Origin of the sequence: Micromonospora arida (genome assembly GCF_003857035.1) — a bacterium.
Lineage (GTDB): Bacteria > Actinomycetota > Actinomycetes > Mycobacteriales > Micromonosporaceae > Micromonospora > Micromonospora arida.
The window spans coordinates 1-53,780 of record NZ_QGSY01000192.1 but is presented as its reverse complement, the minus strand read 5'-3'; the positions used below and the strand labels follow the sequence as shown (position 1 = coordinate 53,780).

Genomic DNA, 53,780 nt, shown 5'->3' with positions numbered 1-53,780 from the left:
CTGGGCATCAAGATCGCCGCCGGGTCCTACTACCCGTACCTGATCTCGCTGTCGGTGTTCCTCACCGTGTTCGTGCTGCCGGTCATCGGGGCGATCGCCGACCGCTCGGCACACAAGAAGCGGCTGCTCGGCGGCGCCGCGTTCACCGGCGCAGGCGCCACCATCGCGATGGCCTTCGTCACCGGTGACCGCTACCTGCTCGGCGGGGCGCTCTTCCTGGTCGCCAACATCTCCTTCGGCGCGGCGATCGTGGTCTACAACTCGTTCCTGCCGCAGCTCGGCGGCCCCGACGAACGCGACGGCATCTCCAGTCGCGGCTGGGCGCTGGGCTACCTCGGCGGCGGCCTGCTGCTGGCCCTCAACCTCGTCGCGATCACCCTGCTCGACGAGGGCGACAACCCCCAACGCACCCTGGACCTGGCTCGCTGGTCGATCGTGTCCGCCGGCGTGTGGTGGGCGTTGTTCACGCTGGTGCCGCTGCGCTGGCTGCGCGAGCGCCCCAGCGTCGCGGCCCTGGCCACTGGCGGCAACGTGCTCACCGACGGGTTCCGGCAACTCGCCCGCACCATGCGCGAGGTCAAGGCGTACCCGCTGACGCTGTACTTCCTGCTGGCGTTCCTGGTCTACAACGACGGCATCCAGACCGTCATCACCCTGGCCAGCCAGTACGGCACCGAAGAGCTGCGCCTGGAGCAGAGCACCCTGATCATCACGATCCTGCTGGTGCAGTTCCTCGCCTTCGGCGGCGCATTGAGCCTGGGAGCGCTGGCCAAGCGCATCGGCGCCTGGAAGACAGTGCTGCTCAGCCTGGTCCTCTGGACCGGTGTGATCATCGCCGCGTTCCGGCTTCCCGCCGAGGCGCCGCTGCCGTTCATGGTCCTCGGCGCGGCCATCGGCCTGGTCCTCGGCGGCAGCCAGGCGCTCAGCCGGTCGTTGTTCAGCCAGCTCATCCCGGCCGGCAAGGAAGGCGAGTACTACGGCTTCTACGAGATCAGCGACAAGGGCACCAGCTGGCTCGGCCCGCTCGCCTTCGGCCTGGTGTTCCAGCTCACCTCCTCCTACCGGGTGGGCCTGGTCTCACTGCTGATCTTCTTCGTGGTCGGGTTCCTGCTCCTCGCCGCCGTACCGATCCGCCGTGCCATCGTGGCCGCGGGCAACACCCCACCCCGGGTGCTCTGAGCACGCTCCCCGCGTCCGACGGATCAGGAACGGTCGATCGGCTAGGCTGCCCGACCGTGACCGACGACGCCGCGCCCGCCCCGACCTGCCTGGCCCACCCGTTCCCCGGCCAGCCACACCCCCCGGCCGGGTGCGCGGCCGCGCGCGGGCTCGACGGGCGTCCGGTGCACGCGGCGGCGTTGAAGTTCTTCTGGGGGCCGATGGACTGCGGCAAGTCCACGATGGCGTTGCAGATGAACTACAACCACGCCCGGCAGGGCCGGCGCGGGCTGGTCACCACCCGCATCGACCGGTCGCTGGGACCGCAGGTCACCACCCGCATCGGTCTGGCCCACGAGGCCATCGAGGTCACCGACGACCTGGACCTGCGGGCCCTGGTGCGCGGCCGGTGGGCCGACGGGGTACGCGTCGACTACCTGATCTGCGACGAGGCGTGCTTCTACACCGTCGAGCACGTCGAGCAGATGGCCGAGCTGGTGGACAGCTACGACGTCGACGTGTTCGCGTTCGGCCTGGCCACCGACTTCCGCTCGCGGCTGTTCCCCGCCACGCAACGCCTGTTCGAGCTGGCCGACGAGGTGGCCCGCATCCAGGTCGAGGTGCTCTGCTGGTGCGGCCGCGAAGGGTTGCTCAACGCCCGGGTCGTCGACGGGCGGGTCGTCCGTGAGGGCGCCCAGGTCGTCATCGGCGACACCGTCGACACCGCCGAGGTGCGCTACCAGGTGCTCTGCCGCCGGCACTACCGCAGCGGCGACCTCGGCCCCCGCGACTGAGGCGCCCACCACCGCTGTCGCCGAAACCGACCCGGTGCCCCGGACGGTCAGGACCGCTGCCGGGCCGCGGCGGCCCGCACCCGGAACCGGTCGGTCAGGATCACGGCGACCGTCACCGCCAACGCCACCGCGGCGCACACCGCGACGGGTGCCCCCAGCACCACACTGACCGGCATCAACGCCAGCAGGACCACCACCGCGGTGAGCCGGCTGATCGGCAGGGTCCGCCACAGCAGCGCCTTGTAGGCGGCGTGCCCGGCCAGGAACAGCGCGGGACCACCGAGGGTCAGCAGCACGTCGACCGTGGTGGCCGGCGCGCCCGGTTCCCGCAGCAACCGCTCGTCGGCCGCCGACGTGACGACGACCCCGGCGACGATCACCGGGTGCAGGTAGTTGAACGCGACTCGACTCAACGCGCCGGTGCGCTCTCCGGCGTGGGCGATGACCTCCGTGGCGGCCGAGGCCGAGCGGGCGAAGTACACCCACCACAGCGCCACCGAACCGCCGAACGCCAGCAGGAACGCCCCGGACGTCACCAGGTCCACGTGCGAGGTGAGGGTGCTGCCGGTGACCAGGATCGACTCCCCCAGCGCGATCAGGACGAAGGCCGCGCACCGTTCGGCCAGGTGCCCGCCCTCCACCATCCACCGCTCGGGTCGGCTGCGCCCTCGTCGCGGCAGCGGATAGCCGATCGAGAGGCCGACCACGTCGATCACGATCACCGCCGCCCACACGGCCTCGCGCGCGGCCCCGCCGACCAGGCCACCGAGGAGCATGAGCAGCGACGTCCCGGCGATCCACGGCAGCGACTGCCGGAAGCCGGCGACCAGCCACGGGCTGCCCTGTACCGCCCACAACGAGAACAGGGTGCGTCCCACCTGCACGGTCACGTAGACCACCGCGAAGAGCAGACCGGTCGAGCCGAACGCCTCCGGGATCGCCGCCGACAACAGCAGGCTGCCCAGCGTCACCCCGATCAGCATCGTCCGCACCGGCCCCTGGTCCGGTTGCAGCCAGTTGGTCACCCAGGTGGTGTAGACCCAGACGAACCACACCAGCGCCAGCAACAGGGCGGTACGCCCGGCGCCCCGCCAGTCCAGGTGCGCGATCAGGTAGTGCGACAACTGGGTGATGGTGAAGATGAAGACCAGATCGAAGAAGAGTTCCGTCGAGGTGGTCGGCTGCACCCCCTCGCGTGGTCGCAGCAGCTGTGGGCGTACCGGGGCGGCGACCGGGGGTTCAGAAGGGGTCACCGCACACCCGCCAGTCCCCGTCCTCACGGACCACCGGCAGGCGACGTTCTTCGCTGATTCCGCCGTCGCGGGTCACCTTCACGGTCACCGTGCCGTGCGGTCGTCCGCTGCGGGTGGCGACCGACACGTCGGTGATCTCGTAGTCGGTGACCATCGGTGGTGTCCGCACCCAACTGGTGAAGCCGATCGCGCTCCAGCGGCTGCGCGCGTCCTCGCAGAGCCGCTCGTACGCCCGGTCACTGTCGCCGAGGGCCACCTCGCTGAGGAAACCGTCGGCGGTCTCCCGGATCGGGCCGGCGGCCTGCCGGACGGTCTGTAGGTTCCAGGCGCCCAACCCGGCCACCCCCACGCAGCACAGCGCCACGCCGAACCCGGCGAACGCCAACCCGGTGCGCATCGGGCGGTGACGCCGGGCCGGTCGGCTCCACGACTGGCCCGCACCCACGACTACCGACCGTAGAGAAGACGCTCACGCCGACGGGCGACAAGCCGGAAACTGGGTGCGCCCGATGCGCGGGTGTGCCCTGTTCGCGGCGGCCTCGCATCGTCTACCGTCGGCGCACACCCCCGAGCAGTGCCAGGAGCCGATCGATGAGCCGCTTCGTGCAGCCGGTACCACCCCCCGTCGACCCGTACGCCGGTGATGGCCTGCTGCGGTCCTGGCTGGAGCGTCACCTCGGCCCGGGCGGGCACGCCGCCGCGAAGGGCCGTCTCGCGGACCTGGCCGCCGACGTCACCGGGCCGCTGCGCGCGGCGCACGCCGACGCGGAGGCGCACCCGCCCACGCTGGTCCGCTACGACCCGTGGGGTGCCCGGATCGACCGCATCGACACCTCCGCCGGTTGGCAGGCGCAACGCGCCGCCGCCGCCCGACACGCCGTGGTGGCGCTGCCCTACCTGTCGGACGCCCGGGGCACCTGGGGTGCCGCCGCGCGGGTCGTCCAGCACGCCCTGCTGCACCTGTACGGGCCGGAGTCGGCGACGTTCTCCTGCCCGGTGGCGATGGCCGACGGGGCGGCGGCGCTGCTCAGCATGCCCGACGTCGACGCCACTGTCCGCGACGCGTGGCTGCCCCGGCTGATCTCCACGGACCCGGCAACGGCGATCACCAGCGGGCAGTGGATGACCGAGTCGCAGGGCGGCTCCGATCTGGGCCGCTCCAGCACGCTCGGCCGCCCCGCGGCGGACGGTTCGTGGCGGCTGACCGGCGAGAAGTGGTTCTGCTCCGCCGCCGACGCGGCGATGGCGGTGGCGCTGGCCCGGCCGGAGGGCGCCGGGCGGGGCAGCCGGGTGCTCGCCCCGTTCCTCGTTCCCCGGTACGCCGTCGACTCACCGCTGGCCGACGGCGCGGCGCCGGGCGCACCCGCACCGGGTGTCACAGTGCACCGGCTCAAGGACAAGCTCGGCACCCGGGCGCTGCCCACCGCCGAGATCGGCCTGCGCGACGCGTACGCCCTTCCACTGGGTGACCCGGCGGCGCCCGGTCTGGTCCGGGCGATGACCCTGGTCGTGGTGACGCGGGTGCACAACGCCGCGGCGGCGGCCGGCGGGATGCGACGGGGTCTCGCCTACGCCCGCGCGTACGCCGAGGTGCGGCACGTCGCCGGCGGCCCGCTGGTGTCCTCGCCCCTGCACCGGGCCACCCTGGGCACCCTCGCGGTCGACGCGGCGGGTGCGTTCGCCCTTGCCGGGCACGCCTTCGCCCTGCTCGGGCGGGTCGAGGTCGGCGCCGACCCGGAGGCCGCGGCCGAGCTGCGCATCGTGGCGCCGTTGGCGAAGCTGGCCACCGGTCGGCTCGCCGTCAGCTCCGCCAGCGAGTACGTGGAGAGCTTCGGCGGTGCCGGCTACGTGGAGGACACCGGCGTTCCCCGGCTGCTGCGTGACGCCCAGGTGCTGCCGATCTGGGAGGGCACCACCAATGTGCTGGCCCTGGACGTGCTGCGCGCGTTGACCCGGGAGGACGCGGGTGCGCCGCTGCTGAGCCGGCTGACCGCCGCCGTCGACCTGGCTCGGCCGCTGTCGCCGGTGCTGGCCGACACCCTGGCCACCGCCGCCGCGCAGTTGGCGGAGACCATCACCGCGGTGACCGTCGACCCGGGGGCGTCGGCGGTGCTCGCGGGCGCCCGCGGTCTGGCGTTGCGCCTGGCGCACGCGCTGACCACCGCGTTGCTCGTCGAGCACGCCGCGTGGGGCGACGAGCAGGCGGAGTTGGCCGCCCGACTGTGGGCGCGCCGCTGGCTGCGGCACGAGGAGATCGCCGAGGACGCCCACCACCACCTCGACCTGCTCTGCTGACCGGCCGGCGCGAGCGGACAGGTGGGCGCTCATGTCGGTGCTGATCGAGCTGGGTGACGACCGGGGCGCGCCCCTGGAGGAGCGCCGCCCGCCTCCGCAGGTGTCCCGCCGGTGGCGGGTGGCGGCGCTGGTGGCGGCCTGTGTCCTGCTCGGCGGTGCCGCCCCGGCCGCGCGCCTGACGCCTCAGCTCGGGCCGGCGCTGCCCGCCCGGGCGACCGTGCTCGGCGCGGGGCCGCTGCTGCTGGTCGTCGATCCCGAGCCGAACCCGCCGACGCTGAGCGCCTACGACTCGGCCGCGCCGGACGGCCCGCCGCGCTGGCGGGTCACCGTGCCGCCCGCCGCCGGGTGGTCCGCCGAGGCCGCGGGTGATTTGCTGCTGCTGGTCGAGCGCGACCAGGCGCTCGGGGCGCGGGTGACCACCGCGCGGTCGTTGCGTACCGGCCAGCCGGTGTGGCGGCGACCCGAGCGGGTGTACGCGGCCGGGAACGAGGCGGTCGCGGTGAGCGAGGTGCGCAGCGCCTCCGAACCGGGTCGGCGGGTCGAGGGCACGGTGCACGGCGTCGACCCTGCCACCGGCGCGACCCGGTGGTCGGTCCCGCTGCCTTCCACGGCGGTGCTGCGGGCGCTGCCCGGGCGGGTGCTGCTGGTGCAGGACGACGGGCTTGCCCGGCTGCTCGACGCCCGTGACGGCACCGAACGCGGGCGGGGCCAGCTTCCGCCGGCCGACTACGGCCCGGACAATCCCCAGGTCGTCGGCGCGCACCTGGTGCTGCGCCACCCGAGCGGCGGCGCGATGGCGCTGACCGGCTACGACCTACCCTGGCTGGCGCAACGCTGGCAGGTGCCGGTGCAGCCGGGTGAGCTGATCCTGCGTCCCTGCCAGGGTCTGATCTGCGGGCAGGACGAGCAGGGACGCTGGGCGATCGACCCGGGCACCGGGGTGCGAGTGTGGACGTGGCCGGCCGGGGCGCGGTGGCGAACGGTGGCTGGCCCACGGGCCGCTGCGGAACCCCTGGTGGTGCTGGGGATGGCGGCGGACGGCAGGCGCTCCCTGATCGCGACGGTGGGACGCGACGGTCATCGGGTGTCCGCTGTGCTCCCGGCGGGTGTGACCGACTGCCGCCGGGTCGGCGCCGGGTTGATCTGCCGCGACGGCACGGCCCGCGTGACGTTCTGGCCCATCGAGGGCCCCTGACCCCGGGTCAGCGCAGAGGGCCTCGGGCAACGGCTGCGCGCATCGTCGCCGGATCGCCGGCCGGGACGAACTCCAGCCACCAGGTGGCGCCGGCGGCGGCCAGCTCACCGAGGTAGGCCCGTTCGGTGCGCTCGTCGGAACGGCGCCGCCGGCCGCCGACCGCCACGTCGAACGGCTGGCCGTCGGCGCGCGTCGCTGGTAGGGCGTTCGCCAGGTCGTGTACCTCGTCGGGGGTGAAGTCGGACCACCCGTCGGTGTCGGTGAGCTTGTACGGCACGATGCCGTCGGCGCGGGCGGCCCGGCGGCGCACCGCCCCGGCCTGGGTGCTCCCGCCGACCCAGACCGGCACTCGCGGCGACTGCACCGGCGCAGGCCGCAGCGACACCCCGTCGGCGCGGTAGTGGGTGCCCTGGTGGCTGACCCGTTCACCGCTGAGCAGCCCCGTCAGCAGGTCGAGACCCTCGTCGAGCATCGCGGCCCGCACGGACACCTCGGTCTGCTCGCCGAAGGCGGCCAGGCCCCGGTCGCCGGGGTCGCCGACACCGACGGCCACTGTGGCCCGGCCCGCGCTGAGGTGGTCGAGGGTGAGGACCTCCCGCGCCAACTTCGCCGGGCGACGCCGCGGCAGCGCGGTGACCGTGGTGCCCAGTCGCACCCGGTCGGTGCGCCCGGCGATCGCGGCGAGGACCAGCCACGGGTCGTAGGTGAACGGCTCGTCGCCGGAATAGTGGATCAGATAGTCCTCCAGGAACACGCCGTCCCAGTCGGCACGTTCGGCCAGCTCACCCAGCTCGACCAGAGTGGACACCGCGACCGCGGCCCCGCCGCAGGAAATCTCCAGACCGTGTCTCATCCGCCGACCATAGGGCGGGGGCCAGACGCTGGGCCGCCGCGAGTGTCGCGGGACCGGAGTTGTCGGGCCCCGGCGGCATACTGCCGGCGTGACAACTTCTGCCGACCTCGCGATGGTCAACCTCGACAGTTCCGATCCCGCCGGCCACGCCGCGTTCTACCACGAGGCGATGGGCTGGGAGGTCACCCACAGCGAACCGGAATACGCGATGATCAGCTCCGGTGGCGTCTCCATCGGTTTCGGGCTGGTCGAGGGCTACCGACCGCCCTCCTGGCCGGACCAGACCGGCGACAAGCGCTACCACCTGGATCTTTACGTCGACGACCTGGCGGCGGCGGAGGAGAAGTTCGTCGCCGCAGGCGCGTCGAAGCCGGCCTTCCAGCCTGGCGGCGACCGGTGGGTGGTGCTTCTCGACCCGATCGGGCAGCCGTTCTGCATCTGCCCCCGCCCACAGAGCTGACGCGGCGGGCGCTCCCGCAGAGCTGACGCGGCGGGCGCTGCTCAGCCGCGACGACGCGACCGGGCCGCCCACACCGCGTAGGCCGGGTCGCGGTCGAGGTTGTGCCGGTCCCGGTCGTAGCGGCGGGTGGTGCGCGGGTCGGCGTGCCCCATGGCGTCCTGCACATCCTCCAACGGCACGCCCTCCGAGCGGGCCGTGGTGGCGAAGGCGTGCCGCAGCGAGTGTGGGGACAGCTTCGCCCAGGCCGGGATGCCGGCGGCGCGGGCGAGCCGACGGACCATCCGGAACACCGAGTGCCGGTCCAGCCGGGCACCGCTGGCGGTGACGAGCAGCGGGCCGGTGAGCTGCGGCACCGGCACGCCGGTGGTGGCGGCCCGCTGGGCCAGGTAGGCGTCCACGGCGTGCCCGGTGCCGGGGGTGAGGGCGCGGCGACGTTGTTTGCCGCCCTTCCCGACGAAACGCACGCTGCGGTGGCCGCGTTCGGTGCCGAGGTCTGTCAGGTCCAGCGAGATCAGCTCCCCGACCCGTAGACCCAGGTCGGCGAGGAGCGCGAGCGCCGCCCGGTTGCGTACGGCGGTCGCGCCGGTGTCCGCGTCGGCGGCGCTGAGCAGGGCGTCCACCTCCTCGGGGGTGAGCCCGACGGTGGCGGAGTGGTCCCGGTCGACGCGGGGGCGGTCGGCGCCGGAGACCGGGTTGGCCGGCACAGCGCCCAGTTTGACCAGGAAGTCGTACCAACTGGACAGGGCCGAGAGTCGGCGCGCGACGGTCGCCGGGGTCAGTGTGCGGCCGCTGCGGGCGTCGACGCTGCTCTCCAGCGCGCGGGCATACTCGTTGACGTGCAGGAACGTGGCCCGCAGCGGGTCCAGGTCGTGACCGGCGCACCAGCGGAGCCAGCCGGTGACGTCACGTCGATAGGCGTCGCGGGTGTGCTCGGAGAGCCGCCGGTTGCGCAGCCACGCCTCGGTGACCTCGACCGGCCCGCTCGGCAGCGCCGGTGGCGCGGACGGGCGGGCGAGCACCGGAGCGTCGGAGAACACCATGTGAAAAAGGCTCTCAGCCTCGGGTGGGATCGGCGTGCAGGCGCGCCGATCCCACCCGTCACCGTGTCGGATCAGGCGTTGATCTCTCGGCGCGCGTCGCCGTTGGCCTTGATGGTCACCCGGCGGGGCTTGGCACGCTCGGCGACCGGGATGCGCAGCGTCAGCACCCCGTTCTCGTAGCCGGCCTCCAGCTTGTCGGCGTCCAGCGTGTCGCCGAGGAACAGCCGCCGGGTGAAGGTGCCCATCGGGCGTTCGGCGGCGACCAGTTCGACGCCGTCGCCGGTTGGCCGGCGACGCTCGGCGCGGACGGTGAGCACGTTGCGCTCGACGGTGCAGTCGATGCTGTCCGGGTCGACGCCGGGCAGGTCGAACGCCGCGTAGAAGTGGTCGCCGTCGCGGTAGGCGTCCAGGTGCATCGTCGCGGGACGGGCCGCCGTACCGAAGAACTGCTCGGCGAGCCGGTCCATCTCGCGGAACGGGTCGGTACGCATCAACATCGTCATGCCTCCTCGGTTCTCCTGGCCGAAGGTGATGAGTTGAGCCGGGCTGACTCAACTTCCTCTTCTTATTTAGCGCGTCCGCGCGCTGACGTCAACTGCTCCGGACAGCCGCTTTTCAAACCAGTGTTCGGCGTAGGGGCCCCGCGAGTACGCCGGGATCTCGGCGTAGCCGTGCCGGGCGTACAGGGCGCGGGCCTCGACCAGGTCGTGCCGGGTGTCGAGCCGGATCCGGTCCGCCCCGGCCGCGCGGGCCTGCTCCTCGACGGCGGCCAGCAGTACGGCGCCCCCACCGGCGCCGCGGTGCTCGGGGCGGATGAACACCCGGGTCAGCTCGGCCCAGCCGGCTTGCCAGCGCAGCCCGGCGCAGCCGGCCAGTTCGGTGTCGCGGTGGGCGACCAGGAGCAGCCCGCTCGGCGTTGTCAGGTCGTCGCTGGGTAACTCGGCCAGCGCCGCGTCGACCTCGCCGGGCAGGGCCGGGCGACGGTGATAGCGAACCACCATCTCGGTCATGTACTCGCGCAGCAGCAGTACCGCGTCGGGGTGGTCGGGCCGGCTGCTGCTGGTCGTCCAGGTGGGCCGGGCGCTAATGGTCACCTGTTGATCATCACCGCCCGGTCAACGGTTTTATCCGGCCGCGGCGGCGCTGCTGCCCCTGCGACATCCACCCCGCCTGCGTCGCCCACCCCGTGGTCAGCGCGACACGAGGTGGGCGGAGGGAATACCAGTCGCTTACCGGCGAGGGCGGGGCAGCAGGGCGATCAACGCGACCGCCACGGCCACGTGCGTTGCGCCGAGGGCGAGCTTGGCGCCGCCGGTGGCCTCGACGCTGAGCACGGGGACGAAGGACAGCACCGTCACGACGATGGCCAGCGAGATCCAGAGCGGTCGTGCGACCCGGGTGGCGAACCGCTCCAGCAGCGCCAGCGCGGCCCAGCCGAGCAGGGCGGCCGCCAGGGCGATCATGACGATCGCGCCGGCCCCGATGACAGTGGCGGGCTGGCCCGGGCTCTCGACGGTGTAGTCGACTCCGGCCAACGCGCCGATCGCCCAGATGGCCAGGGGAGCCACGACGGCGGCGGCGACGCCGAGGGCGCGGCGGCGCAGTGGTGAGGGGGCGGGGGTCGTGGCGGCGGCAGCACTCATGACGGCTCCTCGTTCAGGGGAAACGAACGAGTACGACCGTAACAGATAGTCTTGTTCGGGACTATCTTTCTTGGAACTAACAGCCGGAGCGGGCCCCCGGCGCGTACGGGGAGGTGTTGGCCAGTGGTCCGCTCACCAGCGCCAGGAGAGCCCGCAGGAACACCTCCCGGTCCGGCTCGGGCAGGGTTGCCAGCAGGTCGTCCTGGATGCGCCGGACCACCTGTTGCGCCTGCCGCAGCACCTGCTCCCCCGCCGGCGTCACCGCGACCATGCGGGCCCGTCGGTCCGTCGGCACCGGACGGCGCTCGGCCAGCCCGGCCCGCTCCAACTGGTCGAGCGTCACGACCATCGTGGTCTTGTCCACACCGCACCGCTCGCCGATCTCCCGCTGGGTCAGCTCACCGGTGTGGGCCTGTGCCAGCACGTAGTGCGCCCGCGGCGAGATGCCCAGCTCGGCCAGGCCGGCGGCGTGCTCGGTCTGCAACGCGTGACTCGCCCAGGAGAGCAGGAACAACAGGTCCGGCGGGCCATCGGAGGGCGTGCACGAGGTCATGCGCCGAGGCTAGCAAGATCCTCCGCAACCAGACGGTTCACGCAACCGGCGTTCAGGGCCGCTGGTAGATGCCGTGCTCGCGGATGAGCAACTGCTCGTCGATCAGATACCGGCGCAGCGTCGCGTGATCCGACCCGCCTGCGGCGCACCACGGCTTGAGCGCGTCGTCGACGGCCCGCTCCGGATAGCGGGTGCCCGGCTCGAACGACTGCTCGGCGATGTGCGCCAGCAGCACCCGCCGTCGACCCCGCTGCGCCGGAAGACCCACCAGGACGCCGGGGGTCCGCAGGAAGGTCCGCAGCACCGGATCGACGCCGGGTTCGGCGTCGTCGGCCGGGCGGCTGTCGCGCGCGGTGGCCCGCAGCGACGACTCGTCGGCCGCGAGCGTGCCGTCCGCGCCGGTGACGAGGCCCGCGTCGGTGAGCCGGCGGACTCCGGTGAGCGCCACCCGCACCGGCAGGCCGGTCCGCTCGGCGACCTCGGTCGCGCTGGTCGCACCCAGCACGATCGCCGCGAAGATCCGTCGCCGTCCGTCGTCGGCCAGGGCCCCGGCCAGCACATGCGCAGTCACGCCGGTCACCCTTGCATCAGCGGTACGCGCGCCGCCAGGCGATTTTCGGCCCCGCTCAGTCGGTCTGCGACGTGCTCTGTGGCTGTTCGGCGACGAGCAGCACCCGGCGCAGCAGGTCGGAGAGGTGTCGCCGCTCGGTCACGGTGAGCGCGCCGAGCAGGCGGTGCTCCTCGGCGCCCTGGACCTCCATCGCCCCGCGCCACGCGGCCTGACCCGCCTCGGTGAGTTCCACGTCGACGCGTCGACGGTCGACTGTCGACGGAATCCGGCGTACGAAGCCCCGCCGCAGCAGGGTGTCCACTCGCGCGGTGATCGAGGCGGGGGCCATCGCGAGGTCCGCGGCGAGATCCGAGGGGGCTGCCCGGCCGCCACGACCGGCCAGGGCGTGCAGGGTGTCGTACTCGTGGGCCGGCAGGTCGAGGTCGACCAGGACCCGCTCCTTGACCGCCCGCAGGTGCCGGGTCAGTCGGATCATCCTGGTCACCGCCCCCTCGACGTCCGCGTCGAGGTCGGGCACCACGGGCAGCCAGCGCTCGATGTGCTGGTCGACGGCGTCTGGAGTCGTGGTCACCGCACCAGCTTACCTCAGCACCGAAATATTCATTGCCGAAATATTCGGCGTCGAACTATGCTCGGGTCATGGCTCACCCACTGCGCAACCCCTCGTTCCGGCTGCTGTTCCTGGGTCGCAGCATCTCCGCCATCGGCGACGCGGTGGTGCCCGCCGCGCTGGCGTTGGCCGTGCTGCGTGCCACCGGCTCCACCGGCGCGCTGGCCGTCGTCCTCGCCGCCGCCGTTGTCCCCCGGCTGCTCCTGCTGCCGTTCGGTGGCGTCGTGGCCGACCGGTTCGACGCCCGCCGGGTCGCCCTGCTGGCCGACCTGGTCCGCTGCGCCACCCAGGTCGCGGTCGGCGTCGAACTGCTCGGCGGCGACCCGTCGCTGAGCACCGTCGTGGTGGCGTCGGCGCTGGGCGGCATCGCCTCGGCCTTCGCCATTCCGACCGCGTCTCCGCTGGTCGCCGGCACCGTCGAACCGGCCGACCGGCAGCGGGCCAACGCTCTGATGGGGATCACCGCCAACACCAGCCGCCTCGCCGGCCCGGCCCTGGCCGGCGCGCTGATCTGGGCCGCCGGACCCGGCTGGGCGTTCATCCTGGACGGCGCGTCGTTCGCGCTCAGCGCCACACTGCTCGCGCTGGTGCGGGTCCGCCACGTGCCGGTGCCCCGCCGATCCGTCCTGGCCGACCTGCGGCACGGCTTCGGCGAGGTACGCGCCCGCGACTGGTTCTGGACCAGCCTGCTCGGGCACGGCGTGTGGAACGGCGCCGCCGCCGTGCTGATGACCCTCGGGCCGGCCGTCGCCATCGACCGCCTGGGTGGCGAGACGACCTGGGTGCTGCTGTTGCAGGCCGGCGCGATCGGGATGCTCACCGGATCGCTGCTGGCCGGGCGGGTCCGGCTACACCGGCCTGTGCTGCTGGCCAACCTCGGGCTGGCCTGCTACGCCGCGCCGCTGTTCCTGCTCGCCGTCGCCGCGCCCGCCCCCGCGGTGATCGTCGCCTACGCGGTGGCGCTGACCGCCCTCGGCTACCTCAACCCGGTGTGGGAGACCGTCGTGCAGCACCACTTCCCGCCCGAGGTCCTGGCCCGGGTCACCTCGTACGACTGGCTGGTGTCGCTGGGCGCCATGCCGCTGGGATACGCGCTGGCGCCGTTGGCCGCCGACGCGTTCGGCGCACCCGTCCCGCTGGCCGTCGCCGGCCTGCTGGTGCTCGCCTCCTGCGCGGGCACCGCCCTCGTTCCCGGCGTACGCCGACTCACCTGGCCGGCGACTCCGCACCCGCAACCGGCCGAGCCCGCCGCGCTCCGCTGATCGGATTGCTCGTCGTTCGTGGCAACCGACGGCCGGCCCGGCGTACGCGAAAGGCTCCCGGTCGGCGCCGGGAGCCTTTGTGCGATGTGGCCGGTCAGCCGGCGTCGCGGGCCATCGCGACGAAGGCACACCACGATCGCGGGCTGAACGTCAGCGTCACGCCGTCGCGGTCCTTCGTGTCACGAACGAGGACCACTCCCGGAAGGTTGTCGGCAACCTCGACACAGTTGCCACCGTTGCCGCCACTTCTCGTGCTCTTCCGCCACTGCGCACCGGTCATGTCCATGATGCTGCCGCTTCTCTGAGAAGTTCCAACGAACGCCCTCGGGGCAGGGCCTCGCCGCGAATACGTTCCCACCGCCGCTCCAGGCTAACAAGATCCGACGTTTGGTCGAGGATCTGCGCCCGTGCCGCGCTGTCGACGTGCGCGACCCGCGACCCGTCCGGCATGTCGGCGATGGTGAACGGTCCGTCGAGGCCGGGGTAGCTGGGCGCGTCCGCCGTTACCCGGCAACCATAAAAGCCGCGCTCACCGACACTCTGATGACTACCTTCACCTACGGGCTGGTGGGTTGAACGGTGTCACCCGTCCCGTGTTTGCGCACCGCACCACACCGGGTTCGGCGACGGCGACACGACACCTCAGCGCAGCCCTCAGCGAGGAGTTCCGAGATGCCCGGCGCAGCGTCCGCCACGGCAGACGCTGCGCCGTTGCGTCCCACCCAACTGCTTCGCCGCAACAGACCATTCCGAACGCTCTTCTCGGCACGGCTCGTCTCGTACGCGGGCGATTCGCTCAGCCTTGTCGCGCTGATCTTCCACGTCGCCGAGACGACGGGTAAGGGGCTGGCAGTCGCGCTCCTGCTCCTTGTCGGAGATTTCGCTCCATCCCTGCTGGGTCCCTTCACCGGTGCCCTCGCTGATCGGCTCAATCTTCGACGGTTGATGGTCGTCTGCGAACTCATCCAAGCTGTGGCCCTGCTGGTCATCGTGCTGACAATGCCCTCGCTGCCGATGCTGCTGGCTCTCGTCGCGGTTCGCGCCACCGCGTCGCAGCTCTTTCAACCGGCGTCTCGGGCGGCGGTGCCCGCACTGGTCGGTGACCGTGACCTGGAGACCGCCAACTCCACCCTCGGGTTCGGCTCCAACGCGGCGGAGGCGGTCGGCCCCCTGCTCGCCGCGGCCCTGTTCCCGCTGGTCGGATTGCGTGGTGTACTGCTCGTCGACGCCGTGTCGTTTCTGGTCTCGGCCGTGCTGCTCGCGACGCTCCCCTCACTACCGCCAACTTCCGGTGCCGGGCGGCAGCCGTCCCTGCTGCGACAGGCCAGAGCGGGCGTCGCCTATCTGTTGAGTGTTCCGACGGTTCGGGTGATCTTCCTTGGCTTCACTGCGGTGGTCGCCTTCAACGGGGTCGACGACGTGGCGCTGGTGCTGCTGGCTCAAAAGACCTTTCACGTCGGCGAATCGGCGGTCGGGCTCCTGCTGGGCGCGGTCGGTGTCGGACTGGTGGCCGGTTACGCCATGTTGTCCAGGTGGGGCACCCGGGCGTCGATGCCGCTGCTGCTGATCGCGGGCTTCGCCGTCAGCAGTGTCGGCAACCTGCTGACCGGGCTCGCCTGGGCCGTCGCCGCCGCGATCGCCCTGCAAGCCGTCCGTGGGTTCGGGTTGGCGGCCATGGACGTCGCCTCCAGCACGCTGCTGCAACGCACGGTGCCACCGGGCATGCGCGGCAGGGTCTTCGGAAATCTGTACGGTGCGATCGGGGTCGCCGCCGCGACGTCCTACCTCGCCGGTGGTGTCCTGCTGGACGCCACCTCGGCCCCGGTGACGCTGATGGTCGCGGGGGTCGGTGGACTGGTGGCTACCGGCGTCGTCGCGCTGCGACTGCCGCGGGCGATGCGACGCGCCGACGAGGATGGTGCGACGCCGACGCCATTCGCGCCGACCACCGAGCAGATCGGGTGATCAGATCGGGCCGTCGGTGCGCAGCCGTGCGTGCAGGTGCATGTCGTGCCAGGCGTCGGCGTGGCGAACCGACCCTCGGAGCACGCCCTCCACCGGAAAGCCGGCCCCCGTGGCCACCCGGCACGACGCCGCGTTGGCGGTCGAGTGATCCAGGGCCAGCCGGTGCAGACCGGCCCGCGTGAAACTCCACCGGGTGAGTGCCCCCAGCGCCTCGGTGGCGATGCCCCGACCACGCGCGGCGGGCAACAACCAGTACGACACCTGCGCCGAGGCCTCGGTCAGCAGCACGCCCCGCAACCCCACCTGACCCAGCGGTCGGTCGTCGGCGTCGACGATCGCCCAGCTGGCGGCCGTCTCGTCGCGCCACCGGCTCGGCCACTGCGCCGTCCACGACCGCGCCTCGTCGTCGCTGTCGAGGCGACGCACGTGCCATCGCTGGATCTGCGGGCAGTCGAAGGCGGCCCGGACGGCCGGGGCGTCGTCGTCGCGCCACGGCCGCAGGGCCAGCCCGTGGCGTACCGGGAGGTGGGGTTGCTCCTGGGCGGCGAGGCTCCCGGCGGGCAGGGCTGGTGCGACGAGCAACGGCATCCGCCCATTATCGAGCCGACGGCCTCACTCCCCGGTCGGGCCGCCCGCGAGTTCGGCGACCACGTCCAGGTAGCGCAGGAAGACCTCGGTGCGGCTGCCGGCCGGGTCGGTGGGCTCGGGGAACGAGGTCATGATCCGGCCGGCAGGTCACGGCCGCGCTGACGCACTCCGGCCGCGCCGTACGGGTAGTCGCCCACCAGCGGGGCGCTCGCCTCGTCCAGCAGCCGCATCTGCTCGGCGTCCAGGACCAGGTCGGCGGCGGTCAGGTTGTCGTCGAGCTGGTCGGTGGTCCGCGCGCCGAGGATCACCGAGGTGACCGCCGGTCGGGCCGCCAGCCAGGCCAGCGACACCGCCGACATGGACACGCCCCGGTTGTCGGCGATCTGGCGGACCGCGTCGAGCACCCGCCAGGTGCGCTCCTCGGCGTTGCGACCCGCGTACGCCTCGACGCCGCGCTGCGGGTTCTCGCCGAGCCGGGTCGCGCCGGTGGGCGTGCTGTCGCGCTGGTACTTGCCGGTCAGCCACCCGCCGCCCAGCGGTGACCACGGCAGGATGCCGATGCCCTCGTTCTCGCAGACCGGCACCAGCTCGAACTCGATGTCCCGGGCCAGCAGGTTGTACTGCGGTTGCAGGGTCACGATCGGGGTGCGGTTGAGGTGTTGGGTGAGCAGTGCGGCCTTCTGCAACTGCCAGCCGGTGAAGTTGCTGACCCCCGCGTAGCGGATCTTGCCGGCGCTGACCGCGTCGTCGAAGAACCGCAGCGTCTCCGGCAGCGGGGTCAGCGGATCCCAGGCGTGCGCCTGGTACAGGTCGACGGCCTCGACGCCGAGGCGGCGCAGGCTGGCGTCCAGGGCGCGGGTGAGATGGACCCGGGACAGGCCGGCGTCGTTTGCCCCCGGCCCCATCGGGAACCGCCCCTTGGTGGCGATCACCAGGCGGTCACGCACGTCGGGCCGGCTACGCAGCCAACGCCCGATGATGTCCTCGGAGACGCCGGTGGAGTAGACGTCAGCGGTGTCGATGAAGGTGCCGCCGGCCTCGACGAACCGATCCAGTTGGGCGAAGCTGCCGGCCTCGTCGGTCTCCGCGCCGAAGGTCATCGTGCCCAGACACAGGGTGGACACCACGGTGCCGGTGCTGCCCAGAGTGCGATAGCGCATATCGTCCTTTCGGTCCGAGTGACAAAGCTGATCTTCGCACCCGCCTCGTCCACCCGCATTCGGGACCGTGCCGAACGCCGCTAGGGGCACCCACGGGGCGACGCCGCCAGTCATCATGAGCGGGTGAGCGAGCCCGCGATCGAGATCGACCGACCTCAGCGGCCGAGCCAGTCGCCGCCGTCGGGGCGGCCGCCGGAGCCCGGCGTTCGTACCCGCGGCCCGTGGCTGGTGGCCGCCGCGACCACAGTGACGCTCCTGCTGCTCGCCGGCCGTTACGGCTACCACCGCGACGAGCTGTACTTCCTGCTCGCCGGTCGGCACCTCGACTGGGGCTACGTCGATCAGGGGCCGCTCGTCCCGGTGCTGGCCCGGCTGCTCGACACGATCGCCCCGGGCAACCTGGTGGTGCTGCGTACCCCGTCGGCGGTGCTGGCCGGCGGCGCGGTGCTGCTGGTGGCCGCCATCGCCCGGGAGTTGGGCGCCGGCCGGGGCGGGCAGCTCTTCGCGGCGGTGCTCGCCGCGCTCTCCGGCATCGTGCTCGCCAGTGGTCATCTGCTCAGCACCACCACCGTCGACCTGCTGGTCTGGTTGGTCGCGGCGTGGTGCGCGGTGCGGTTGCTGCGCACCGGTGACAGCCGCTGGGCGCTGGGCATCGGGCTGGCGATCGGTGTGGGCATGCTCAGCAAGTTGCTGCCGGCGCTGCTGGCCGTGGGCCTGGTCGCCGGGGTGCTCATCGCCGGGCCACGCCGGCTGCTGCGCGACCGGTGGGTTCTCGCCGGGGCCGGGATCGCCGTGCTGCTGGCCGCGCCGAACCTGATCTGGCAGGCGACCAACGGCTTCCCGCAGCTCGGCGTTGCCGGGTCCATCTCCGACGGTGACAGCTCCTACAGTGGCCGGCTCGACGCGTTCACGCTCCAGTTCGTCATCATCAGCCCGTACGCCGTGCCGATCTGGATCGCCGGTCTCGTCGCGCTGCTCCGCCGACCGGCGTGGCGGGCCTACCGGGCGGTGGGCTGGGCGTGGTTGGTGGTGGTCGGCATCGTGTTGATCGCCGGCGGCAAGGGCTACTACGACGCGCCGCTGCTGCTGGTCCTCACCGCCGCCGGTGCGCTGGTCGCCGTGGCGTGGGCCTCGCGCGGGTCACTCTGGTGGCGCCGGGGGTTGCTCGCGCTGGGTGTGGTGCCGTTCCTGCTGCCCAACGTCGTGCTGCTGCTGCCGGTGCTGCCGGCCGACCGGTTGCCCGCCTTCGTGGTCGACGTCAACTACGACGCTGGCGAGACGATCGGTTGGCCCGAGTTCGCCGACTCCCTCGCGGCCGTCCATCGTGGGTTGTCGCCGCCGGAGCGTTCGCGGGCGGTCGTCCTCACCGGCAACTACGGCGAGGCCGGCGCGGTGGCCCGCTACGGGCCGGCCCGTGGTCTACCTCGGGCGTACTCCGGGCACAACAGCATGGTCGACTTCGGTCGGCCGCCCGCCGACGCGGACGTGGTCATCGCCGTCGGCTGGGAGCGCCCCGACCAGCTCAACACGTGGTTCGAGCAGTGCACCCTGGCCGGGCAGGTGGACCAGCGGGTCGAGGTGGACAACGACGAGAACGGCGGCCCGGTCCACGTGTGCCGGGGGCTGCGGCGTCCGTGGGCGCAGATCTGGGACACCGAGGTACGCCACACCGGCTGACCGTGTTCGCCCGGCTCCGCGGGGTCGGGTCAGGCTCCGCCGGTCAGCCAGGCCTGGATGCCGACCAGCGCCTCGGGGCCGGAGGTGGCGTCGACGTCGCGGGCGAGATCGGCGATGGTGACCGCGGCGAGCGCCTGGTGCCACGCGTCCTCGGCCGCCCACATGGCGCGGGACACCGGGCACGGGGTGGTGCAGGCGTCGGCCGGGGTCGCGAAGGGGCCGCGCTGGCGAATCTCCGTGCAGACGAAGGTCGGGCCGGGCCCGTCGACGGCCCGGACCACGTCGAGCAGGGTGATGCTCTCCGGGGCGCGGGTCAGCACGTAGCCGCCCGACTTGCCCTGCACGGAGTGGATCAGGCCGGCGCGGGCGAGCGCTTGGAGCTGCTTCGCGAGGTAGCTGCTGGAGACGTCGTGCAGTTCCGCCAGCTTGGCCGCCGGAACGGGCGTGTGGCTGGTGGTGAGCACCACGCAGCAGTGCAGCGCCCACTCGACCCCGCCGGACATCTTCATGACGTCACCCTAGTCACCCCGTTACCCAGACCCTTTGTGTCCGAGTATAGTTCTCGGACAAGGAAGGTCCGAGTATCTGCTGAGCTTCAGCAGTCGGACCACACGTCACGGGAAGGTGCATGGCATGAAGATCGCCGTACTGGGCGGGACCGGCCTCATCGGGTCGCAGGTCGTCAAGATCCTGCAGGCTGCGGGCCACGAGGCGGTGCCGCTCTCGCCGTCGACCGGGGTGGACCTGCTCACCGGGCGGGGCCTGTCCGACGGGCTCGCCGGCGCCGAGGTCGTCGTCAACCTGACGAACTCACCGACCTTCGACGAGGCCTCGCCCGCCTTCTTCCAGACGACCATGAACAACCTGCTGGCCGCCGCCGCTCGCGCCGGTGTCGGCCACGCGGTGATCCTCTCCATCGTCGGCGTCGACCAGGTGCCCGACCTGGACTACTACCGCGCCAAGACCCTCCAGGAGGAGATCCTCACGGCCGGTCCGATCCCGTACTCGATCGTCCGCGCCACCCAGTTCTTCGAGTTCGTCGAGGCGATCATGTCCTGGACTGCCGACGACACCACCGTCCGCCTGCCCAGCACGCCGGTGCAGCCGATGGCCGCCGCCGACGTGGCGCAGGCCGTCGCCGAGGTCAGCATGGGCGCGCCGCTCAAGGGCATCCGCAACGTCGCCGGCCCGGATGTCTTCGCCCTCGACGAGCTGGGGCGCGTCACGCTCGCCGCCCGCGGTGACCAGCGCACCGTCACCACCGACGACACCGCCGGCATGTTCGCCGCCATGTCCGGCGATGTCCTCATCGCAGGCGACGACGCCGTCATCGCGCCCACCGCCTACCGGGAGTGGCTCGACCGCCAGGTCTGAGGTGTGGACCCGACCCGCACGTCGCCGTGGTGAACGATCACGTCGGCGGCGTGCGGGTCTCGGCCTGCCACTCGCGTGCCAGGATCGCGAAGACAAGCTGGTCGGCCCACTCCCCCGGAACAGGTAACTCTCGACATGGCGTGCCTCCTGGCGCATCCGAGTCGCTCCATCAGCCGGGCCGAGGCGGTGTTGCGACAGTGGCAGCGGCCGTAGACCCAGTGCAACCCGAACTCGGTGAAACCCCAGTCCAGCAGCGCGGTGGCGGCCTCCGTCGCCAACCCGCGACCGCCGTGGTCGGGGTGGAAGATCTCGGTCAACTGCCCGAGGACATCACCGTGCACCTGGACGCCGGCTACGACTCCGCCGCGACCCGCGAACTCCTCGCCGAACGCGGTCTGACCGGTGAGATCGCACGCAAAGGCGTCAAGGTCCCCGTCCAAGCCACCAAGCGGTGGCACGTCGAGCGCACGAACTCCTGGCACAACGCGTTGAACCGGCTCCAACGCTGCTACGAACGCAAGGAAGACGTCATCCACCCGCTCCACCCGCCGACCATGAACCCGCCTACTTGCGCGACTTCTAAAGAACCTTCCACGCATCTCGGGGATTGACAACCTCGCCGCCGATCCTCCTTGACGCTGGCGAGTATAGGGGCGGCTTCAGAGCCGGATCCGCCCCTATACCGGCGTCCCCAAGTCGAACGCGTTGACCCAGCGACTAGGGGCCCGTATGATCCATGCATGGACATGCGTCGCATTGTCCACAAGGCAATGCCGCCAGACGGGGGAACGATGAAGAGAACGCTTAGTCGCACCGCCAGGGCCTCCGCGCTCGGAGTCGCGATGGTGCTCACCGGGATTGCGATACCGGGCGTCGCTTATGCGGACACAACCAAGTGCTCGTATGACGGCTATGACCGGACATGCGCCACCAATTACACTAGTGGCGCCACCAAGTCAAGACTCGAAATCTGTGACAATACGAATGACGGCAAAGTCGTTCAAGTGGCATACCTCATCGAAGGAAGCGGCAGTTCAACCACCAGCACTGACAGCTATGGCGGATCCTGCACGGTGATCAATAACTCCACATGGCGGGTCAAGTGGTTCAAGATGAGGAAGGCCTACGATAGCTGGCAGCCTCAGGTCAACATGTATTAAAAGTTCTGCATCCCATTGACTCAAAGGACTCAGCCCGGTGTGGTTATCGGGCTGAGTCCTTTGAGTCGAGCCCCGTCATTGATTGATGGCTGAAGGGCGCAGGCAATGCCAATGAAATTGGAGTACCCGTCCGGCGAGAAGGACCGCGATGCCGTCTCTTTCTTCCACGCCGGCCAGTTCTAGCTAGCGTGTCGTCACGCGGCCTTCAACCGGCAATCGGGTAACGGGCAGGATCGCGTCCGCGCGAGTCGTGCAGTAGACGGCCACCGCAGGTACCCGTTCTGAATTATTTGACGGGGACGGCATCGGTGGCACGTCGAATTCTGCGACCTGTCTGGCGGCGAAGGGCTGCTCGCCCAGGTCGAAGGCTGTGACGTCTACGGGCGTTTGTAGAATTCGACGATGCCGTCGGTGGTGCCGCTGCGGGTCGCGGCGGCCATGGACAGCGACGCGGTGGTCAGGTCCGCGTCGTGGTGGGCGCTCATGGCGTAGCCGAGCAGCCGGCGGTAGTACAGGTCGCTCACGGTGGACAGGTAGAGCTTGCCCTCATCGGTGGTGATCTCAGTCAGGTCGCCGCACCACAGCAGGTTCGGTGCGACGGCGGTGAACTGCCGCCGGACCCGGTCCGGCGCGGCCCGCCGTTTGCCCTGCTTTGTGAGGCTGCGCCGCCGGCGCGGGGTGCGGCCGGCCAGGCCGAGGGCCGCCATCCGCGCGACGACGGTGTTCTCCCCGACCCGCCAGCCGGCCGCCTGCCGTATTCGACAGGCTTCTGCAAGTGCTGCGGTTCGGCTGCTCCTACGAGGCCATCGCCGACTCGACCTGCTCGGCCACCACGATCCGCAACCGCCGCGACGAGTGGATGAAACTCGGCGTGTTCGCCCAGTTCGCCGACGCGATCATCACCGTCCGAAGCCTCATCCGCCAAGCCTGGACCCTCTACCGCTGGGACACCCGCTCCACCCTCAGGCCATGAACCCGCCTACTTGCGCGACTTCGTAGGGCGGAGGCGCGCGCCGACGCCTCCGTACGCCCGGGTCGACGGGCACTGCGCGTCGACGTGCACATTCGACGGATCGCACCAGCGGTGCTGTTGCAGGACTTCCACCGCGCGCATCCCCGCATCGAGCTCGACGTCGTCACCCTCGACGCCGACGTCCACGCCGCGATGGCCGCCGTCGAGGCGGGGACGGTCGACGCCACCTTCCACGCCGTCACCGTCGCCGCGCGTCACCTGCCCGCCGCACGCCCGCGCAACTCGCCGAGCACCGCATCTGGATGCCCGGCATGGCCCCGGCACCGAATGGTCCGACTACTACGACGAACTCGCTGCCGCGTTCGGTCTCACCATCGACCTGGTCGGGCCGGTCTTCGGCAACGAGGCGCTGCTGGCCGAGATCGCCGACTCCGCGGAGCTGGCGACCCTCGCTGGCGTTCGCACCCGGTACCTGTGGCCGGACAGCTACGACCTGCGGCGCGTACCGGTGCGGGGCCCGGCGGCCGTCTACCCCATGTTCCTCATCTGGCGCGACGACAACCCGCATCCCGCGCTGCTGGCACTGCGCGACTACCTCGCCTCCCGGCGGGCGCAGGCCCCCGACGTCGAGGTCTGGCTACCGCCCTGGGGTCAGTGACCGGCGCGCGACGGCGTTCGTTGACACCTGCCGCCCTCCCCTGTCAGACTCAGCTGACAGAGGGCGTCAGAGAAATCTGACACCTTCATTGAGAAGGGAAACCAGGATGAGCGGCACCTCGCCGACCGGTGACGAACTCGTGTCGTTGCTGGCCGCACTGGCCAGCCCGCACCGGCTGCGGATCCTGGCCGCCGTGGCCCGGCAGCGGACCTACGTCAGCGAGTTGGCCCGGCAGCTGCAGATGAACCGGCCGCTGCTCTACATGCACCTGCAGAAATTGGAAGCGGCCGGCCTGGTGACCGGCGAGCTGGTGACCGCACCGGACGGCAGCTCGGTGAAGTACGTCCAGGCGGTGCCGTTCACGGTGTCCCTCGATCTGGACGCGATCGCACTGGCCGCACAGAACCTGACCGGCTCCGGGCCGGCCGCAGAACAGGAGAAGTGAGCAATGACCCATCAGGTCGCGTTGGACATCGCACAGACCTCCACCATCGCCGCGGCGGTGATCGTGACGGCGATGATCGTGGTCGCCGGTCTTATCGGGACGGGCATCTACCGCGCCCGGTACGCGGCGGCTCGGGAGGAGGGCTACCGGGTGCTGGCCGAGCGCAGCGCCACCGGCGCCCAGGCCACGGCGGACGAGATCAAGGGCGTGCGGGACGAGCTCGGCGAGGTTCGGCAGCGCCTGGCCGCGCTCGAGAAGCTGCTGAGCCAAATCGGCTGACGGCCCACCGACGGGGAGGACGCGCCACATGAGCACCTGGAATGACGCGCTGACGCGGGCCCGACAGCTCGTCGCCGTGGCCGGCTGCCTGATGGTGACAGCCGCGGGGCTGGTCGCCCCGGTCGTGGCCAGCCCCGCGGCTGCCGACGACCTCGCCGCTGGCGAACGCTACCTACGCGCGTACCTGAAGCAGATCAAGGCACCCGGGCTGGCGTACGCGGTCATTCGCGGCGACGAGGTCGTCCAGCGAGGCGCATGGGGCGTCGACGGCGACGGCCGACCGATCACCACGCAGACGCCGTTCCTGCTCGGGTCCACCAGCAAGTCGTTCACCGCGCTGGCGGTGGCGCAACTGGTCGAGGCCGGCCGGATCGACCTCGACACCACCGCCTCCACGTACCTCCCGTGGCTGCGCCTGGGCGACGCGGACACCGCCCGGACGGTCACCGTCCGCCAACTGCTGACCCACACCAGCGGCCTGCCGCAGGTGTGGAGCACCGACCTGACCGACCGCTACGACAACCGCCCCGGCGCGCTGGCCCGCTCCGTACGGGACCTGGCCAGCGTGCGGCCCACCACCGCCGTCGGACAGACGTATCAGTACAGCGACGCCAACTACATGATCCTCGGCGCGCTCGTCGAGAACGTCACCGGCGACACCTTCGGCGGCTACCTGCGCCGTCACGTGCTGGACCCGCTCCAGATGACGCACTCCGCGGCAACCGCCGACGAGGCCCGCGCCGTCGGCATCCCGCCCGGTCACCGGTACTACCTCGGCCGGCCGCAGCGCTTCGCCGCGCCGTTCGACACCGCCGGAGTGCCCTACGGGTTCCTCGCCGCCAGTCTCGACGACCTGTCCCACTACGCCATCGCGCAGCTCGCCGGAGGCCGCTACGGCGACACCCGGATCCTCGGACCGCAGGGCACGCGACAGCTGCACACCGGCACCGTGGCCACCGGTCACGGCACCTACGGGTTCGGGTGGAAGAACAGCACCCTGGACGGCGTCGGCGCCCGCATCGTCTGGCACGCCGGCGCGACCCCGGACTTCTTCACCCATATCGTGCTGGCACCCGACTCGAACCTCGCCGTGATCATCATGACCAACCTCTACGGCCTGCACATGGACGCGCCACTGAGCGCCGGGGCGTTCAACCTCACCCGCATTCTTCATGGCGGCACGCCCGCGACCGCCACCGAAGATCCGATGCAGGTCTGGGCTCTGGTCGGCCTGCTCGGGGTCGCCGCGGTGCTGCTCGCCCTGCTGGCCTGGTCCTGGGCCCGCGTCCTGCACGGGCGCCGGAGCGACCGCGTTCCGCCGGTGCGTTCCCGTGGCCGGACGATCGCCGCCACCATCGCCTGGATCGGTGCCTGCGCGTTGGTGGCCGTCGGTGTCGCCCGGCAGGTGCCGGCCTTCTGGGAGGGCGCCGGGCTGGCCAAACTCCAGTTGTGGGCACCGGACGTCGGTCACGGCATCCGCGTCGTGGTCGTCCTGGCCGCCGCCCTCGCGCTGACCCGGCTGGGCCTGGGCGCGCACGCCATGGTCACCGCCCGCCCACCGACCTCGCCCCGGCGCGAGCACGCGACCGGGCCGTTGACCAGCCCGCCGCCCCTCATGGTGCCGACACCATCCCTGCCAATCACCGCTGGTAGTTGCGGCCGCGCGGCACTACGTTTAACGTGTTGGTTAAGTGACTGGAGGCTCTGGTGTCTGGCAGCGATCAACTCAGCGTGGTGTTCTCGGCGCTCGCCGACCCGACTCGACGGGCGATCCTCGCCGAGCTGGCCGACCGCGACGCCACGGTCACCGAGCTCACCGCTCCGCTCCCGATCTCGATGCCGGCGGTGTCGCGGCACCTGAAGGCGCTTGAACGCGCCGGGCTCATCTCCCGCACCCGGTCGGGAAAGTTGCGGATGAGCCGCATCGAGGCCGCCCCGCTGCGCGAAGCGGCCGAGTGGATCGAGCGCTACCGGCGGTTCTGGGACACCTCCCTCACCCGCCTCGACGCCCACCTCGCGGCCGTACAGGCCGCCGACCGCCCAACGGACCGAACGGCCCACGGCCCGGCGATTCCCGACGACGAATCACCGGGCAAGCCTCACGACAAGGAGAATTGATGGACAGCGACAAGCCGCAAATCGTCATTTCACGCGTGGTGGACGCGCCACGGGAGCTGGTCTATCGAGCTTTCACCGACCCCGACCACCTGGCGGCATGGTGGGGACCGATCGGCAACTCACTGCCCCGCGAGGAGATGGACTTCGACGTCCGGCCCGGCGGCCACCAGCGGTGGACCGAGGTCTTCCCGGCTCAACCCGGCCTTCGAGTCGCCGTCCGCATCGACCTGACCGACGTTGTGGACGGCGAACTGCTCGACGGAGTCGCGCACGTCACCGGGCAGCTGCCGGAGGGCATTGAGCCGCACGAGACGAGGATGCGGGTCGAGTTCCACGACGAGGCTGATGGACGGACGCGACTCGAGATCCGTCAGTGGCTCCCGGGGCGGGTGGTTGGCCCCGCCGACCAGGGTTGGAACGAGGCCTTCTCCAAACTGGACGCCACACTGCGAAATGCCCACCCCGTCGCAGTCGACGTCGAGGTGTAGCGCCATGGCCAAGCTGATCTACGTGACGAACGTGTCCCTCGACGGTTACATCGAGGACGAACACGGCAGATTCGACTGGACCCCACCCGAGGACGACTACCTCGCGTTCATCACTGATCTCGTTCGGCCGATGGGCACCTACCTCTACGGCCGGCGCCTGTACGAGTCGATGGCCGTCTGGGAAACCGACCCTGCCCTGGCCGCACATTCGAAGCTCGCTGCCGACTTCGCCGACGTCTGGCAGGCAGCGGACAAGGTCGTCTACTCCACCACGCTGGACGCGACCTCGACCGCCAGGACCCGGTTGGAAAGGAGCTTCGACCCCGCCTCGGTACGTGCCATGAAAGCCTCGGCCACCAGTGACCTCACCATCGGAGGCGCACACCTCGCGGCGCAGGCATTCCAGGCCGGGCTGATCGACGAGTGCCACCTGCTGATCCATCCCATCCTCACCGGCGGAGGCAAGCCCGGGCTGCCCAGTGGCACCCGCCTTGACCTGGAGCTACTGAGCAACCGCCGATTCGGCAACAGTGTGGCGTACCTGCACTACCGCATCCGCACCTGAGACGGTCGTCGGCGTCACCGACCCGGACATGTGTCGGTGACGCCGACGGGCGCCGCCCAGCTCGTTCTGTGCGATCTTTCGCATCTCCGTCAGTCTCCATACCAGTGCAGCGTCAGGCCAGGCTCGTCACGCCACCGCGCCAACAACGCCTTCAGCGCCGCCACCAGCCCACGCTCCGCGTCGTCAGCCGCCGCCGCCCCCAGACGGTCGACGTCAGCGTCGAGCTGCGGCAGATCCTCACGAACGAGTACGCCATCTGACCACGGGTCGAGCTGACCCAAGATCGGAAGTCGGTTACCGCCGGCCGCGTTCAGCAGCGGCAGCAACTTCTCCACCGGCACGTCGAGCAGCAAACCGCGCTCCTGCGCCGTGGCCCACTCGTCGGCGTCGGCGCGATGGCGCTCCCGCCGCTGCCCGCGGGTAGCCCGACGCAGGCTCTTCGGACGCGGCTGTGGAACGCGCAGCACCAACAGCAGACCCACCCCGGCGAGGCTACGGCAGCTCCGGTGCGGACAGCACGGCCGGAGCACGACCATTCGTCGCGCAGGCGCGTCGGCGTGTCCGCCGTCGTTCGACGTGGCTGCGCGACGTGGGTACGGTGACACTGTGCTCTCGGCCGTGAAGGGTCTGTCCCGGTACCACACCGAGGAGTCGCTACGCGCCTACCTGCTGGAGCGCTCACACCGCACCGAGAACGGCTGCCTGGTCATCGAAGGTTACGGGCGGCGACGCGGGGTGCACCAGAAGGTCGCCGGTCGCGCGTGGGCGCACATCGCCGCGTACGTCGTCCTCGTCGGCGGGTACGACCCCGCCCTCGACGTCGACCAGACCTGCGGTGCCGCCGACTGTATCGAGCCGACACATCTGCGCCAGCTCAGCCGGGCCGAGGCCTGCCGCAGCCGGAACCAGTTGACACAGTGCCGCAACGGCCACGACCGTGAACTCGACCCGGCGACCGGCCGGTACCGTCGGGTCTGTCGCAGTTGCAACCGGGAGGCCCAGCGCCGCTGGCGTGAACGCGAGGCCGCCGAGGTAGCCCAAGCCCGCGCCGCGTACGGCCGCTCGTAGTCAGCCCTTCACACGGTCCGATTTCGGGACCGCCACTCAAGTCGGTAGTTGGGGGGATCGTGACGAGTCCAAGAAGTGCGGGCGGTGCAAGCAGCTTCGGCCGCCGGAGTCCTTTGTCAGCGCGACCGGTCGCACAATGCTCTCCTGTCAACCATGCCGCGAGTATTCCCGCCGCGTGAATCAGGCCAGCAGGGACGCCCGGCCCGGCTCCAACCGAGCGATGAATCTCTGGACCAAGTACCGGATCACCGCGGCCTTCTACGACGAACTGAGGTCACGGCAAGGATTTCGCTGCGCTATCTGCGGCATCCATGAGGCCCGTCCGTAGTTTCCAGACCAAAACAACGCTAAGCAGTTGATCTAGGGCGACACCTGGGGCGCTGCCTCAAGATGGTGGCCTACCGGGAACCGCTTTGCCGTTTCCCTGGTGGTCCCGATAGATGGGATTCAAGGTCAGCGGCGTCACCGTCCGGTCCGGCCGAGTAGGACGTCGTACCGGTCGACCGTCGGCGGCCCGGGCCGGGAGTCCGGCGGTAGCTGAGCGAGGACGCCGTCCAGCCCGCCGCGGCCGCGCTTGACGGCCTGCAGCTCGGGCAGCGCCGTGTAGAGAATGCTGTGGGAAACGCCGAGCAGTTTCGCGATCGAGGTCATCGTGCGATCCGGCTCGCCGAGCAGCTGCAGTGCGTATGCGACTTTCCCCGGGGTCATCGCCAGTGGCCGGCCGAGGCGTTGGCCGGCGGCGCGCACGGCGGCCAGGCCCTCGTTGGTGTTGGCCACGATGATTGTGCGGATGAACTCGGCCAGGGCGGCGAAGACATGGAAGACGCAGGGACAGGAAGCCGACGCCGAGGCGCTTGAGTCGGCCGACGATGGTGATGAGGTCCTCCAGGGAACGGCCGAGCCGGTCGAGGGAGACGACGGTGAGCGCGTCGCCGGGCCGGATGTGATCGAACACCTTGTTCAGCTCGGGCCGGTCGGCGTTCTTGCCGCTGGCCTCGTCGAAGAGGCACTTGGCGCAGCCGGCCGTTGTCGGTATCCGAAGTGGTGTGCACAAATATCCTTACTCCTTTTCACTGCTCAGCGAAGGCGGTTGTTACCCACTGGATGGTGAGGCCGTCTCGCGTGTGACCTGATGGCGGCGGTCCGTCAGAATGAGACGTCTTCGATTGGTGGGAGTGGATCATGTCGGCGGTTGAAGTGATCACGGTGGCGTTGGCCGCTGGTGCGGGCGCTGGTGTGAAGGACACCACGTCGGCGGCGGTCCGGGATGCGTACGCGGGGTTGAAGGGGCTGCTCAGGCGTCGCTTCGGTGACGCTGATGCTGCTGCGGTGCAGGCGTTGGACGCCGACGAGACCGAGCCTGGTTTGTGGCAGGCCCGCATCGGCGACGCCCTGACCGAGTGCGGGGTTGTCGACGACGAGCAGATCCTGAAAGCGGCGCGGCGCTTGCTAGCGTTGGCCGACCCGGAGAAGGCCAAGACGTTCCACATCAACGTGGGCGTCAGTCACGGTGCGGTCGGCGAGTTCAATGCGCCAGTGACGTTCAACCAAGGGCCGCCGGTCCCCCCAGCTCCACCGGCAGCCCTCTAGGGCAGGCGGCTGTCGGCGACACCACCAGTCAGTCCGCCCTCACCATCGGCGCCGCGTACGGGCCGGTCGGTGTCTTCCACGCCCCGGTCACGGTACATACTCGATCGCCGATGACGTGGCCAGTCCTGGCGGGTCGGCTTCCCGCGTTGGCCTCGGCGTTTCAGCCCCGTCACGGGGTGCGGGAGCAGGTCCTGGCCGCTCGCGGGCACGGTGCCGGCGTGGTTCTCACCCAGCACACCGAGCGACGCGACAGCCGGGGCACGCGGGTCTTGGCCGGTAGCGGCGGGGTGGGCAAGTCACAGCTGGCGGCGTGGTTCGCCGGGCAGGCCTTGCAGGAGCGCACCGCGGATCTGGTGGTGTGGGTCAATGCCACCAGCCTCGACCAGATCATCACCGGGTACGCGCGGGCCGCCATGAAGGTTGGCGTGCCTGGTGCCGACGGTGCCGATACGGCCGCGGACGCGGTGGCGTTGCTGGAGTGGCTGCACACCACCGAGCGCAGTTGGTTGGTGGTCCTGGACGACATCATCGACCCGGCCGATATGGCCGGCTGGTGGCCCCCGCACCGCCGGGCCGGATGGACCCTCGCGACCACCCGGCTGCAGGACGCCACCCTGATCAGCTCCGGCCGGCAACAGATCGACGTCGACGTGTACACCCCGGCCGAGGCGCTCACCTACCTGACCGACCGGCTCACCGGCGCCAGGCACGGGCACCTCCTCGACGACCAGGCCGCCGACCTGGCCACCGCGGTGGGGCATCTACCCCTGGCCCTGTCCCATGTCGCCGCCTACATGATCTACCAGCAAGAAGGCTGCGCGGCGTACCTGGCCCGCTACATCACCGGCAACGAGCGGCTGTGCGAACTCATGCCCGCTGGCGCCGACCCCGACGCCTACGGCCGGCCCGTGGCCGTCACCCTGCTCCTCGCCCTGGACGTCGCTGACACCATGGAACCCGCCGGACTGGCCCGGGCGGCCCTGGCGGTGGCCGCCGTCTGCGACCCCGCCGGGCACCCCGACACACTCTGGGCCACCACCCCAGTCACCGACTACCTCGCCGCCCACCGTGCCGACGGCCCGAGCACGCCGGTCACGGCTGGCCAGGCCCGCAAAACGCTGCGGCTGCTGCACCGCTACGGCTTGCTCACCCACACCCCCGCCGACGGCGCCCGCGCCGTGCGCATCCACGCCCTGACCGCCCGTGCCACCCGGGAAACCACCGACAACCCGGCGGCGGTCGCCCATGCCACCGCCGACGCGCTATTAGCCCTGTGGCCGAACAGTGATAACGCCAACACCGATCTCATTGCCGCGCTACGCGAAAACACCATCATTCTGGCCGACATCGCCGGTGATCTGTTGTGGCAGTCCGACGTACACCCGCTGCTGTACCGGACTGGTGTCAGCCTGTTCCACGCCGGCGTGCACACCTCCGCTGTCACCTACTGGCAGCGCCTCGCTGCGCAGGCCGACCGAATGCTCGGGAAAGAGAACCCGAACACACTGACTGCCAGAGCTAATCTCGCCGCCTCTTACTGGCAGGCGGGGCGTACCGGTGAGGCGATCGCCATCGAGGAGCAGTTGGTCGCTGACTCCGAGCGGCTGCTGGGGAAAGAGAACCCGAACTCGCTGACTGCCAGAGCTAATCTCGCCGCCTCTTACTGGCAGGCGGGGCGTACCGACGAGGCGATCGCCATCTACGAGCAGGTGGTTCCCGCCTGCGAGCAGGTGCTCGGCAAGGAACACCCAATCACGACGGGTGCCCGGAGCGGCCTTGCCACAACGTATCGACAGGCAGGGCGAACCGGTGAGGCGATCGCCATCGAGGAGCAGCTGGTTGCTGACTCCGAGCGGCTGCTCGGCAAGGAACACCCGAACACGCTGGCTGCCCGGCGTGGCCTTGCCACGTCCTATCAGCACGCACGGCGTACTGGTGAGGCGATCGCCATCGAGGAGCAGCTGGTTGCTGACTCCGAGCGGCTGCTCGGCAAGGAACACCCAAACACGCTGGAAGCCCGGCGTGGCCTAGCCACGTCCTATCGACGGGCAGGGCGTACTGGCGAGGCGATCGCCATCGAGGAGCAGCTGGTTGCTGACTCCGAGCGGCTGCTCGGCAAGGAACACCCGAACACAGTGGCTGCCCGGCGTGGCCTTGCCACGTCCTATCAGCACGCACGGCGTCCCGGCGAGGCGATCGCCCTCCAGGAGCAGGTAGTCGTTGACTTCACGCGACTGTTCGGTGAAAACGATTTTCAGACGCAGGCCGTTCAAGCTGACCTCGCCGTTTTGCACTGGCAGGCCGGGCAAACCGCTGACGCGATCACCCTCTTGGAGAAGGTGGTCGTTGACCGGGTGCGGCTGCTCGGCGACGAGCACCCGGACACCGTAGCCGTAGCTGGTGTGTTGCGACGGTGGCGAGCCGAAAGCTAGTGCCTCGTCTTTGGACGTTGGCCGTGTAATCCGTCGGTTCTGAGTCCGTTTCGGGCAGGCTGTCTCTCGCTGTTGGTGTGGGAGGGGGTGCCGGGTCGGACGACGCCCGGATGTGTTCGTGCGGGCTCTGTCGATGGCCGAGGGTCAGCGGCTGCAGAGGATCACCCGGAGGTCGAAGGATCCGGTGAAGTTGCGGCGGGCGATCCACGCTCACCTCCGAGCAGGCGCAGCAGTTGCGCGAGCGCGCCGCCGCAGGCGAGAAGAAGTCCGTGCTAAGGGACGTCTCGTAACTGGGTGGAGACGTTGTCTGCGGCTGGGTCTGTGGTCACCAGGTCAGGGCGATGTTGTGCAGGTTGGCGATGCCGGAAGCAGCAGCGGTCAATGTGCGGGCGGCGCGGCGGTAGTCACGCAGGATCTTCCAGTTCTTCATCCTGGCCAGGGTGTGTTCGACCTGTGCGCGGACGGTGCGGTGCTGGGCGTTCAGGTTCTGCTTCCAGGCCGGTAGCGGGCTGCCGTCGCGGTTCTTGCGGTACGGGATGATCACCTCGGGGTTGCCGCGGTAGCCGCCGTCGGCCATGACGGGCCGTCCGGCCAACTTCTGTTCGATGCCGGAGGTCCGGTAGACGATCGTGTCGTTGCGGTTGCCCGGCTGGGGCTCGCCGAGGGCGATGACCAGGCGGGTGCTGGCGTCGATGGCCACCTGCAGGTTTGTCGAGTACCGGTAGTTCTTGCTCGGCGCCGCGAGGCGGTGGTCCCGCGTCGGGATGAGGGTGCCGTCGACGATGGCGATCTGGTTGACCGGTCGGCGGCGCACAGGTGCGAGAACCAGCAGCGGGCCGAGAGTGTCGATGACTCGGTGCGCGGCGGAATGCGACACTCCGAACAGCGGTCCGATCTGCCGCATCGTCAGGTTCGTGCGCCAGTAGACGGCGACCAGCAGCACCCGGTCGGCCAGGTCGAGGGCCCACTGCCGGCCTGGCCGACCGTCAGCGATCCCGCCCCCGCCACGCTCGGCGACGAGACGGACCAGCTTGCGGAACTGGGCGGGGGTCAGCCCAGTGAACGGGAGGATCCACTCCTGGCGGGCTGCGGAGATCACCCGCACCCACGCATCCTCGGTGATCATCCTTTGCGGACAGACGCCGGGGTCACGAGGAGTGCATGCCTAACAGAGAGGAAGACGTGAGCAGCCAGTACATCGTCATCACCGGGGGACCCGGCGCCGGCAAGACCACGCTGATCGACAGCTTGCGGCGTGCCGGCTACGCCTGCGTCGACGAAGCAGGACGACAGATCATCCAGGACCAGCTGTCGATCGGCGGCCAGGCGCTGCACACCGGCGACTCACGGCTGTTCGCCGAGATCATGCTCAGCTGGGAGATCCGCTCCTACCGCCATGCCAGCCAGCATCCCGGACCCGTCTTCTTCGACCGAGGGATCCCGGACCTGGTCGGCTACTACCTCCTACTCGGCCAGCCCGTTCCCGCACACGTGACAGCCGCAGCGCAGCTCTTCCGCTACCACCAGCGTGTGTTCATCGCCCCGCCCTGGCCGCAGATATACACCACCGACAGCGAACGACACCAAGACTTCGCCGAAGCCGCACGTACCCACGACGCCATGGTTACCGCCTACGCCCAACACGGCTACGAGCTCAGCACCCTGCCGCGCAGCGATGTCGCCTCCCGCCTTGAGTTCGTCCGGCAACACGCAGCAGCCATCGATCACGGATCTCCCGGATCACCTCGCCCAAGCTGCCCCGAGTTACGAGACGTCCCTTAGCCCGGGAGTTCGGTATTAGCCGGGAGACGGTAACAGCTATCTGCGCCCGACTGCCGTCACGGGCTGGCCGGCCGGGCAGAGCGGTCCAGTGCGGCGGCGTCCGGCAGGGAGTCGGCGGGGACGCTGTTTTGGAGGAACGCGATCTCGGGACCAGGGCCAGATTTAGGTCGGCGACAGGTAGCACTCCCTGGAGCAGCTGGAGACGATGAACTCCGTCAACTCGGGGCCGGGATGGAACCATTCGCTGCCAGGTAGGCGCAGGTAGGCGAAGCGCTCATGGAGCTGATCTTCCAGTTCCTTGCGTTCCTTCTTGCGGTCTTCGGCGATGACGTGCAGCACCTTTAGGCCGTGAGGGTTGCCGGTGTGGAAGGAGCGCATCCGCTCGTACGGGCTGCCGCCGGCCTCACCAATCTTGATGTAGGGGCCGCTGGCGACGAAGTACACGCCGGCGTAGCAGTGCTCCAGGCCGGGGTCGCCGAAGTCGCCGAAGACTTCTTGGCTGGCTTCGATCATGGCTTCTTTCGGGTCGCCAAGGGTGCCGTACCCGCGGATCTTTTGTCGGTATCGGCCGACTAGCCGCTGCCGGTCCCGGTATTCGTCGTAGGTGGTCATCGCTTGCGATTCTCCCTGCCAGCGCGGGTCGTGGCCAGGCCGGTCTGCTGCCGCGACACCCCCAGCTCCACCCCGGCCGCATGCCCGACCGTCGCGCCAGCGGCCAGCCGGCCGATCACCTCGGCCCGGCGCACCGCCAGGTCCCAGACCTCCGTGGGGTGCGGTCAGCACACCTAGCTCGAGTAACGCCTGCTCATCGACCATGCCCAGGCCCTCACTGTCGTGCACCGGAGTATGGAGTACATCGACCGTAGTGCACCCGAGTCCAGACCAGCCCAGAGTTCGTGCAGAGAACCTCGGACTTCGACACTGTCTTGATCTTGTCGAGGAAACGATCGTTTCTCGGACCGCCTCGCAGTGCCCCTTGAGGCCCCGCCCCCGCTTGCAACGGAGAGCCCTTCTGGTCAGGCCGGGGGGAATCGCCGAACCGAGCTTCCTCAAGCCCGAAGATCGAGTCGCTGAAGATCCGTGACGCGCGTAGGGCGGTGTCGTCCCGACTGAACGCCCCCGTGACCGGCTGAAGTGCGGCTGGCGCTTAACACGAGGGCGCTCGCACCGGGCTGAGCGGAACGCTTACACCATACTGCTGCGTTACGCAGCATAACTGTCATTATGGTGCCTGCACGTTTCGCACCTTTCGTCCCAGGTAATTAGCGAATTATCGTTAACAACTATCCGTTAAATAGCTTCGCTGGCTTCGGTCCTCCGCGTCAGCCCGCCTCGGGAACGCGGTGGCTTTGCCGGCCCCATGCGCTGAGGATGTCGGCATGAATGACCACAGCGCGAACGCGGTCGGCGAGCAGGAGGAAGCGCTACCCGGGGGCAACATGGGGGGTGCAACACGTGTCGGTGCCACTGTTCGACGCGGTGCCGGGGCCTGGAGCCCGACGATTCAACGCCTGCTACGACATCTACATGAGCGTGGCGTCACCTGGGCTCCGCAACCGCTCGGGACCGATGAGCACGGACGAGACAGCGTCTCGTACCTACCGGGCATCGTGCCGCAGTACCCGTTGCCGGACTGGATCTGGAGTGATGGCGTCCTCACCGAGGCAGGTCGCCACCTCGCACAACTTCACGAGGCCAGTGCCAGCTTCGACACCGTCGGCGGAGTGTGGCAGTTCCCGGTGCGACAGCCAGCTGAGGTCATCTGTCACAACGACTTCGCGCCGTACAACATGGTCTTCACCGACCGGCGGCTCACCGGAGTCATCGACTGGGACACGGCCTCGCCCGGTCCCCGGTCGTGGGATCTGGCCTACCTTGCCTACCGGCTGGTGCCGCTGGCCCATCCCGACAACGGCGACGCAATCAACAGTGACCTGGGCGAGCGGGCACGTCGGCTGCGCGTGCTCTGCAATGCCTACGGCTCGGGGCAAGACCCTGCTCACGTCCTCCAGGTCGCGGTCCACCGACTACACGACCTCGCCGCCTTCACCGAGGCGCGGGCTGATCAGGGACAGGAAGACATTCGCAGTCACGTCGGGCTCTACCGACGCGACGCGAGGTGGATCACCGCGCACGCCGATCAGTTGGACCGGGATGTCGCCTAGGCCACCAGTGCCCCCATTGGTCCCGCACGGCGTGCGTTGGAGGCGCGAGATCCCGCGCATGAGCAGCTGGGCTGCGGCGGAGTCGGCGCTGAGGAACACTCGACTCTGCCTTGGCGGGCTGCGCAGCGGCGAAGTGCGACCGGGTTTAGGTCTTGGCGGGGGTGGCTTCGCCGGCGGGTTGGAAAAGTTCGATGAGGTTGCCGGCGGGGTCGGCGAGCAGGATCTGACGGCCGCCGGGCCCGGAGACCAGTTCACTGCGGAACGCGAGGCCGGCGTCGCGGAGCCGGTCGATCTCGGTGTCCAGGTCGTCGACGATGAGGTGGATGCGGTTGCGGCCGGGGCTGGTGGCGTCGTCGGGGGTGGCGCGGGCCCCGGAGCTGGCGGGTCCGGACAGCAGCAGTCGTAGCGGGCCGCGGACCACGTCGGCGAAGGCGGGGGCGGCGCTGGTCTTGAGGTGAAAACCCAGGTGGGCGGTGTAGAAGTCGACGGCGGCGTGCACATCGTCGACGAGGTAGCGGACGCTGACGTACTGCTCGGATGTGCTCACGGTCTGGTCTCCTGGGGTTCGGTGGCGAGGACGGGCAGCAGATGCCGCACGCGGGTGTCGATGCCGGCCGCAACCTGCAGGAAGGCGGGGTAGTCGTCCCGGGTGCCGGCTGCGGCGGGGTCGGGGATGCTCCAGTGCATTTGGCCGGCCGGGTTACCGAAGTCGGGGCAGACTTCGCGGGCCTTGTCGCACAGGGTGATCACATAATCGAAGCGGCGGCCGGTGAGCGAGTCCAGGTGCCGCGGGTGCCGGCTCTCGACGTCGACGCCGAAGTGGTCGCGCAGCGCCCGGACGGCATGGGGGTGCAGCTGCGGTCGAGGGCGGGTTCCTGCGCTGGTCACCTGCACGTGGCCGGCGGTGTGGCGTCGGAGCTGGGCTTCGGCGATGGGGGAACGTGCGCTGTTGCCCGTGCACACGAACAGCACGGTTCGCGGTGGGTGGATCGGCGGGGCCGGTGGGGCGCTGCCCAACTGCAGGGAGGGGTGCAGAGCGGTGCCGGTGCCCGCCAGCGCCTGGGCGCAGCTGTCGAGGTCGAGGTGGTAGTAGGTGTCGCGGCCGTCGAAGCTGCTGCGGGTGGCGGTGACCAGGCCGCCGTCGCGCAGCAGCCGTAGGTGGTAGGAGACCAGGTTCTGCGGCTGGGCCAGGAGGCTGACCAGTTCGCGGACCCGCAGGTCACTGCGGGCGAGTTCGATCAGCAGTTGCCAGCGCAGCGGGTGTGCGGCCAGCCGGACGAACGGCGCCGCAGTGTGACTCGGCTGCCCCATGACCACGAAGATACATCAAACCCGTTTGATCGGGTTGGGGTGAGCGGTAGTGTTGCCACGGTCGAGTCACCGACGGTGAGCCGGACGTCGCCGGGCTTGCCGACCAGGTAGTCGGCCCACTTCGTCGGCACGAATCCGGCTGTGACACCGGGCTGGTGCGCGACAGCAACGAGGACACCGCGTACGCCAGCGAGCAGGGCGCCGGCGGGACCTTGCGGGCGCTGGCGGCGTCCAGCGTCCAGCCACACAGTCAGCTCAGGTCAGGTCCGGAGCCAGCGATCAAACCAGGAGCGGGTCCGGCGCAGGACGTCGAGTTGGTGGTGGCGTTCCCGGATCGAGTGGCTCTCTCTCGGATAGATCACGAACTCGTGCTTCACGTCGAAGTGGCGCAGCGCCCGGTGCAGGTACACGGCCTGTCCGAGGGGGACGTTTGTGTCCTCGGCGCCGTGCAGGATGAGCACCGGCGTGCGGATGTTGCTGGCGAAGGAGATCGGGCTGACCGCGTCGTGTGGGTGGGGACCGATGCCGGACCAGCCGGTGCTGCCGCCGAGTGCGGCTTCGAACTGGCCGTTCTCCCCGGTCGCGGCAAGCATGCCCCAGTCGACGATGCCGGCGCCGACCAGCGCGGCGCGGAACCGGTCGGTTTGGCCGACGGCCCAGGCGGACATGAAGCCGCCGTGGCTCCAGCCAGCGATGCCCAGCCGGTCGGGGTCGGCGATGCCCTCGGCGATGAGCAGGTCGATGCCGGTCAGGATGTCGGTCCACTCCTGCTGCCCGACCCGGCCGGCGACGCTGGCCGCGAACTGGTGGCCATGGCCCTGGCCGCCGCGCGGGTTGGGCAGCAACACCGCGTAGCCGGCGGCCGCCAACCACTGCGCACTGGGGAACCAGAACAGCTGGCAACGATCGGCGTAGCGATCGTACGGGCCTCCGTGCACGATCGTGACCAGCGGGAAGGGGCCCTCCGCTGCGGTCTTTCCGACCGGCAGCACGAGCAGGCCGTCCAGGTCGAGGCCATCTGCGGCGCGATAGGCCAGCGGTTGTTGCGTGCCAAGTGGAACGCCGTCGAGTTCCGGACGGGTGTCGGTGACTCTTCGCAGCGGCCCGGTCGGCGGTCCGATGTGAACGTTCGGGGGCTGATAGCGGGTGCCGGTCAGTACCGCGATTTCGTCGCCGGCAGGGGTGGTGGTGACGTTGTCGAGGCGTCCGGGTTGGTGCGACAGGGTCGTGAGGTCGGTGAGGTCGAGCCGGGCCAGGGTCGTGTTCAGGCCGTCGGCGAACACCACGAGCGGGGCGGCGTCGGTCTGGCACAGTTCGGTGGGGCACATCGTGAGACCGGCGGTGTGGTTGCGCAGGACGCGGCTGTCAACGGCCAGGTCGAACACGGCGGTGCCGGCCTGCAGGACCGGTGGGGTGAGCGCGATGTAACCGAGGTGCCAACCATCCGCGCCCGGCCACCAGGCCAGAGATCGTGCGTCGACCTCGACCGGTCCGAGGTCCTCCTCGGTCCCGGTCGTGGGGTCGAACAGGTGCAGTTGGCCGGAGCGTGGACCGTAGTCGTTGTCAGCGCTGGCCCACGTCAGCACGGCAACTGGGCCGCCGTCGGGACGTTGGCGCAGTTCCACGACGTGTCGGTCACCGAACACACTCGGGGTGGTGACCTGGCCGGTGCGCAGGTCGAGCAGGCGCAACCGGGTACGTGGTTCGCGCTCGCCGACGACGATGGCGTCGTCGCGGTCCCGGATACGGCAAGTGTCCTGCTCGGTGGGTTCGTCCTCGGCGAGCAGAGCGACCAGGTTGGGGTCGCTGAGCGGCAGGTGGTCGAGGACGCCGCCGCGCCAACTGGACAACATGGTCAACGTGCCGTCGGCAAGGGTGAGCCCGTGCAGTTGCGGGGTACCGCGGTCGGCGCGGTCGGACAGGAAGAACACCGTTCCCGAGTCGACCGACCAGCGTGGCTGGGATTCGGTCGCGGTGTCGGCGGTCGCCCGGCGTGATGCGACGGTGGCATCGGTGTCGACGAGCCAGAGTTCGGTGTCGAGGTGGTCACCGTTCCGGCTGAGGGGAGCGAGGACGTAGCAGAGCAAGCGCCCGTTCGGCGCGAGCGCCGGGGCCTGCGGGGCGCGACCATCGACCACGAGTTCGGCGGTGAGACCCATCATGCGACGAGTCTGCCAGCATCCACGAAACACCATGCGAACGATCCGGTGCTGTATCGACGCACTGGCGAGGCATGATGTCCCCATGGACTCGCGCGGCCCGCTAGCCATGTCGCGAGCGAGAACGGCTCGCCGCCGTCCTGGCCGGGCGTCCGCTGCCGGGGTGAGTAGGTGTCGGAGCAGCGTGACCTGATGTTCTCAGTAGAGGAACGCGACCGGATCCAGCGGCGGCTGCTGCGTCTGGCGGAACAAGACCCCGGTGTCGTCGCCGCCGCGATCACCGGCTCGCACGCCACGAACGATGAGGATCGGTGGTCGGACATCGATCTGGCCTTCGGGGTCAGTGACCCTCTCGACTCCGTCTTGCGTCGATGGACGCAACAGATGTATCAGGACCTCGCGGCGGTCCACCACTGGGATCTGACGGCCGGGTCCGCGATCTACCGGGTGTTCCTGCTGCCTCACTGCCTGGAAGTCGACCTCTCCTTTAGCCCGGAAGGCGAGTTCGGGCCGCGAGGCCCGCGTTGGCGACTCATGTTCGGGCGTTCCACACCACCCCGGGCCCGTGCGTCGAGCGGCCACGACGGCGCGGCCGGCCTGGCATGGCACCACGCGCTGCACGCACGGATCAGCATCGAACGAGGCAGATTCTGGCAAGCGGAGCACTGGATCAGCGCCATGCGGACCCAGACGATCGCACTCGCCTGCCAGCGTCTGGGCCACACCACCAGCTACGCCAAAGGCGCCCACCTACTGCCCTCCGACATCACCGGCCCGCTCGAAACGACATTGGTCCGTTCCACTGATGAGGCCGAGTTACGCCGTGCGCTCTCGGCCGCCGTAACAGCCCTGACCGCGGAACTCACCCGTACCGACCCGACGCTGGCCGATCGGTTACACCCGGTTCTCACCGAACTCGCCGCGATCGATCGCCCGCCGTGGACGGGACGCGCTCCGCACTCGGATGACGGCGGGTGTTGACTGAGTCGATGGTCAAGATGTTGGGTGTGCCCCAGGCCCGGGCAACAGATCGATGTCCGTAGCCCGCATGGGCTGTTCGCACTCCGAGCACCGTAGTTCGACGTGACTGATCCGGCCGCAGGCGTGGTGGCGGTAGAGCACCGGCGGGCCGGCCTCGCCCGCCGTCCACCGGTCACCCCACCGCACCATGACGAGCAGCAGGTCACATAGCTCCCTGCCCTTGTCGGTGAGCAGGTATTCGTGCCGGACCGGCCGGGCGGAATACTCACGCCGGGCCAGGACGCCCTGTTCGACCAGCCAGTTCAGCCGTTCGGCGAGCACCTTGCGGGACATGCCTAGGCCCCGCTGGAGTTGCTCGAAGCGGTGCGTGCCGGCGTAGACGTCCCGCAGGATCAGCGGAGACCACGGCTCACCGATGACGTCGAGGGTGCGGGCGATCGAGCACGCCATGGCGCCGAATTGCGTTCGCTGCATGACGCCACGATACGCAAGATGGTTCCTTCAAGGGACTGACTCTGTTAGCGTCGGAACCGGTCCGTTCCTTGAGGAGACGGACTGGTCCGAGCCCCTCTGCGCGCGTATGGAAGCCGAAAGAGGCCCGCATGAACCATCCGCCGATCGTCCCGACCGGGGACTGGCAAGACGCAGTGAACACCTTGCGAGTCCACGAAAAGGCACTTACCCGCCAGCTCGACGCGGTAGCCGCGGCGCGTCGCCGGCTACCGATGACGCCAGTCGAGCAGGACTACGTGTTCGAAGGCCCGTCCGGGCCTGCCAGTCTGACCGACTTGTTCCAAGGCCGCCGCCAGCTCATCGTGTACACCTTCATGTGGCACGGCGTCGACGCTGTCTGCTCCGGCTGCTCGATGTTCACCGACAACGTCGGACAGCTGGCCCACCTCAACGCCCGCGACGTCACCCTGGCGTTGACGTCCCATGGCCCCCTGGACGACCTGCTGGCGCTGCGGCGGCGAATGGGTTGGGCCCTGCCCTGGTATTCGTCGCTGGACAACAGCTTCAACGCCGACATGGGAACCGGTGACGGATTCGCGCTGAACGTCTTCCTCCGCGCCGACGACCGGATCTTCCGCACCTACACCACCACCGCCCGGGGCGTGGAACGGCTCGGCAGTAACTGGTCCTTTCTCGACCTGACGCCATACGGCCGACAGGAGACCTGGGAGGACTCGCCGGAAGGCTGGCCGCAGACCCAGCCCTACCAGTGGTGGCGGCTGCACGACGAGTACGACATGACCAAGGATCCGTCATGACAGTCGATACGCCAGTCGCCGAGCTCCTCTTCCAGCAGGAGGACGCAACACCCTTCAATACCGACATGGCGACACTCAAGCCTTGGAGCCAGGCATTGACCTGTCTGGACTCGGCGCACAAGTGTTGGCTGTCCACCGTCGGACCGGACGGCCGTCCACATGCCGCGCCGGTGATGCTGGTGCTGGTGGATGGAGCGCCGTGCATTGCGAGCCGCCCGAACTCCCGCAAGAGCCGAAACCTGGCCGGCAACCCCCGCGCTGTCATCACCGTAAGCGGCGAAGACCTCGACCTGGTGGTCAGCGGTGGAGCTCACCAGGTGTCGGGCGACACCGCGCTGCACCGGGTGGCCGCCGCCTTCGCAACGAAGTACGGCTGGACCTTCGCCATCAGGGACGGCCGAGCCCATGACGAGAGTCTGCCGGGATCACCGCAGTATGCCTTCTACAAGGTCTCCCCCGTCCGGGCTTTCGGCTACGGCACGGACGGGCTGACTGCGACTCGTTGGCGGTTCAACCGCACCTGACTGCCGGGCTGCGTCATGAACCGTCGCCGGCGCGTCCAGCCCCACATCATCAGTGACCGGGCTCGGGGCAACCCAGAGCGTCACCCCGAGCCCGGTCACTGATAGTTGGTCTGGGCCAGACTCCTCGATGTCGAGGCCGCGGGCCTCAGTGGGCGGGCTTGCCGAACCAGCGGGAAAGGTGGTCGTCCAGATCCTGCTGGTCGTCGCCGATCCAGGCGACGTGCCCGTCGGGGCGCAGCAGGACGCAGGGGACGTCCAGTCCTGCGGTGGGGTCCGCGAGGTGATCGACCCGGTCTGACCAGCCGCCAGCGGTGAGGCGTTCGGTGCGGTCCAGCAGCAGACCGCGGCCGCGGCCCAGCAGACCATAGAGGTGGCCCTGTTTCACGTCGACGTCGGGCAGACGGCGACCGAGCAGGTCGGGGCCCGCGCCGAAGTCGTAGCGGATACCGATGGCGGTGATCTTTTCCAGCAGATGGAGGTTCACCTCGTCGAAGTCCATCAACTCGACGAGCAGCCTCCGCACGGCCTGTGGGCCCGGTTCGGTGGACAGCAGCTCCGTCTGGGCTCGGGTGTTGTCCAGCACCTCCTCGGCGACCGGGCGCCGTTCGGACTGGTAGGTGTCCAGCAGTGTCTCCGGCGCCCAGCCGCGGATGCGCGCGGCCAGTTTCCAGCCGAGGTTGACTGCGTCCTGAACGCCGAGGTTGAGGCCCTGTCCGCCGATGGGCGGATGGATGTGCGCCGCGTCGCCGGCCAGCAGCACCCGCCCGACCCGATAGCTGTCGGCCAACCGGGTGGCATCGCCGAAGCGGGACAACCAGCGCGGGGAGTGCACGCCGAAGTCGGTCCCGGCGATGGCGTGCAACTGGCGCTTGAAATCCTCGAGGGTGGGCGGTTCGGCGCGGTCGCTGACCCCGGCGGCGGGCACCAGGACGCTGTAGACCCCGATGCCTGCGGGCCGGAGCCAGAATCGCTGATGGGTCTCGCGGATCTCGGCCACCACGACGGCGACCTCCTCCTGCGGGACGCCCACCTCCATCTCGCCCATCAGACTCTCGGTCCGGGCGGGCTCCCCGGGAAAGCCGACGCCGAGCAGTTTGCGCACCGTGCTGCGCCCGCCGTCGCACCCGACGAGGTAGCGCGCCCGCAACTGCTCCCCGTCGGCCAACTCGACGGTCACCCCCTCGTCGTCCTGCTCGAAACCGACGACCGCCCGACCGCGCCGGACCTGCGCGCCGAGGTCGATGGCGCGCTCTTCGAGCAGACGTTCGATGACCGGCTGCGGGATGCCCAGCAGATAGGCGTACCGGGAATCCAGGCCCTGGGGCGCGGGCTTGGCGATGGCGGCGAAGAATGCGCTGGCCGGACGCTGCCGCCCGTGCGGCAGGATGCGTTCCAGCAGCCCGCGCATCGCCATCAGCTCCAGGCTGCGGATGTGCAGGCCGACGATGCGGACGGCCGATGGCGGCTCGGTCTCCCTCTCCACGATGAGGACCCGCACGTCGTGCAGCCGCAGCTCGGCCGCGAGCATCGCACCTGTCGGCCCGCATCCGGCAATGATCACGTCGTACGTGTGGGCCGCACGATCGGCGTTGGGAGCCGACGATGCTGGGCGGATGTCGCCCACCGTGGAGTCGCGCTCGACCGGATCGGTCGACGGTGGGTCGGCGGTGAATTGCGGAGGATGCATAGGTGTTGCCTCTCGGGAGTGCCGTGTTGGCAAGGCGCTCCCGGCGACACCTACGTCAATCGCCCGACCGTGACGGCAAGGGGGAGCACCCACATCGCTACAACGTTCATGGGTCTCACCTCCTCGGGCGGTGTCGCTGTCAAGTGCAAGCTATATCCCCCAGTGCGATCCCGTCGAGTTGTTTCCTCGTCACATGATCAACGCGTCTGGTGGGTCAGCGATCGGTGGAGCCACTCGGCCATCAGCGCGCGTTCGGCGTCGGTGAGCCCCTGGAGGTCGGGCAGCACCGTCGCGAAGGTCACCGCGACCGCGTTCGCGGTGGTGTCGGGTGTTACCGGAGTTGTCGCCAGGATGCTGGTGAGTACGGCATCGAGCATGGCCTCACCCAGACCGAGGTCACGCTGCCCGGTGGGCATTCCCAGCAGTGTGAGGATGGTTCCGTTGCCCGCCGAGTGGATCATCATTAGCGCGCGCTCCTCGTCGACCCGGAGGAGGCCGGCTGCGGCGAGTCGTCGGACGCGGCGACGTAGCACGTCGAGCCCGGCGATCGTTGCCGGCGAGGGTGCACCACTCCCCCGGGTGGCGATCAGCGCGTACAGCTCGGGGTTTGTCAGGCCGAACTCCACGTGCGCGCGCCATCCGGCGCGCAGGTCCGTGACCGGGTCGCCGTCCGCTGCGACCGATTTGCCACTGACGTAGGTGGCCATGACGTGCTCGGCGACGGCGTCGATGAGTCCGTCCTTGTCGCCGAACAGGCGATAGATGGTCGGCGCCTGCACGCCTGCGGCCTGGGCGACGGCGCGCGTCGTCACCGCGTTAGCGCCCTTCTCACCCAGCAGTTGGGTCGCTGCCGCGACGATGCCCGCACGGACGTCGTCGCGGGTGTCCTGCGTCGTCACCATGAACCGATGCTAACAGTGACTTGTTATCCATGAATTATCGGTGATAACGTCCTCGGCGTAACATCGATAACAAGGGAGTATTCATCATGATCGTCGTCACCGGTGCCACTGGCCAGCTCGGGTCCCAGATCGTCGACCGGCTGCTCGACCGGCTGTCACCCGAGGCCGTGGGCGTGAGCGTGCGCGACGCCGACAGGGCCGCCGGCCTCGCCGAGCGCGGGGTGCGGGTGCGCGCCGGGGACTTCACCGACCCGGCCACGCTGGGGCACGCCTTCGAGGGTGCGGACAAGGCCCTCATCGTCTCCGCCGCCATCCGCGGCCCCGGCGCTTATGTCGCGAACCGCGCCGCCATCGACGCCGCCCGCGCCGCGGGAGCCAGTCGAATCCTCTACACCAGCCACCAGGCCGCCTCCCGGGACTCGCTCTTTGCCGCCCAACCCACGCACGCCGCGACCGAGGAACACCTGGCCGGACTGGGGGTTCCCTTCACCTCCCTGCGCAACGGGTTCTACGCGAGCACGCTCAGCTTCTCCATCGGCACGGCGCTGGAGACCGGGCAACTCGTGGCGCCGGCGGACGGCCCGGTCTCCTGGACCGCGCACGCCGACCTGGCCGAGGCGGCAGCCGTCGCTCTCACCGAGGACGGCGTACTCGACGGGGTCACGGCGCCGCTGACCGCCTCGGAGATGCTCGACCTCGAAGCGGTAGCCGCCATCCTCAGCGACATCACGGGCCGCACCGTCGAACGTGTCGTCGCGGATGACGACCAGTGGCGGGCGGCCGCCATCGAGCGAGGCATGCCCGCCGCGGCGGCCGACTTCACTCTCGGCATGTACCGCGCGGCGCGAGAGAAGGAGTTCGCCGTGACCGATCCGACGCTTCAGACAGTCATCGGCCACCGCCCGACGCCCGTCCGCACGGTGCTCGAGGCCATCGTCGCCCAGCGATGAGGGGTCGATGACGCGGTGGTCGTCAGCGCAGCATCGCCCGGGTCATTCGACGGGTGGCGACGTACATCGCGATCTAGCCGAACGCGAGGAGGTAGACCACCGGGATCAGCAGCTCCCAGCCGAGGTGGCCCAACGCGGGTTACCGGACCAGCTCGATGCTGTGGTAGTACGAGATCAGCAGCGACGCCGGCAGGGCCGGCAGCACCCAGGCCGACGTGACCAGCCCACCGACGGCCATGAGTGTGAGAAGGCCGATCGACCTGGTCGCCGGCCTTCTCCTGGAGCTGGGCGAAGTCGAGCAGTCGGGTCGCGCGGTCCCGGATGACGGCCCGCGGCAGGCCGAAGTATCGCCCGTAGATGTGCAGGTTCTCCCGCACGGTGAGCTCGTTGTCCAGGTAGTCGTCCTGCGTGACGACGCCCAGCCGGGCGCGGATCTCCGGCCCCTGTCTCATCGGGTCCATGCCCAGCACGCGCAGGGTGCCGCCGCTGATCGGTGACGTGGCGGCGATCATCCGCATGGTGGTGGACTTGCCGGCGCCGTTGGGGCCGAGAAGCCCGAACGGCTCCCCCCGCTCAAGGGCGAATTTGTAGGTTGTCTTCTTGACGGGCGGCTGACGTGTAGCTAAGTTTCAGCCACCCGGACTGAGAGGCGTCTATGCAGACCCGACTCGTTACCGCGACCGCCCTGGCGGCCACACTGGCGGCCACCCTCGCTTCCCTGCCTGCCCAGGCCGCCACGCCGGTGCGCCCATCGGCCGCCGAGCACGGCTGGGTCACGTCGACGCTGCGACACATGAGCCTGGAGCAGAAGGTCGGACAACTCTTCGCCACCTACGTCTACGGCGGTGACGCCACGGACCCCAGCGCCGCGGACCGGACCGCGAACCTCGCCGCCTTCGGTGTGGAGACACCGGCCGAGGTGATCGAGCGGTACCACCTGGGCGGCGTCTGCTACTTCTCCTGGTCGCACAACCTGGACGGGCCCCGACAGATCGCGACCCTCTCCAATGGACTGCAGAGGGCTGCCCGTGGCGACGGGGCAAAGGGCAGGGTGCCACTGCTCATCTCCACCGACCAGGAGCAGGGCGCGGTGGTGCGAATGCCCTCCCCCGCCGCCCAGTTCCCCGGGTCGATGGCGCTGGGCGCGGGGCGGTCGCCCCGGGCCGCCCGGACGGCAGCGGAGGTCACCGGACGCGAGCTGCGCGCCGTCGGCATCCAACAGCCGTACGCGCCGATCGCCGACGTCAACGTCAACCCGGGCAACCCGGTGATCGGCGTGCGGTCCTTCGGCGCCGACCCCACCCTCGTGGCCGACCTCACCGCCGCCCAGGTCACCGGTTTCCAGGACCGGGCCGGGGTGACCGCCGTGGCGAAGCACTTCCCCGGGCACGGCGACACGGCCACCGACAGCCACACCGGTCTCCCGGTGATCAACCACAGCCGCGCCGAGTGGGATCGGATCGACGCGCCGCCGTTCAAGCGTGCCATCCGCGCCGGTGTCGACACGATCATGACCGCGCACATCGTGGTCCCGGCGCTCGACCCGTCCGGCGACCCCGCGACCTTGTCGCCGACGATCCTCACCGGCGTGCTGCGTGGTGAGCTCGGTTTCCGGGGCGTCATCGTCACCGACGCGCTGAACATGGCCGGCGTGCGGGCGAAGTACGGCGACGATCGGGTGCCCGTACTGGCGCTCAAGGCCGGCGCCGACCAGCTCCTGATGCCGCCGAATCTCGCGCTGGCGCGGGACGCGGTGCTGCGGGCCGTCGACGCCGGCGAGCTCACCGAGCGTCGGATCGACGAGTCGGTCCGACGCATCCTCGGTGTCAAGTATCGGCAGGGACTCGCCCGCTCGCCGCTGGTCGACGTCGAGAAGGCCGTCCGGACCGTCGGCGCTTCGGAGCACCTCGCCGCCGTCGCCCAGGTCACCGACCCGACGCTCACCGCCGTCCGCAACGATGCCGGAGTGCTGCCCCTGCCCCGCGCCGACCGGTCGGTCCTGATCACCGGCTGGGACAGCGCCGCCTTCGCCCCGGTCGCGACGGTCGCCGCCGGATTCACCACGCGTGGTGCCCGCGTCACCGCCCGACCGGCGACCCTGCCCTCCGACGCGACGATCACCGCCACGGCGAGCCAGGCCGCCGAGCACGACCTCACCGTCGTGCTCGTGAACAAGGCGTGGGACACCGCCGTCACCGATCCGCGAGCCACCCAGCAGCGCCTCGTCGCGGCACTGCTGGGCACCGGGAAACCCGTGGTCGTCGTGGCCGTCCGCGACCCGTACGACATCGCGTACCTGCCGGGTGTCACCACCTACCTGGCGACGTACTCGTACACCCGCGCGGCGATGGACGCCCTCGTCCGCGCGCTGCACGGCGAACTGTCCCCGAGCGGACGGCTGCCCGTCACGATCCCCACGGCCGAGGGGGCGGGCTCCGTGCTCTATCCCTACGGCCACGGCCTGAGCTGGTAGGAGGCAAGCATGCAGCGGAGGAATTTCCTGGTCGGCGCGGTCGGTGCGGGCGCGCTGGGGGCGGGGACGCTCGGAGTCGGACCGGCGGTGGCCAACTCCCGTGACCGTCGGGTCCGCACCGGCCTCGACGAGCTGGTGTCGTCCGGGTTCGCCGAACTCGCCGGTCAGCGCGTGGGCGTCATCTCCAACCCGACCGGCGTCGATGCGTCCTACCGGCACCTCGTCGACCTGATGCACGGCTCCGGTCGGGTGCAACTGGTCGCGGCGTTCGGCCCCGAGCACGGCTTCCGCGGCTCCGCGCAGGCCGGTGGGAGCGAGGGAACCGGCGTCGACGCACGCACCGGCATCCCGGTGTACGACGCGTACGGCGCCTCGCAGGCCCGGTGGGAAGCGATGTTCACCGAGGCCGGGGTGGACACCGTGGTCTTCGACATCCAGGACGTCGGAGTCCGCTTCTATACCTACATCTGGACGATGTACACCTCGATGGTCGCCGCGGCCCGGGTCGGCAAACGCTACCTCGTGCTGGACCGGCCCAACCCGGTCGGCGGGCGGGCCTATGGGCCGATGATGACCAGCCCGTACACCTCGGGCGTGGGTCTCAAGGAGATCATTCAGCAGCACGGGATGACCGTCGGAGAGCTGGCCCGGTTCTTCAACGCCACGTTCCTGCCGGCCGAGGCGGGACGACCGGTCGACCTGCACGTGGTGCGGTGCCGGCACTGGAAGCGTGACGCCCTCGCCGCCGACACCGGCGTGCCCTGGGTGATGCCCAGCCCGAACATGCCCACCCCGGACACCGCTCTGGTCTACCCGGGCACCGGGCTGTTCGAGGGTGTCGCCTCGATCACCGAGGGGCGCGGCACGTGTCGCCCGTTCGAGCTGATCGGCGGGCTGGCGACGGACTTCGACCACCACTGGGGTGACCGGCTCAACGCCCGGAACCTGCCCGGGGTCGAGTTCCGCGAGGCGTACTTCTCGCCGACCTCGGCCGGGCAGAAGCCGGACCTGCTCAACAAACTCTGCGCCGGCGTGGAGGTCAAGGTCGTCGACCGGGCCGTGTACGACCCGATCCGCACCGGCGTGGCCATGCTGGTGGAGGCGCACAAGTACCCGGCGTTCGCCTGGCGACGCGACTCGTGGGACACCGTGCGTCCGTACTGGATCGACAAGCTCACCGGGTCCCCGCGACTGCGGACCCAGATCGACGCCGGAGCTGACGTGGACGACGTCGTCGGCGCCTGGGCCGAGGAACTGGCCACCTTCAACCGGCGTCGCCGGCCCTACCTGCTCTACTAGGAGTGCGGTCATGACCAGGTCGACTCGTCGTCCGCTCCGCTCACTCGCGCTCGGCCTCGCTCTGGTGATCCTGGGCACGGCACTGCCCACCACCGGGGCGGTCGCCGCGACACCCACGTCCGATCCGCCGACCGTCACCCCCGCCGACATCCAGTTCCGCCACGACACGTTGCGGCGCGGCAGCGCCCGCCAGGTCGGACTGCTCCCCGACCAGGTGGATCGCCTGCCCGCCGACCTGGCGGCGTATCTCCAGCCGACCCCGGACCACCCCGGCTACCCGGCGTACGCCGGCGCGGTGGTCCTGGCCGCCAAGGACGGTGTGATCGTTCAGCACGCCGCCGTGGGCAGCGCGGTGAAGTACTCCGCAGTTGGTCCACCACCCGGCCTGGTCGGTGTGCAACTCCCCGCCGACCAGCAGATCCCGACCCGGCGGGACACCATCTACGACCTGGCGTCGGTGTCGAAACTGTTCACCACGATCGTCACCATGCAGCAGGTCGAGCGGGGACGGGTGGAGCTGGACACGCCGGTCGCCCGTTACGTCCAGGAGTTCGCCGCCGGCGGCAAGGCGGCGGTCACCGTGCGGATGCTGCTCACCCACACATCGGGTCTGCCCGCGTTCACACCGCTGTGGAGAAGGTACCCGACACCGGCCGAGCGATTCGCCGCCGCGCTCGCCACGCCGCTCACCACCGGGGCAACGCCCGGTAGCCAGTACGTCTACTCCGACCTGGGGCTGATCCCGCTGGGCGTCCTGCTGGAGCGGGTAACCGGTCGGCCGTTGGCCGACCTGGTCCGCGACGGCGTGACCGGGCCGCTGGGCATGACCGACACGGGCTACAACCCGGGCCCGGAGCGGCGGTCGCGGATCGCCGCGACCGAATACCAGCCGTACGCCGGACGCGGCATGGTGTGGGGTGAGGTGCACGACGAGAACGCGTGGTCGCTCGGCGGGGTGGCCGGGCACGCCGGGGTCTTCTCCACGGCCGCGGACCTGGCCGTGCTCTGCCAGTCACTGCTCAACGGCGGCGAATACCGCGGCCGGCGGATCCTGCGCTCGGAAACGGTGCGCGCGATGCTGGTCAACCACAACGCGCCGCTCGAGTCGGCCTACCCGGAGAGCGACCGCGGGCTCGGCTTCGAGCTGAACAAGCACTGGTACATGATGGGGCTCTCCTCTCCGGTGGCCTTCGGGCACACCGGCTTCACCGGCACGTCGATCGTCATCGACCCGCTCTCCCACTCGTTCGTCGTCATGCTCAGCAACCGGGTGCACCCGGACCGGGGCTGGGGCAGCAACAACATCGCCCGACGGTCCGTCGCGCGTGACCTCGCGGAGGCGATGCCGGTAAGGCCGCGCTCGGCCAGCGCCTGGCGGGCCGACCCACGCGACTCCGCGACGAGCACGCTCACAGCGCCGCTGCGTCGGCCAGGCCGTGGCGGGGCGGCGAGCTTCCTGCTCTGGTACGACACCGAGCCGCGCTTCGACAGCGCGCGATTCGAGGTTTCCACCGACGGTGGTCAGACCTGGGCGCCGGCGACGATGCAGCTCCGCGACGCCGCCCGCCGGTGGAGCGCCGACGGCACGGTCACCGGCTACGGGGGTCGGGTGTGGTGGCAGGTCACGGTGGCGCTGCCCGATCAGGCCACCCACCTGCGGTTCAGCAGCAGCACCGACGGCTCCGGCCAGGGGCGTGGTGTCTACGTCGACCGGGTCGTAGCGGCGGACCGGCACGGCATGCTCTTCTCCGGCGAGGGTGCCGACGCCTCCCGGTTCGTCGCCGACGGGTGGTCACCGGCGCGGAGCTGAGACGTTGCACGGGATGGTGCCACCCGCGAACCCGGGCCCGAGAGCAATTTGACCCTCGACGGGGTTGAGGCCCGACCATCGGCGACATGACCGACCAAGCGACCGCCGACCCGACCATGACCCGCATCATCGAGGCCGTGCAGCTCGGCCAGACCGGCGCACCTGCCCGAGCCCGTGAGCAGCTCACCGCGTTGTGGGACGAACTCGGCCCCTCCGGTGACGCCCTGCACCGCTGCACCCTGGCGCACTACCTCGCCGACCTTCAGGACACCACCGAGGCGGAGCTGGCCTGGGACGAACGTGCCCTGGCCGCCGTGTCCGACCTGACCGACGAACGCGCCCAGCGGTATCTGTCCTCGCTCCAGGTCCAGGCGTTCCTGCCGTCGCTGTACCTCAACCTGGCCGACTGCCACCGGCGCCTGGGCAACGTCGGCCCGGCCCGGGAGCACCTTGCCCGAGCCCGCGAGCACCTGGTGCGGCTACCGGACGACCCCTACGGCGAGAGCATCCGCGCCGCGGTCCGGGACTTCGTCGAGGACGATCCGACCGACCGCCGGCGGTAGCGGTCGGTCGGATCACCGGTCCTGGCGAGCGACGCCCGCGCGGTATTCCTGCGGCGAACGTCCGTAGTGGGCACGGAAGAGACGGCTGAAGTGGGCCTTGTCCGGGAAACCCCAACGGGCGGCGATGGCCTGGATCGGCTGTCGCAGCAGCGGGTTGCCGAGATCACGACGGCACTGCTCCAGGCGCTTGGCGCGGATGAGTTCGGCAACCGTCGTCGACTCCGCCTCGAACAGGCGGTGCAGCGACCGCGGCGAGATGTGGTGGGCGGCGGCGACGCTACTCGGGCTGAGCTCGTTACTGTCGAGGTGGCGGTCGATGAAGTCGACGACCCGGGCCCGCAGGGTGGTCTGCCGGGCCTCCGGTGACAGGGTGTCCTCGATGTCGAGGTACTGAGCGAGCGCGGCAGTGAGCAGGTCCACCGCCACCCCGCCCAGGATCTCGGCCTGGGCCGGCTCGAACTGCTCCGGGTGCGACGCGATGCTCCGCAGATGGTGGACCAACAGTCCGCCGACGCCAACGCGCGACGGCATCGGGGTGGCCAGCAGGCGGCGGAGCCGGTCCGGCGCCAGAGGCAGCGCCGCGTGCGGCATCTGCACGGTGATCGTGGTGGCGAGACCGGGGCCGTCCACGCGGTGCCGCGCGACGTGCGGCCGCGCGATGTCCAAGAGCGTGAAGTGGTGGGCGGCTTCCAGCGTGGACTCGGTGCGGTCCTGGATCAAGGTGCTGCGACCCGTCAGCGGTAGCGCGAGTTGATACACGTCACAGTCGGCTCTGCGGACCAGTTTCGTGGGCCGGATCGAATCCAACGACGGGTAGCGCAGCGAGGTCATCCGAATGCGGCCGAGATCGATGGCCTGCGCGTACGCCACGAAGTCGTCCAGGTGACCGCTGCTGATGTGCGCCGGCGCCGTCTCCTGAGCGACCAGGGCATACCAGAAGGCGAATCGGTCTGCCGGGGGCAGCACCGTCGTGTCCACCACCAGGTTGGGCAACACCCTGCTCGCCTCCCCCCATATGCGAGGATGGATTCTTGCATGCCTCGACTTTCTTTACCCACGACGGGAATCCCACGCCCGGTGCTACCCGGCGGGTTGGCGAGTGTCGGCGGTGACCGGCGCCGACCTGCGGGAGGCAGCCGACGAGATGACCCGGGTGCTGCTGCCACACCGGGACCGCGACTGGTCGGTGCCGGCCGGCTCGCTGAGCTGGAGCTGCTGGACCACCGCGGCGCACGTCGCGCACGACCTCCTCGCGTACGCGGGCCAGGTCACCGGCCGTCCGGATGACAGCTATCTGCCGTACGACCTACGGGTCTCCCCCGACGCGAGCCCGACGCAGGTGCTCACGGTGGTGCGGGCCTGCGCCGGTCTGCTCGCCGCCGCCGTCGACGCCGCCCCGCCGGAGGTGCGGGCCTGGCACTGGGGTCCGTGCGATCCGGCCGGTTTCGCCGCCATGGGCGTGGCCGAGACTCTGTTGCACACCCACGACATCACCCTGGGTTTCGGTGTGCCGTGGCAGCCGTCGCAGCGGCTGAGCGCGCTGGTGCTGCGCCGACTCTTCCCGGATGCCCCGCCCGGGGCTGCGCCCGAGGTGCTGCTCTGGATGACCGGCCGCGGCGAGCTGCCCGGCCGCGACCCCTTATACACATCTCCGAGCCCACGAGACGCGTAGTAAA

60 protein-coding genes and 5 pseudogenes (1 of these 65 running past the window's edge) are annotated in these 53,780 nt (G+C 70.2%); 33 read left to right on the top strand and 32 right to left on the bottom strand.

Annotation, left to right across the window (positions count from 1 at the left end; all coding sequences use genetic code 11):
• A protein-coding gene (locus DLJ58_RS18195; protein WP_124857967.1) for an MFS transporter crosses the window boundary here: on the top strand, positions 1-1,179 show its 3' portion. It extends 213 nt beyond the left edge of the window; the window shows 1,179 of its 1,392 coding nt (coding positions 214-1,392); its start codon lies beyond the left edge, outside the window; the stop codon is at positions 1,177-1,179.
• A gap of 56 nt (positions 1,180-1,235) precedes the next feature.
• A complete protein-coding gene (locus DLJ58_RS18190; RefSeq protein ID WP_124857965.1) occupies positions 1,236-1,952 on the top strand; it encodes a thymidine kinase in 717 nt (238 codons plus the stop codon).
• 47 nt (positions 1,953-1,999) lie between these two features.
• Here the strand turns inward: DLJ58_RS18190 and DLJ58_RS18185 are convergent, their stop codons facing one another.
• On the bottom strand, positions 2,000-3,205 hold the full coding sequence (locus tag DLJ58_RS18185) for a low temperature requirement protein A (RefSeq protein WP_158629607.1): 1,206 nt from the start codon (positions 3,203-3,205) through the stop codon (positions 2,000-2,002).
• Positions 3,192-3,650 carry an Rv0361 family membrane protein gene (locus DLJ58_RS18180; RefSeq protein ID WP_386994021.1) on the bottom strand — a complete coding sequence of 153 codons (459 nt, stop codon included), beginning with the start codon at positions 3,648-3,650 and terminating at the stop codon, positions 3,192-3,194. The genes DLJ58_RS18185 and DLJ58_RS18180 overlap by 14 nt, the downstream gene beginning before the upstream one ends.
• Positions 3,651-3,796: 146 nt before the next feature.
• Between DLJ58_RS18180 and DLJ58_RS18175 the strand changes: the two genes are divergently transcribed.
• Together DLJ58_RS18175 and DLJ58_RS18170 are read left to right on the top strand one after the other, a co-directional pair.
• Positions 3,797-5,500: an acyl-CoA dehydrogenase family protein gene (locus DLJ58_RS18175; protein WP_124857961.1), complete on the top strand. Its 1,704-nt coding sequence runs from the start codon at positions 3,797-3,799 to the stop codon at positions 5,498-5,500.
• Positions 5,501-5,531: 31 nt separating this feature from the next.
• Positions 5,532-6,695 (top strand): outer membrane protein assembly factor BamB family protein, encoded by a 1,164-nt coding sequence (locus DLJ58_RS18170; protein ID WP_124857959.1) that lies wholly within the window; start codon positions 5,532-5,534, stop codon positions 6,693-6,695.
• A 7-nt stretch (positions 6,696-6,702) separates the two neighbouring features.
• Here the strand turns inward: DLJ58_RS18170 and DLJ58_RS18165 are convergent, their stop codons facing one another.
• On the bottom strand, positions 6,703-7,548 hold the full coding sequence (locus tag DLJ58_RS18165; protein ID WP_124857957.1) for an LLM class flavin-dependent oxidoreductase: 846 nt from the start codon (positions 7,546-7,548) through the stop codon (positions 6,703-6,705).
• Positions 7,549-7,636: 88 nt separating this feature from the next.
• On the opposite strand from DLJ58_RS18165, the gene DLJ58_RS18160 reads away from it, so the two are divergent.
• Entirely contained in the window at positions 7,637-8,008 is a 372-nt protein-coding gene (locus DLJ58_RS18160) for a VOC family protein (RefSeq protein ID WP_124857955.1), read from the top strand.
• Positions 8,009-8,049: 41 nt separating this feature from the next.
• Here the strand turns inward: DLJ58_RS18160 and DLJ58_RS18155 are convergent, their stop codons facing one another.
• The 7 genes from DLJ58_RS18155 to DLJ58_RS18125 form a co-directional block, all read right to left on the bottom strand.
• Positions 8,050-9,048 carry a tyrosine-type recombinase/integrase gene (locus tag DLJ58_RS18155; RefSeq protein WP_124857953.1) on the bottom strand — a complete coding sequence of 333 codons (999 nt, stop codon included), beginning with the start codon at positions 9,046-9,048 and terminating at the stop codon, positions 8,050-8,052.
• Positions 9,049-9,119: 71 nt separating this feature from the next.
• Positions 9,120-9,545 carry an Hsp20/alpha crystallin family protein gene (locus DLJ58_RS18150; RefSeq protein ID WP_124857951.1) on the bottom strand — a complete coding sequence of 142 codons (426 nt, stop codon included), beginning with the start codon at positions 9,543-9,545 and terminating at the stop codon, positions 9,120-9,122.
• 72 nt (positions 9,546-9,617) lie between these two features.
• Positions 9,618-10,142, bottom strand: a complete 525-nt coding sequence (locus DLJ58_RS18145) for a GNAT family N-acetyltransferase (protein ID WP_244219001.1) — start codon at positions 10,140-10,142, stop codon at positions 9,618-9,620.
• Positions 10,143-10,277: 135 nt separating this feature from the next.
• A complete protein-coding gene (locus DLJ58_RS18140; RefSeq protein WP_124857949.1) occupies positions 10,278-10,691 on the bottom strand; it encodes a DUF6069 family protein in 414 nt (137 codons plus the stop codon).
• Positions 10,692-10,767: 76 nt separating this feature from the next.
• On the bottom strand, positions 10,768-11,244 hold the full coding sequence (locus tag DLJ58_RS18135; RefSeq protein ID WP_124857947.1) for a MarR family winged helix-turn-helix transcriptional regulator: 477 nt from the start codon (positions 11,242-11,244) through the stop codon (positions 10,768-10,770).
• A gap of 52 nt (positions 11,245-11,296) precedes the next feature.
• The gene (locus DLJ58_RS18130; protein WP_124857945.1) at positions 11,297-11,815 is read right to left on the bottom strand and encodes a DUF2087 domain-containing protein; all 519 of its coding nucleotides are present in this window, start codon (positions 11,813-11,815) and stop codon (positions 11,297-11,299) included.
• Positions 11,816-11,870: 55 nt separating this feature from the next.
• Complete coding sequence (locus tag DLJ58_RS18125; RefSeq protein ID WP_208741185.1) at positions 11,871-12,386, bottom strand: MarR family winged helix-turn-helix transcriptional regulator; 516 nt, start codon at positions 12,384-12,386, stop codon at positions 11,871-11,873.
• A gap of 68 nt (positions 12,387-12,454) precedes the next feature.
• Here DLJ58_RS18125 and DLJ58_RS18120 point away from each other — a divergent pair, with 68 nt between their 5' ends.
• Complete coding sequence (locus DLJ58_RS18120) at positions 12,455-13,687, top strand: MFS transporter (protein ID WP_124857943.1); 1,233 nt, start codon at positions 12,455-12,457, stop codon at positions 13,685-13,687.
• Between the two features lie 94 nt (positions 13,688-13,781).
• On the opposite strand, the gene DLJ58_RS18115 is transcribed toward DLJ58_RS18120, so the two are convergent.
• Together DLJ58_RS18115 and DLJ58_RS18110 are read right to left on the bottom strand one after the other, a co-directional pair.
• A complete protein-coding gene (locus DLJ58_RS18115) occupies positions 13,782-13,973 on the bottom strand; it encodes a DUF397 domain-containing protein (protein WP_124857941.1) in 192 nt (63 codons plus the stop codon).
• Positions 13,964-14,194, bottom strand: a pseudogene (locus DLJ58_RS18110) (Scr1 family TA system antitoxin-like transcriptional regulator); the annotation flags it as partial. The gene DLJ58_RS18115 and the pseudogene DLJ58_RS18110, both read right to left, overlap by 10 nt.
• 165 nt (positions 14,195-14,359) lie before the next feature.
• Between DLJ58_RS18110 and DLJ58_RS18105 the strand changes: the two are divergent.
• Positions 14,360-15,652, top strand: a complete 1,293-nt coding sequence (locus DLJ58_RS18105; protein WP_124857939.1) for an MFS transporter — start codon at positions 14,360-14,362, stop codon at positions 15,650-15,652.
• On the opposite strand, the gene DLJ58_RS18100 is transcribed toward DLJ58_RS18105, so the two are convergent.
• Both DLJ58_RS18100 and DLJ58_RS18090 read right to left on the bottom strand, forming a co-directional pair.
• A complete protein-coding gene (locus tag DLJ58_RS18100; RefSeq protein WP_124857937.1) occupies positions 15,653-16,240 on the bottom strand; it encodes a GNAT family N-acetyltransferase in 588 nt (195 codons plus the stop codon). It abuts the gene before it with no gap.
• A gap of 128 nt (positions 16,241-16,368) precedes the next feature.
• The gene (locus tag DLJ58_RS18090; protein ID WP_124857935.1) at positions 16,369-17,400 is read right to left on the bottom strand and encodes an aldo/keto reductase; all 1,032 of its coding nucleotides are present in this window, start codon (positions 17,398-17,400) and stop codon (positions 16,369-16,371) included.
• A 123-nt stretch (positions 17,401-17,523) separates the two neighbouring features.
• Between DLJ58_RS18090 and DLJ58_RS18085 the strand changes: the two genes are divergently transcribed.
• Entirely contained in the window at positions 17,524-19,077 is a 1,554-nt protein-coding gene (locus DLJ58_RS18085) for an ArnT family glycosyltransferase (RefSeq protein WP_124857933.1), read from the top strand.
• Positions 19,078-19,106: 29 nt separating this feature from the next.
• Here DLJ58_RS18085 and DLJ58_RS18080 read toward each other — a convergent pair whose 3' ends face one another.
• Positions 19,107-19,586, bottom strand: a complete 480-nt coding sequence (locus DLJ58_RS18080) for an RrF2 family transcriptional regulator (protein ID WP_208741183.1) — start codon at positions 19,584-19,586, stop codon at positions 19,107-19,109.
• A 124-nt stretch (positions 19,587-19,710) separates the two neighbouring features.
• Here DLJ58_RS18080 and DLJ58_RS18075 point away from each other — a divergent pair, with 124 nt between their 5' ends.
• Positions 19,711-20,451, top strand: coding sequence for an SDR family oxidoreductase (locus DLJ58_RS18075; protein ID WP_124857931.1), 741 nt, complete (start codon positions 19,711-19,713; stop codon positions 20,449-20,451).
• Here the strand turns inward: DLJ58_RS18075 and DLJ58_RS34635 are convergent.
• Positions 20,421-20,792 (bottom strand): GNAT family N-acetyltransferase, encoded by a 372-nt coding sequence (locus DLJ58_RS34635; RefSeq protein ID WP_244219000.1) that lies wholly within the window; start codon positions 20,790-20,792, stop codon positions 20,421-20,423. The two genes, DLJ58_RS18075 and DLJ58_RS34635, sit on opposite strands and share 31 nt — an antisense overlap.
• Between DLJ58_RS34635 and DLJ58_RS35155 the strand changes: the two are divergent.
• Both DLJ58_RS35155 and DLJ58_RS18065 read left to right on the top strand, forming a co-directional pair.
• Positions 20,766-21,062: pseudogene (locus tag DLJ58_RS35155) on the top strand (hypothetical protein); the annotation flags it as partial. The gene DLJ58_RS34635 and the pseudogene DLJ58_RS35155 overlap by 27 nt on opposite strands.
• 129 nt (positions 21,063-21,191) lie before the next feature.
• Entirely contained in the window at positions 21,192-21,611 is a 420-nt protein-coding gene (locus DLJ58_RS18065) for a hypothetical protein (protein ID WP_124857929.1), read from the top strand.
• A 377-nt stretch (positions 21,612-21,988) separates the two neighbouring features.
• Here DLJ58_RS18065 and DLJ58_RS18060 read toward each other — a convergent pair whose 3' ends face one another.
• On the bottom strand, positions 21,989-22,318 hold the full coding sequence (locus DLJ58_RS18060; protein ID WP_124857927.1) for a DDE-type integrase/transposase/recombinase: 330 nt from the start codon (positions 22,316-22,318) through the stop codon (positions 21,989-21,991).
• A 47-nt stretch (positions 22,319-22,365) separates the two neighbouring features.
• Between DLJ58_RS18060 and DLJ58_RS18055 the strand changes: the two are divergent.
• Positions 22,366-22,494 (top strand): annotated as a pseudogene (locus DLJ58_RS18055) (IS5/IS1182 family transposase); the annotation flags it as partial.
• A gap of 96 nt (positions 22,495-22,590) precedes the next feature.
• On the opposite strand, the gene DLJ58_RS34275 reads toward DLJ58_RS18055, so the two are convergent.
• The gene (locus DLJ58_RS34275; protein ID WP_208741181.1) at positions 22,591-22,842 is read right to left on the bottom strand and encodes a hypothetical protein; all 252 of its coding nucleotides are present in this window, start codon (positions 22,840-22,842) and stop codon (positions 22,591-22,593) included.
• A 277-nt stretch (positions 22,843-23,119) separates the two neighbouring features.
• Here DLJ58_RS34275 and DLJ58_RS34905 point away from each other — a divergent pair, with 277 nt between their 5' ends.
• From DLJ58_RS34905 to DLJ58_RS18020, 7 genes are all read left to right on the top strand, one after another.
• Positions 23,120-23,242, top strand: coding sequence for a hypothetical protein (locus tag DLJ58_RS34905; protein WP_279635886.1), 123 nt, complete (start codon positions 23,120-23,122; stop codon positions 23,240-23,242).
• A gap of 106 nt (positions 23,243-23,348) precedes the next feature.
• Entirely contained in the window at positions 23,349-23,687 is a 339-nt protein-coding gene (locus DLJ58_RS18045; RefSeq protein WP_124857925.1) for an ArsR/SmtB family transcription factor, read from the top strand.
• 3 nt (positions 23,688-23,690) lie between these two features.
• Entirely contained in the window at positions 23,691-23,966 is a 276-nt protein-coding gene (locus DLJ58_RS18040) for a hypothetical protein (RefSeq protein ID WP_124857923.1), read from the top strand.
• Between the two features lie 28 nt (positions 23,967-23,994).
• On the top strand, positions 23,995-25,827 hold the full coding sequence (locus DLJ58_RS34625; RefSeq protein WP_124857921.1) for a serine hydrolase domain-containing protein: 1,833 nt from the start codon (positions 23,995-23,997) through the stop codon (positions 25,825-25,827).
• Positions 25,737-26,084, top strand: a complete 348-nt coding sequence (locus DLJ58_RS18030; RefSeq protein ID WP_244219003.1) for an ArsR/SmtB family transcription factor — start codon at positions 25,737-25,739, stop codon at positions 26,082-26,084. Before DLJ58_RS34625 ends, DLJ58_RS18030 begins: the two co-directional genes overlap by 91 nt.
• On the top strand, positions 26,084-26,572 hold the full coding sequence (locus tag DLJ58_RS18025) for an SRPBCC domain-containing protein (RefSeq protein WP_124857917.1): 489 nt from the start codon (positions 26,084-26,086) through the stop codon (positions 26,570-26,572). Before DLJ58_RS18030 ends, DLJ58_RS18025 begins: the two co-directional genes overlap by 1 nt.
• Before the next feature lie 4 nt (positions 26,573-26,576).
• Positions 26,577-27,137, top strand: a complete 561-nt coding sequence (locus DLJ58_RS18020) for a dihydrofolate reductase family protein (protein WP_124857915.1) — start codon at positions 26,577-26,579, stop codon at positions 27,135-27,137.
• An 89-nt stretch (positions 27,138-27,226) separates the two neighbouring features.
• Here the strand turns inward: DLJ58_RS18020 and DLJ58_RS18015 are convergent, their stop codons facing one another.
• A complete protein-coding gene (locus DLJ58_RS18015) occupies positions 27,227-27,619 on the bottom strand; it encodes a hypothetical protein (protein WP_124857913.1) in 393 nt (130 codons plus the stop codon).
• A 124-nt stretch (positions 27,620-27,743) separates the two neighbouring features.
• Between DLJ58_RS18015 and DLJ58_RS18010 the strand changes: the two genes are divergently transcribed.
• Positions 27,744-28,205, top strand: coding sequence for an HNH endonuclease (locus tag DLJ58_RS18010; RefSeq protein WP_124857911.1), 462 nt, complete (start codon positions 27,744-27,746; stop codon positions 28,203-28,205).
• Between the two features lie 462 nt (positions 28,206-28,667).
• Here DLJ58_RS18010 and DLJ58_RS34620 read toward each other — a convergent pair whose 3' ends face one another.
• Together DLJ58_RS34620 and DLJ58_RS34615 are read right to left on the bottom strand one after the other, a co-directional pair.
• Positions 28,668-28,982: a helix-turn-helix domain-containing protein gene (locus DLJ58_RS34620; RefSeq protein ID WP_244219004.1), complete on the bottom strand. Its 315-nt coding sequence runs from the start codon at positions 28,980-28,982 to the stop codon at positions 28,668-28,670.
• A 106-nt stretch (positions 28,983-29,088) separates the two neighbouring features.
• Positions 29,089-29,160 (bottom strand): annotated as a pseudogene (locus DLJ58_RS34615) (recombinase family protein); the annotation flags it as partial.
• Between the two features lie 227 nt (positions 29,161-29,387).
• Between DLJ58_RS34615 and DLJ58_RS18000 the strand changes: the two are divergent.
• Both DLJ58_RS18000 and DLJ58_RS17995 read left to right on the top strand, forming a co-directional pair.
• On the top strand, positions 29,388-29,795 hold the full coding sequence (locus tag DLJ58_RS18000; RefSeq protein WP_124857909.1) for a hypothetical protein: 408 nt from the start codon (positions 29,388-29,390) through the stop codon (positions 29,793-29,795).
• 218 nt (positions 29,796-30,013) lie between these two features.
• A complete protein-coding gene (locus DLJ58_RS17995; protein WP_244218999.1) occupies positions 30,014-32,227 on the top strand; it encodes a tetratricopeptide repeat protein in 2,214 nt (737 codons plus the stop codon).
• A 325-nt stretch (positions 32,228-32,552) separates the two neighbouring features.
• Here DLJ58_RS17995 and DLJ58_RS17985 read toward each other — a convergent pair whose 3' ends face one another.
• Complete coding sequence (locus DLJ58_RS17985) at positions 32,553-33,332, bottom strand: transposase family protein (RefSeq protein WP_124857905.1); 780 nt, start codon at positions 33,330-33,332, stop codon at positions 32,553-32,555.
• 56 nt (positions 33,333-33,388) lie between these two features.
• On the opposite strand from DLJ58_RS17985, the gene DLJ58_RS17980 reads away from it, so the two are divergent.
• Positions 33,389-34,009, top strand: coding sequence for an AAA family ATPase (locus tag DLJ58_RS17980; RefSeq protein WP_124857903.1), 621 nt, complete (start codon positions 33,389-33,391; stop codon positions 34,007-34,009).
• A gap of 162 nt (positions 34,010-34,171) precedes the next feature.
• On the opposite strand, the gene DLJ58_RS17975 is transcribed toward DLJ58_RS17980, so the two are convergent.
• Positions 34,172-34,621 (bottom strand): GIY-YIG nuclease family protein, encoded by a 450-nt coding sequence (locus tag DLJ58_RS17975; RefSeq protein WP_124857901.1) that lies wholly within the window; start codon positions 34,619-34,621, stop codon positions 34,172-34,174.
• Positions 34,618-34,755, bottom strand: a complete 138-nt coding sequence (locus DLJ58_RS34095; RefSeq protein ID WP_167493716.1) for a hypothetical protein — start codon at positions 34,753-34,755, stop codon at positions 34,618-34,620. Before DLJ58_RS34095 ends, DLJ58_RS17975 begins: the two co-directional genes overlap by 4 nt.
• A 633-nt stretch (positions 34,756-35,388) precedes the next feature.
• Here DLJ58_RS34095 and DLJ58_RS17965 point away from each other — a divergent pair.
• Entirely contained in the window at positions 35,389-36,174 is a 786-nt protein-coding gene (locus DLJ58_RS17965) for a phosphotransferase (protein ID WP_124857899.1), read from the top strand.
• Positions 36,175-36,319: 145 nt separating this feature from the next.
• On the opposite strand, the gene DLJ58_RS17960 is transcribed toward DLJ58_RS17965, so the two are convergent.
• From DLJ58_RS17960 to DLJ58_RS17950, 3 genes are all read right to left on the bottom strand, one after another.
• A complete protein-coding gene (locus tag DLJ58_RS17960; RefSeq protein WP_124857897.1) occupies positions 36,320-36,721 on the bottom strand; it encodes a VOC family protein in 402 nt (133 codons plus the stop codon).
• The gene (locus tag DLJ58_RS17955; RefSeq protein WP_124857895.1) at positions 36,718-37,485 is read right to left on the bottom strand and encodes an arsenate reductase/protein-tyrosine-phosphatase family protein; all 768 of its coding nucleotides are present in this window, start codon (positions 37,483-37,485) and stop codon (positions 36,718-36,720) included. Before DLJ58_RS17955 ends, DLJ58_RS17960 begins: the two co-directional genes overlap by 4 nt.
• A gap of 260 nt (positions 37,486-37,745) precedes the next feature.
• Complete coding sequence (locus DLJ58_RS17950; RefSeq protein ID WP_124857893.1) at positions 37,746-39,647, bottom strand: S9 family peptidase; 1,902 nt, start codon at positions 39,645-39,647, stop codon at positions 37,746-37,748.
• 168 nt (positions 39,648-39,815) lie between these two features.
• On the opposite strand from DLJ58_RS17950, the gene DLJ58_RS17945 reads away from it, so the two are divergent.
• Positions 39,816-40,625, top strand: a complete 810-nt coding sequence (locus DLJ58_RS17945) for a nucleotidyltransferase domain-containing protein (RefSeq protein ID WP_208741179.1) — start codon at positions 39,816-39,818, stop codon at positions 40,623-40,625.
• A 12-nt stretch (positions 40,626-40,637) separates the two neighbouring features.
• Here DLJ58_RS17945 and DLJ58_RS17940 read toward each other — a convergent pair whose 3' ends face one another.
• On the bottom strand, positions 40,638-41,099 hold the full coding sequence (locus tag DLJ58_RS17940; RefSeq protein WP_124857891.1) for a winged helix-turn-helix transcriptional regulator: 462 nt from the start codon (positions 41,097-41,099) through the stop codon (positions 40,638-40,640).
• 128 nt (positions 41,100-41,227) lie between these two features.
• Between DLJ58_RS17940 and DLJ58_RS17935 the strand changes: the two genes are divergently transcribed.
• Positions 41,228-41,896, top strand: coding sequence for a DUF899 domain-containing protein (locus DLJ58_RS17935; RefSeq protein WP_124857889.1), 669 nt, complete (start codon positions 41,228-41,230; stop codon positions 41,894-41,896).
• The gene (locus tag DLJ58_RS17930; RefSeq protein ID WP_124857887.1) at positions 41,893-42,420 is read left to right on the top strand and encodes a pyridoxamine 5'-phosphate oxidase family protein; all 528 of its coding nucleotides are present in this window, start codon (positions 41,893-41,895) and stop codon (positions 42,418-42,420) included. Before DLJ58_RS17935 ends, DLJ58_RS17930 begins: the two co-directional genes overlap by 4 nt.
• Before the next feature lie 145 nt (positions 42,421-42,565).
• Here DLJ58_RS17930 and DLJ58_RS17925 read toward each other — a convergent pair whose 3' ends face one another.
• Both DLJ58_RS17925 and DLJ58_RS17920 read right to left on the bottom strand, forming a co-directional pair.
• Entirely contained in the window at positions 42,566-43,948 is a 1,383-nt protein-coding gene (locus DLJ58_RS17925) for an FAD-dependent monooxygenase (protein ID WP_244219002.1), read from the bottom strand.
• 356 nt (positions 43,949-44,304) lie between these two features.
• On the bottom strand, positions 44,305-45,009 hold the full coding sequence (locus tag DLJ58_RS17920; RefSeq protein ID WP_124857883.1) for a TetR/AcrR family transcriptional regulator: 705 nt from the start codon (positions 45,007-45,009) through the stop codon (positions 44,305-44,307).
• A gap of 86 nt (positions 45,010-45,095) precedes the next feature.
• On the opposite strand from DLJ58_RS17920, the gene DLJ58_RS17915 reads away from it, so the two are divergent.
• Complete coding sequence (locus DLJ58_RS17915; RefSeq protein WP_124857881.1) at positions 45,096-45,959, top strand: NmrA family NAD(P)-binding protein; 864 nt, start codon at positions 45,096-45,098, stop codon at positions 45,957-45,959.
• A 227-nt stretch (positions 45,960-46,186) separates the two neighbouring features.
• Here DLJ58_RS17915 and DLJ58_RS34610 read toward each other — a convergent pair.
• A pseudogene (locus tag DLJ58_RS34610) lies at positions 46,187-46,540 on the bottom strand (ATP-binding cassette domain-containing protein); the annotation flags it as partial.
• A gap of 74 nt (positions 46,541-46,614) precedes the next feature.
• Here DLJ58_RS34610 and DLJ58_RS17905 point away from each other — a divergent pair.
• The 4 genes from DLJ58_RS17905 to DLJ58_RS17890 all read left to right on the top strand — a co-directional run bounded on the left by DLJ58_RS17905 (position 46,615) and on the right by DLJ58_RS17890 (position 52,104).
• A complete protein-coding gene (locus DLJ58_RS17905) occupies positions 46,615-48,432 on the top strand; it encodes a glycoside hydrolase family 3 protein (protein ID WP_124857879.1) in 1,818 nt (605 codons plus the stop codon).
• 9 nt (positions 48,433-48,441) lie between these two features.
• On the top strand, positions 48,442-49,731 hold the full coding sequence (locus DLJ58_RS17900) for an exo-beta-N-acetylmuramidase NamZ family protein (protein ID WP_124857877.1): 1,290 nt from the start codon (positions 48,442-48,444) through the stop codon (positions 49,729-49,731).
• 10 nt (positions 49,732-49,741) lie between these two features.
• Positions 49,742-51,541: a serine hydrolase domain-containing protein gene (locus DLJ58_RS17895; protein WP_124857875.1), complete on the top strand. Its 1,800-nt coding sequence runs from the start codon at positions 49,742-49,744 to the stop codon at positions 51,539-51,541.
• A gap of 86 nt (positions 51,542-51,627) precedes the next feature.
• Positions 51,628-52,104, top strand: a complete 477-nt coding sequence (locus tag DLJ58_RS17890) for a hypothetical protein (protein WP_124857873.1) — start codon at positions 51,628-51,630, stop codon at positions 52,102-52,104.
• A gap of 12 nt (positions 52,105-52,116) precedes the next feature.
• On the opposite strand, the gene DLJ58_RS17885 is transcribed toward DLJ58_RS17890, so the two are convergent.
• The gene (locus DLJ58_RS17885; RefSeq protein ID WP_124857871.1) at positions 52,117-53,100 is read right to left on the bottom strand and encodes a helix-turn-helix domain-containing protein; all 984 of its coding nucleotides are present in this window, start codon (positions 53,098-53,100) and stop codon (positions 52,117-52,119) included.
• Positions 53,101-53,203: 103 nt separating this feature from the next.
• Between DLJ58_RS17885 and DLJ58_RS17880 the strand changes: the two genes are divergently transcribed.
• Positions 53,204-53,776: a maleylpyruvate isomerase N-terminal domain-containing protein gene (locus tag DLJ58_RS17880; RefSeq protein WP_425271321.1), complete on the top strand. Its 573-nt coding sequence runs from the start codon at positions 53,204-53,206 to the stop codon at positions 53,774-53,776.
• Positions 53,777-53,780 lie beyond the last annotated feature (4 nt).

Excerpts from the sequence above, each read along its gene's own strand:
- DLJ58_RS18175 (WP_124857961.1), top strand. The coding sequence starts at position 3,797 with ATGAGCCGCTTCGTGCAGCCGGTACCACCCCCCGTCGACCCGTACGCC.
- DLJ58_RS18170 (WP_124857959.1), top strand. The coding sequence starts at position 5,532 with ATGTCGGTGCTGATCGAGCTGGGTGACGACCGGGGCGCGCCCCTGGAG.
- DLJ58_RS18165 (WP_124857957.1), bottom strand. The coding sequence starts at position 7,548 with ATGAGACACGGTCTGGAGATTTCCTGCGGCGGGGCCGCGGTCGCGGTG.
- DLJ58_RS18155 (WP_124857953.1), bottom strand. The coding sequence starts at position 9,048 with ATGGTGTTCTCCGACGCTCCGGTGCTCGCCCGCCCGTCCGCGCCACCG.
- DLJ58_RS18150 (WP_124857951.1), bottom strand. The coding sequence starts at position 9,545 with ATGTTGATGCGTACCGACCCGTTCCGCGAGATGGACCGGCTCGCCGAG.
- DLJ58_RS18140 (WP_124857949.1), bottom strand. The coding sequence starts at position 10,691 with ATGAGTGCTGCCGCCGCCACGACCCCCGCCCCCTCACCACTGCGCCGC.
- DLJ58_RS18135 (WP_124857947.1), bottom strand. The coding sequence starts at position 11,244 with ATGACCTCGTGCACGCCCTCCGATGGCCCGCCGGACCTGTTGTTCCTG.
- DLJ58_RS18120 (WP_124857943.1), top strand. The coding sequence starts at position 12,455 with ATGGCTCACCCACTGCGCAACCCCTCGTTCCGGCTGCTGTTCCTGGGT.
- DLJ58_RS18115 (WP_124857941.1), bottom strand. The coding sequence starts at position 13,973 with ATGGACATGACCGGTGCGCAGTGGCGGAAGAGCACGAGAAGTGGCGGC.
- DLJ58_RS18105 (WP_124857939.1), top strand. The coding sequence starts at position 14,360 with ATGCCCGGCGCAGCGTCCGCCACGGCAGACGCTGCGCCGTTGCGTCCC.
- DLJ58_RS18100 (WP_124857937.1), bottom strand. The coding sequence starts at position 16,240 with ATGCCGTTGCTCGTCGCACCAGCCCTGCCCGCCGGGAGCCTCGCCGCC.
- DLJ58_RS18090 (WP_124857935.1), bottom strand. The coding sequence starts at position 17,400 with ATGCGCTATCGCACTCTGGGCAGCACCGGCACCGTGGTGTCCACCCTG.
- DLJ58_RS18080 (WP_208741183.1), bottom strand. The coding sequence starts at position 19,586 with ATGAAGATGTCCGGCGGGGTCGAGTGGGCGCTGCACTGCTGCGTGGTG.
- DLJ58_RS18075 (WP_124857931.1), top strand. The coding sequence starts at position 19,711 with ATGAAGATCGCCGTACTGGGCGGGACCGGCCTCATCGGGTCGCAGGTC.
- DLJ58_RS18065 (WP_124857929.1), top strand. The coding sequence starts at position 21,192 with ATGGACATGCGTCGCATTGTCCACAAGGCAATGCCGCCAGACGGGGGA.
- DLJ58_RS18060 (WP_124857927.1), bottom strand. The coding sequence starts at position 22,318 with ATGGCGGCCCTCGGCCTGGCCGGCCGCACCCCGCGCCGGCGGCGCAGC.
- DLJ58_RS34905 (WP_279635886.1), top strand. The coding sequence starts at position 23,120 with ATGTTCCTCATCTGGCGCGACGACAACCCGCATCCCGCGCTGCTGGCA.
- DLJ58_RS18045 (WP_124857925.1), top strand. The coding sequence starts at position 23,349 with ATGAGCGGCACCTCGCCGACCGGTGACGAACTCGTGTCGTTGCTGGCC.
- DLJ58_RS18040 (WP_124857923.1), top strand. The coding sequence starts at position 23,691 with ATGACCCATCAGGTCGCGTTGGACATCGCACAGACCTCCACCATCGCC.
- DLJ58_RS34625 (WP_124857921.1), top strand. The coding sequence starts at position 23,995 with ATGAGCACCTGGAATGACGCGCTGACGCGGGCCCGACAGCTCGTCGCC.
- DLJ58_RS18025 (WP_124857917.1), top strand. The coding sequence starts at position 26,084 with ATGGACAGCGACAAGCCGCAAATCGTCATTTCACGCGTGGTGGACGCG.
- DLJ58_RS18020 (WP_124857915.1), top strand. The coding sequence starts at position 26,577 with ATGGCCAAGCTGATCTACGTGACGAACGTGTCCCTCGACGGTTACATC.
- DLJ58_RS18000 (WP_124857909.1), top strand. The coding sequence starts at position 29,388 with ATGTCGGCGGTTGAAGTGATCACGGTGGCGTTGGCCGCTGGTGCGGGC.
- DLJ58_RS17980 (WP_124857903.1), top strand. The coding sequence starts at position 33,389 with ATGCCTAACAGAGAGGAAGACGTGAGCAGCCAGTACATCGTCATCACC.
- DLJ58_RS17975 (WP_124857901.1), bottom strand. The coding sequence starts at position 34,621 with ATGACCACCTACGACGAATACCGGGACCGGCAGCGGCTAGTCGGCCGA.
- DLJ58_RS17965 (WP_124857899.1), top strand. The coding sequence starts at position 35,389 with ATGAATGACCACAGCGCGAACGCGGTCGGCGAGCAGGAGGAAGCGCTA.
- DLJ58_RS17955 (WP_124857895.1), bottom strand. The coding sequence starts at position 37,485 with ATGGGGCAGCCGAGTCACACTGCGGCGCCGTTCGTCCGGCTGGCCGCA.
- DLJ58_RS17950 (WP_124857893.1), bottom strand. The coding sequence starts at position 39,647 with ATGATGGGTCTCACCGCCGAACTCGTGGTCGATGGTCGCGCCCCGCAG.
- DLJ58_RS17940 (WP_124857891.1), bottom strand. The coding sequence starts at position 41,099 with ATGCAGCGAACGCAATTCGGCGCCATGGCGTGCTCGATCGCCCGCACC.
- DLJ58_RS17935 (WP_124857889.1), top strand. The coding sequence starts at position 41,228 with ATGAACCATCCGCCGATCGTCCCGACCGGGGACTGGCAAGACGCAGTG.
- DLJ58_RS17930 (WP_124857887.1), top strand. The coding sequence starts at position 41,893 with ATGACAGTCGATACGCCAGTCGCCGAGCTCCTCTTCCAGCAGGAGGAC.
- DLJ58_RS17925 (WP_244219002.1), bottom strand. The coding sequence starts at position 43,948 with ATGCTCGCGGCCGAGCTGCGGCTGCACGACGTGCGGGTCCTCATCGTG.
- DLJ58_RS17920 (WP_124857883.1), bottom strand. The coding sequence starts at position 45,009 with ATGGTGACGACGCAGGACACCCGCGACGACGTCCGTGCGGGCATCGTC.
- DLJ58_RS17915 (WP_124857881.1), top strand. The coding sequence starts at position 45,096 with ATGATCGTCGTCACCGGTGCCACTGGCCAGCTCGGGTCCCAGATCGTC.
- DLJ58_RS17905 (WP_124857879.1), top strand. The coding sequence starts at position 46,615 with ATGCAGACCCGACTCGTTACCGCGACCGCCCTGGCGGCCACACTGGCG.
- DLJ58_RS17900 (WP_124857877.1), top strand. The coding sequence starts at position 48,442 with ATGCAGCGGAGGAATTTCCTGGTCGGCGCGGTCGGTGCGGGCGCGCTG.
- DLJ58_RS17895 (WP_124857875.1), top strand. The coding sequence starts at position 49,742 with ATGACCAGGTCGACTCGTCGTCCGCTCCGCTCACTCGCGCTCGGCCTC.
- DLJ58_RS17890 (WP_124857873.1), top strand. The coding sequence starts at position 51,628 with ATGACCGACCAAGCGACCGCCGACCCGACCATGACCCGCATCATCGAG.